Source organism: Pelomonas lactea, from assembly GCF_043555885.1.
Classification (GTDB): Bacteria; Pseudomonadota; Gammaproteobacteria; order Burkholderiales; family Burkholderiaceae_C; genus Pelomonas; species Pelomonas lactea.
Window position 1 is genome coordinate 114,132 of record NZ_JBIGHX010000006.1, and the last position, 52,267, is coordinate 166,398.

The 52,267-nt window shown below is 69.8% G+C and carries 61 protein-coding genes (2 of these 61 only partly in view); 33 read left to right on the forward strand and 28 right to left on the reverse strand.

All coding sequences use genetic code 11. The annotated features are described in order from the left end of the window. Window positions 1-262: the start of an RNA-directed DNA polymerase gene (locus tag ACG04Q_RS17235; RefSeq protein WP_394512290.1), read on the reverse strand. 1,400 nt of this gene lie to the left of the window's left edge; the window shows 262 of its 1,662 coding nt (coding positions 1-262); it begins with the start codon at window positions 260-262; its stop codon lies beyond the left edge, outside the window. 541 nt (window positions 263-803) lie between these two features. Between ACG04Q_RS17235 and ACG04Q_RS17240 the strand changes: the two genes are divergently transcribed. Continuing rightward, a complete protein-coding gene (locus tag ACG04Q_RS17240) occupies window positions 804-1,220 on the forward strand; it encodes a hypothetical protein (RefSeq protein WP_394512292.1) in 417 nt (138 codons plus the stop codon). 195 nt (window positions 1,221-1,415) lie between these two features. On the opposite strand, the gene ACG04Q_RS17245 is transcribed toward ACG04Q_RS17240, so the two are convergent. Beyond that, window positions 1,416-2,801 carry a TAXI family TRAP transporter solute-binding subunit gene (locus tag ACG04Q_RS17245; RefSeq protein WP_394512293.1) on the reverse strand — a complete coding sequence of 462 codons (1,386 nt, stop codon included), beginning with the start codon at window positions 2,799-2,801 and terminating at the stop codon, window positions 1,416-1,418. A 205-nt stretch (window positions 2,802-3,006) separates the two neighbouring features. Here ACG04Q_RS17245 and ACG04Q_RS17250 point away from each other — a divergent pair, with 205 nt between their 5' ends. The 3 genes from ACG04Q_RS17250 (at window position 3,007) to ACG04Q_RS17260 (ending at window position 5,512) form a co-directional block, all read left to right on the forward strand. Next, window positions 3,007-4,248 (forward strand): glycerophosphodiester phosphodiesterase, encoded by a 1,242-nt coding sequence (locus ACG04Q_RS17250; protein ID WP_394512295.1) that lies wholly within the window; start codon window positions 3,007-3,009, stop codon window positions 4,246-4,248. A 107-nt stretch (window positions 4,249-4,355) separates the two neighbouring features. Further along, on the forward strand, window positions 4,356-5,084 hold the full coding sequence (locus ACG04Q_RS17255; RefSeq protein WP_394512297.1) for a response regulator: 729 nt from the start codon (window positions 4,356-4,358) through the stop codon (window positions 5,082-5,084). Between the two features lie 5 nt (window positions 5,085-5,089). After that, window positions 5,090-5,512: a DUF3806 domain-containing protein gene (locus tag ACG04Q_RS17260; RefSeq protein WP_394512298.1), complete on the forward strand. Its 423-nt coding sequence runs from the start codon at window positions 5,090-5,092 to the stop codon at window positions 5,510-5,512. A 10-nt stretch (window positions 5,513-5,522) separates the two neighbouring features. Here the strand turns inward: ACG04Q_RS17260 and ACG04Q_RS17265 are convergent, their stop codons facing one another. Further along, window positions 5,523-6,875, reverse strand: a complete 1,353-nt coding sequence (locus tag ACG04Q_RS17265) for an MFS transporter (protein WP_394512300.1) — start codon at window positions 6,873-6,875, stop codon at window positions 5,523-5,525. Window positions 6,876-6,946: 71 nt separating this feature from the next. Here ACG04Q_RS17265 and ACG04Q_RS17270 point away from each other — a divergent pair, with 71 nt between their 5' ends. Then, the gene (locus ACG04Q_RS17270) at window positions 6,947-8,047 is read left to right on the forward strand and encodes a 6-carboxytetrahydropterin synthase (RefSeq protein ID WP_394512302.1); all 1,101 of its coding nucleotides are present in this window, start codon (window positions 6,947-6,949) and stop codon (window positions 8,045-8,047) included. Beyond that, window positions 8,044-8,673, forward strand: coding sequence for a 7-carboxy-7-deazaguanine synthase (gene queE / locus ACG04Q_RS17275; protein WP_394512304.1), 630 nt, complete (start codon window positions 8,044-8,046; stop codon window positions 8,671-8,673). The genes ACG04Q_RS17270 and queE overlap by 4 nt, the downstream gene beginning before the upstream one ends. 24 nt (window positions 8,674-8,697) lie before the next feature. On the opposite strand, the gene ACG04Q_RS17280 is transcribed toward queE, so the two are convergent. From ACG04Q_RS17280 to ACG04Q_RS17290, 3 genes are all read right to left on the reverse strand, one after another. Beyond that, a complete protein-coding gene (locus tag ACG04Q_RS17280; protein ID WP_394512307.1) occupies window positions 8,698-9,309 on the reverse strand; it encodes a PH domain-containing protein in 612 nt (203 codons plus the stop codon). Between the two features lie 151 nt (window positions 9,310-9,460). Next, the gene (locus tag ACG04Q_RS17285; RefSeq protein WP_394512309.1) at window positions 9,461-10,129 is read right to left on the reverse strand and encodes an OmpW/AlkL family protein; all 669 of its coding nucleotides are present in this window, start codon (window positions 10,127-10,129) and stop codon (window positions 9,461-9,463) included. A 29-nt stretch (window positions 10,130-10,158) separates the two neighbouring features. After that, entirely contained in the window at window positions 10,159-11,334 is a 1,176-nt protein-coding gene (locus ACG04Q_RS17290) for an SGNH/GDSL hydrolase family protein (RefSeq protein WP_394512310.1), read from the reverse strand. A 392-nt stretch (window positions 11,335-11,726) separates the two neighbouring features. Here ACG04Q_RS17290 and ACG04Q_RS17295 point away from each other — a divergent pair, with 392 nt between their 5' ends. The 3 genes from ACG04Q_RS17295 (at window position 11,727) to ACG04Q_RS17305 (ending at window position 13,302) form a co-directional block, all read left to right on the forward strand. Next, window positions 11,727-12,044: a nucleotide pyrophosphohydrolase gene (locus ACG04Q_RS17295; protein ID WP_394512312.1), complete on the forward strand. Its 318-nt coding sequence runs from the start codon at window positions 11,727-11,729 to the stop codon at window positions 12,042-12,044. Next, window positions 12,044-12,688: a 3'-5' exonuclease gene (locus tag ACG04Q_RS17300; RefSeq protein WP_394512314.1), complete on the forward strand. Its 645-nt coding sequence runs from the start codon at window positions 12,044-12,046 to the stop codon at window positions 12,686-12,688. The genes ACG04Q_RS17295 and ACG04Q_RS17300 overlap by 1 nt, the downstream gene beginning before the upstream one ends. A gap of 95 nt (window positions 12,689-12,783) precedes the next feature. Beyond that, on the forward strand, window positions 12,784-13,302 hold the full coding sequence (locus tag ACG04Q_RS17305) for a GNAT family N-acetyltransferase (protein ID WP_394512315.1): 519 nt from the start codon (window positions 12,784-12,786) through the stop codon (window positions 13,300-13,302). A gap of 73 nt (window positions 13,303-13,375) precedes the next feature. Here the strand turns inward: ACG04Q_RS17305 and ACG04Q_RS17310 are convergent, their stop codons facing one another. Further along, window positions 13,376-14,134 (reverse strand): PEP-CTERM sorting domain-containing protein, encoded by a 759-nt coding sequence (locus tag ACG04Q_RS17310; RefSeq protein WP_394512318.1) that lies wholly within the window; start codon window positions 14,132-14,134, stop codon window positions 13,376-13,378. Window positions 14,135-14,239: 105 nt separating this feature from the next. Further along, complete coding sequence (locus tag ACG04Q_RS17315) at window positions 14,240-15,283, reverse strand: hypothetical protein (protein ID WP_394512319.1); 1,044 nt, start codon at window positions 15,281-15,283, stop codon at window positions 14,240-14,242. Between the two features lie 199 nt (window positions 15,284-15,482). Between ACG04Q_RS17315 and ACG04Q_RS17320 the strand changes: the two genes are divergently transcribed. From ACG04Q_RS17320 to ACG04Q_RS17335, 4 genes are all read left to right on the forward strand, one after another. Next, a complete protein-coding gene (locus tag ACG04Q_RS17320; RefSeq protein WP_394512320.1) occupies window positions 15,483-16,454 on the forward strand; it encodes a helix-turn-helix transcriptional regulator in 972 nt (323 codons plus the stop codon). A 91-nt stretch (window positions 16,455-16,545) separates the two neighbouring features. Continuing rightward, window positions 16,546-16,854: an ElaB/YgaM/YqjD family protein gene (locus ACG04Q_RS17325; RefSeq protein WP_394512322.1), complete on the forward strand. Its 309-nt coding sequence runs from the start codon at window positions 16,546-16,548 to the stop codon at window positions 16,852-16,854. 156 nt (window positions 16,855-17,010) lie between these two features. Next, entirely contained in the window at window positions 17,011-17,394 is a 384-nt protein-coding gene (locus ACG04Q_RS17330; RefSeq protein WP_394512324.1) for a phage holin family protein, read from the forward strand. Further along, window positions 17,391-17,705, forward strand: coding sequence for a hypothetical protein (locus ACG04Q_RS17335; RefSeq protein WP_394512326.1), 315 nt, complete (start codon window positions 17,391-17,393; stop codon window positions 17,703-17,705). The genes ACG04Q_RS17330 and ACG04Q_RS17335 overlap by 4 nt, the downstream gene beginning before the upstream one ends. On the opposite strand, the gene ACG04Q_RS17340 is transcribed toward ACG04Q_RS17335, so the two are convergent. The 3 genes from ACG04Q_RS17340 to ACG04Q_RS17350 form a co-directional block, all read right to left on the reverse strand. Beyond that, window positions 17,692-18,117 carry a GFA family protein gene (locus tag ACG04Q_RS17340; protein ID WP_394512328.1) on the reverse strand — a complete coding sequence of 142 codons (426 nt, stop codon included), beginning with the start codon at window positions 18,115-18,117 and terminating at the stop codon, window positions 17,692-17,694. The two genes, ACG04Q_RS17335 and ACG04Q_RS17340, sit on opposite strands and share 14 nt — an antisense overlap. A 163-nt stretch (window positions 18,118-18,280) precedes the next feature. Further along, on the reverse strand, window positions 18,281-18,865 hold the full coding sequence (locus tag ACG04Q_RS17345) for a cob(I)yrinic acid a,c-diamide adenosyltransferase (RefSeq protein WP_394512330.1): 585 nt from the start codon (window positions 18,863-18,865) through the stop codon (window positions 18,281-18,283). A 47-nt stretch (window positions 18,866-18,912) separates the two neighbouring features. Next, window positions 18,913-19,140, reverse strand: a complete 228-nt coding sequence (locus ACG04Q_RS17350; protein ID WP_394512332.1) for a hypothetical protein — start codon at window positions 19,138-19,140, stop codon at window positions 18,913-18,915. Window positions 19,141-19,230: 90 nt separating this feature from the next. On the opposite strand from ACG04Q_RS17350, the gene ACG04Q_RS17355 reads away from it, so the two are divergent. The 10 genes from ACG04Q_RS17355 to sugE all read left to right on the forward strand — a co-directional run bounded on the left by ACG04Q_RS17355 (window position 19,231) and on the right by sugE (window position 25,714). Continuing rightward, complete coding sequence (locus ACG04Q_RS17355; RefSeq protein WP_394512333.1) at window positions 19,231-20,637, forward strand: FAD-binding oxidoreductase; 1,407 nt, start codon at window positions 19,231-19,233, stop codon at window positions 20,635-20,637. Window positions 20,638-20,704: 67 nt separating this feature from the next. Then, window positions 20,705-21,097, forward strand: coding sequence for a VOC family protein (locus ACG04Q_RS17360; protein ID WP_394512335.1), 393 nt, complete (start codon window positions 20,705-20,707; stop codon window positions 21,095-21,097). A gap of 78 nt (window positions 21,098-21,175) precedes the next feature. Continuing rightward, window positions 21,176-22,039: a class A beta-lactamase gene (gene bla, locus ACG04Q_RS17365; RefSeq protein WP_394512336.1), complete on the forward strand. Its 864-nt coding sequence runs from the start codon at window positions 21,176-21,178 to the stop codon at window positions 22,037-22,039. Then, entirely contained in the window at window positions 22,036-22,941 is a 906-nt protein-coding gene (locus tag ACG04Q_RS17370; protein WP_394512337.1) for an AraC family transcriptional regulator, read from the forward strand. The genes bla and ACG04Q_RS17370 overlap by 4 nt, the downstream gene beginning before the upstream one ends. 74 nt (window positions 22,942-23,015) lie before the next feature. After that, window positions 23,016-23,327: an NIPSNAP family protein gene (locus ACG04Q_RS17375; RefSeq protein WP_394512339.1), complete on the forward strand. Its 312-nt coding sequence runs from the start codon at window positions 23,016-23,018 to the stop codon at window positions 23,325-23,327. Further along, window positions 23,324-23,647, forward strand: coding sequence for an antibiotic biosynthesis monooxygenase family protein (locus tag ACG04Q_RS17380; protein ID WP_394512340.1), 324 nt, complete (start codon window positions 23,324-23,326; stop codon window positions 23,645-23,647). The genes ACG04Q_RS17375 and ACG04Q_RS17380 overlap by 4 nt, the downstream gene beginning before the upstream one ends. Before the next feature lie 73 nt (window positions 23,648-23,720). Beyond that, on the forward strand, window positions 23,721-24,422 hold the full coding sequence (locus ACG04Q_RS17385; RefSeq protein WP_394512341.1) for an ArsR/SmtB family transcription factor: 702 nt from the start codon (window positions 23,721-23,723) through the stop codon (window positions 24,420-24,422). A 41-nt stretch (window positions 24,423-24,463) separates the two neighbouring features. After that, window positions 24,464-24,922, forward strand: a complete 459-nt coding sequence (locus ACG04Q_RS17390; RefSeq protein ID WP_394512342.1) for a GNAT family N-acetyltransferase — start codon at window positions 24,464-24,466, stop codon at window positions 24,920-24,922. 1 nt (window position 24,923) lies between these two features. Next, window positions 24,924-25,304 carry a hypothetical protein gene (locus ACG04Q_RS17395; RefSeq protein ID WP_394512343.1) on the forward strand — a complete coding sequence of 127 codons (381 nt, stop codon included), beginning with the start codon at window positions 24,924-24,926 and terminating at the stop codon, window positions 25,302-25,304. Window positions 25,305-25,399: 95 nt separating this feature from the next. Next, window positions 25,400-25,714: a quaternary ammonium compound efflux SMR transporter SugE gene (sugE, locus tag ACG04Q_RS17400; RefSeq protein ID WP_394512344.1), complete on the forward strand. Its 315-nt coding sequence runs from the start codon at window positions 25,400-25,402 to the stop codon at window positions 25,712-25,714. A 1-nt stretch (window position 25,715) separates the two neighbouring features. Here sugE and ACG04Q_RS17405 read toward each other — a convergent pair whose 3' ends face one another. The 3 genes from ACG04Q_RS17405 to ACG04Q_RS17415 are packed head-to-tail and all read right to left on the reverse strand — an operon-like array spanning window position 25,716 to window position 30,536. Further along, window positions 25,716-27,260 (reverse strand): SpoVR family protein, encoded by a 1,545-nt coding sequence (locus ACG04Q_RS17405; protein WP_394512589.1) that lies wholly within the window; start codon window positions 27,258-27,260, stop codon window positions 25,716-25,718. Window positions 27,261-27,313: 53 nt separating this feature from the next. Continuing rightward, the gene (locus ACG04Q_RS17410) at window positions 27,314-28,594 is read right to left on the reverse strand and encodes a YeaH/YhbH family protein (protein WP_394512345.1); all 1,281 of its coding nucleotides are present in this window, start codon (window positions 28,592-28,594) and stop codon (window positions 27,314-27,316) included. A gap of 19 nt (window positions 28,595-28,613) precedes the next feature. Beyond that, window positions 28,614-30,536, reverse strand: a complete 1,923-nt coding sequence (locus tag ACG04Q_RS17415; RefSeq protein WP_394512346.1) for a PrkA family serine protein kinase — start codon at window positions 30,534-30,536, stop codon at window positions 28,614-28,616. A gap of 422 nt (window positions 30,537-30,958) precedes the next feature. Between ACG04Q_RS17415 and ACG04Q_RS17420 the strand changes: the two genes are divergently transcribed. Beyond that, window positions 30,959-33,172, forward strand: a complete 2,214-nt coding sequence (locus tag ACG04Q_RS17420; protein ID WP_394512347.1) for a formylglycine-generating enzyme family protein — start codon at window positions 30,959-30,961, stop codon at window positions 33,170-33,172. Window positions 33,173-33,199: 27 nt separating this feature from the next. On the opposite strand, the gene ACG04Q_RS17425 is transcribed toward ACG04Q_RS17420, so the two are convergent. Continuing rightward, window positions 33,200-34,105 carry a ParB/RepB/Spo0J family partition protein gene (locus ACG04Q_RS17425; protein WP_394512348.1) on the reverse strand — a complete coding sequence of 302 codons (906 nt, stop codon included), beginning with the start codon at window positions 34,103-34,105 and terminating at the stop codon, window positions 33,200-33,202. A gap of 16 nt (window positions 34,106-34,121) precedes the next feature. Beyond that, the gene (locus ACG04Q_RS17430; RefSeq protein ID WP_394512349.1) at window positions 34,122-34,661 is read right to left on the reverse strand and encodes an RBBP9/YdeN family alpha/beta hydrolase; all 540 of its coding nucleotides are present in this window, start codon (window positions 34,659-34,661) and stop codon (window positions 34,122-34,124) included. A 51-nt stretch (window positions 34,662-34,712) separates the two neighbouring features. On the opposite strand from ACG04Q_RS17430, the gene argC reads away from it, so the two are divergent. The 4 genes from argC (at window position 34,713) to ACG04Q_RS17450 (ending at window position 40,272) form a co-directional block, all read left to right on the forward strand. Further along, window positions 34,713-35,660 carry an N-acetyl-gamma-glutamyl-phosphate reductase gene (gene argC, locus ACG04Q_RS17435; protein WP_394512350.1) on the forward strand — a complete coding sequence of 316 codons (948 nt, stop codon included), beginning with the start codon at window positions 34,713-34,715 and terminating at the stop codon, window positions 35,658-35,660. A 71-nt stretch (window positions 35,661-35,731) separates the two neighbouring features. Beyond that, window positions 35,732-38,122, forward strand: coding sequence for a hypothetical protein (locus ACG04Q_RS17440; protein ID WP_394512351.1), 2,391 nt, complete (start codon window positions 35,732-35,734; stop codon window positions 38,120-38,122). Then, window positions 38,119-39,462 carry an esterase/lipase family protein gene (locus tag ACG04Q_RS17445; RefSeq protein WP_394512352.1) on the forward strand — a complete coding sequence of 448 codons (1,344 nt, stop codon included), beginning with the start codon at window positions 38,119-38,121 and terminating at the stop codon, window positions 39,460-39,462. Before ACG04Q_RS17440 ends, ACG04Q_RS17445 begins: the two co-directional genes overlap by 4 nt. A gap of 81 nt (window positions 39,463-39,543) precedes the next feature. Further along, a complete protein-coding gene (locus ACG04Q_RS17450; protein ID WP_394512353.1) occupies window positions 39,544-40,272 on the forward strand; it encodes an SEL1-like repeat protein in 729 nt (242 codons plus the stop codon). Between the two features lie 20 nt (window positions 40,273-40,292). Here ACG04Q_RS17450 and ACG04Q_RS17455 read toward each other — a convergent pair whose 3' ends face one another. The 9 genes from ACG04Q_RS17455 to mnmG all read right to left on the reverse strand — a co-directional run bounded on the left by ACG04Q_RS17455 (window position 40,293) and on the right by mnmG (window position 48,275). Continuing rightward, complete coding sequence (locus tag ACG04Q_RS17455) at window positions 40,293-41,309, reverse strand: OmpA family protein (protein ID WP_394512355.1); 1,017 nt, start codon at window positions 41,307-41,309, stop codon at window positions 40,293-40,295. Window positions 41,310-41,325: 16 nt separating this feature from the next. After that, window positions 41,326-42,366 (reverse strand): OmpA family protein, encoded by a 1,041-nt coding sequence (locus ACG04Q_RS17460; protein ID WP_394512356.1) that lies wholly within the window; start codon window positions 42,364-42,366, stop codon window positions 41,326-41,328. Between the two features lie 159 nt (window positions 42,367-42,525). Further along, window positions 42,526-43,023, reverse strand: a complete 498-nt coding sequence (locus ACG04Q_RS17465; RefSeq protein ID WP_394512358.1) for a GNAT family N-acetyltransferase — start codon at window positions 43,021-43,023, stop codon at window positions 42,526-42,528. A 79-nt stretch (window positions 43,024-43,102) separates the two neighbouring features. After that, window positions 43,103-43,849, reverse strand: coding sequence for a GNAT family N-acetyltransferase (locus ACG04Q_RS17470; protein ID WP_394512359.1), 747 nt, complete (start codon window positions 43,847-43,849; stop codon window positions 43,103-43,105). After that, window positions 43,842-44,357, reverse strand: a complete 516-nt coding sequence (locus ACG04Q_RS17475) for a GNAT family N-acetyltransferase (protein WP_394512360.1) — start codon at window positions 44,355-44,357, stop codon at window positions 43,842-43,844. The genes ACG04Q_RS17470 and ACG04Q_RS17475 overlap by 8 nt, the downstream gene beginning before the upstream one ends. Window positions 44,358-44,383: 26 nt before the next feature. Further along, complete coding sequence (locus ACG04Q_RS17480) at window positions 44,384-44,854, reverse strand: hypothetical protein (RefSeq protein WP_394512361.1); 471 nt, start codon at window positions 44,852-44,854, stop codon at window positions 44,384-44,386. Beyond that, window positions 44,851-45,624 carry a ParA family protein gene (locus ACG04Q_RS17485; RefSeq protein WP_394512362.1) on the reverse strand — a complete coding sequence of 258 codons (774 nt, stop codon included), beginning with the start codon at window positions 45,622-45,624 and terminating at the stop codon, window positions 44,851-44,853. The genes ACG04Q_RS17480 and ACG04Q_RS17485 overlap by 4 nt, the downstream gene beginning before the upstream one ends. A 78-nt stretch (window positions 45,625-45,702) precedes the next feature. Then, on the reverse strand, window positions 45,703-46,329 hold the full coding sequence (rsmG, locus tag ACG04Q_RS17490) for a 16S rRNA (guanine(527)-N(7))-methyltransferase RsmG (RefSeq protein ID WP_394512364.1): 627 nt from the start codon (window positions 46,327-46,329) through the stop codon (window positions 45,703-45,705). After that, on the reverse strand, window positions 46,326-48,275 hold the full coding sequence (mnmG, locus tag ACG04Q_RS17495; RefSeq protein ID WP_394512365.1) for a tRNA uridine-5-carboxymethylaminomethyl(34) synthesis enzyme MnmG: 1,950 nt from the start codon (window positions 48,273-48,275) through the stop codon (window positions 46,326-46,328). The genes rsmG and mnmG overlap by 4 nt, the downstream gene beginning before the upstream one ends. A gap of 299 nt (window positions 48,276-48,574) precedes the next feature. On the opposite strand from mnmG, the gene ACG04Q_RS17500 reads away from it, so the two are divergent. The 4 genes from ACG04Q_RS17500 to ACG04Q_RS17515 all read left to right on the forward strand — a co-directional run bounded on the left by ACG04Q_RS17500 (window position 48,575) and on the right by ACG04Q_RS17515 (window position 50,860). Beyond that, window positions 48,575-49,213: a Crp/Fnr family transcriptional regulator gene (locus ACG04Q_RS17500; protein WP_394512366.1), complete on the forward strand. Its 639-nt coding sequence runs from the start codon at window positions 48,575-48,577 to the stop codon at window positions 49,211-49,213. A 67-nt stretch (window positions 49,214-49,280) separates the two neighbouring features. Further along, a complete protein-coding gene (locus ACG04Q_RS17505) occupies window positions 49,281-49,475 on the forward strand; it encodes a YgaP family membrane protein (protein WP_394512368.1) in 195 nt (64 codons plus the stop codon). 25 nt (window positions 49,476-49,500) lie between these two features. Further along, window positions 49,501-49,782 carry a YkgJ family cysteine cluster protein gene (locus tag ACG04Q_RS17510; protein WP_394512370.1) on the forward strand — a complete coding sequence of 94 codons (282 nt, stop codon included), beginning with the start codon at window positions 49,501-49,503 and terminating at the stop codon, window positions 49,780-49,782. 100 nt (window positions 49,783-49,882) lie between these two features. Then, on the forward strand, window positions 49,883-50,860 hold the full coding sequence (locus ACG04Q_RS17515) for a hypothetical protein (RefSeq protein WP_394512372.1): 978 nt from the start codon (window positions 49,883-49,885) through the stop codon (window positions 50,858-50,860). 1 nt (window position 50,861) lies between these two features. On the opposite strand, the gene ACG04Q_RS17520 is transcribed toward ACG04Q_RS17515, so the two are convergent. Further along, window positions 50,862-51,083, reverse strand: coding sequence for a DUF2061 domain-containing protein (locus ACG04Q_RS17520; RefSeq protein ID WP_394512374.1), 222 nt, complete (start codon window positions 51,081-51,083; stop codon window positions 50,862-50,864). 107 nt (window positions 51,084-51,190) lie between these two features. Between ACG04Q_RS17520 and ACG04Q_RS17525 the strand changes: the two genes are divergently transcribed. Next, entirely contained in the window at window positions 51,191-51,688 is a 498-nt protein-coding gene (locus ACG04Q_RS17525; protein WP_394512375.1) for a hypothetical protein, read from the forward strand. Here ACG04Q_RS17525 and ACG04Q_RS17530 read toward each other — a convergent pair. Both ACG04Q_RS17530 and ACG04Q_RS17535 read right to left on the reverse strand, forming a co-directional pair. Then, a complete protein-coding gene (locus tag ACG04Q_RS17530) occupies window positions 51,685-52,200 on the reverse strand; it encodes a hypothetical protein (protein WP_394512377.1) in 516 nt (171 codons plus the stop codon). The two genes, ACG04Q_RS17525 and ACG04Q_RS17530, sit on opposite strands and share 4 nt — an antisense overlap. A 12-nt stretch (window positions 52,201-52,212) precedes the next feature. After that, window positions 52,213-52,267, reverse strand: the final stretch of a protein-coding gene (locus ACG04Q_RS17535) for an ABC transporter permease (protein ID WP_394512379.1). Its footprint extends 1,109 nt past the window's final position; 55 of the gene's 1,164 nt are visible here — the last part of the coding sequence; its start codon lies off the right edge, out of view — the gene reads right to left on this strand; its stop codon occupies window positions 52,213-52,215.

Below are 52,267 nucleotides of genomic sequence, written 5' to 3' on the forward strand. Positions count from 1 at the left end.
CCAGAGCGTACCGAACACCCAATCCCTTTTTGGGGATGTCGCAGACATTCCTTTTTGACGCGCCGTAGCGACCGTTTCCTTCCAGTAGAACTTCGTGCAATACGTCACGTAAGGCTCTTTTGCTAGCGAATAGGTCGCGATGCTGTAGGACATCCTCAAACCAGTCATCGCGCATATCCCGATGCAAATGCTGTAGAACAGCGTCTACGTCGATGGGAAATGCAAGTATCTCGATGCGCTCGTCGTCGCTACGCGGTGTCATGACCCCTCCCCATTGTTCCTATCATGTAGGTCGGTCCTTGTGCGCTAACGGTGACATCGTACTGAATGTCGCCCAAACAATGCCAGGTAAAACCGACTTCCCGGACTGAAGCCGCTCGCCTTGTGAATCAGGAATACCGAGCGCCGCGAAGCTGACGTTCACTAGTGCCGGCTCAATGGACGAAAGCGCTCGGCCGGGCGCTTCACAGCGAACGCCTGCAACCGCTGCAGAGTTGCCTTTCGGAAGTGATGGTGAAACGGCCAGTCCACGTCATTCGAGCTTCAGCACCTAGAAGGCGGCTGCTACCACACAAGTCGCTGAACGCCATCGGTGTAGGCCAGCTGCCCAATCTTGAAATCGCTCACCTTGACTGGAGCGACGACGATTACTAATTCATGGCGCAACGGTGGCCGCGCGCAACTGGCACCTGTGAGTTTTTCCAAGATGTGTTTACCGGGCACACAGCAGATCTGCAATCAGAAATTCTTTCGTGGCGAATCACTTCACAATCCGCATCCATTCCCCACTCTACGAATCCAGAATGATGCTGCCAAAGCTTGTTCCGTTGACTCTTCTTGTCGCAGCCGCAGTCACTCACGCATCGCCTAATGATCCGGCGCTACCCAACACGCAGTTGTACAAGGTGACGGCGCGCAACTGCATGCCGGTTGACTTGAAAACCTGGAAGCACGGCACTCTTGATGTTCTCTCGCGATCCGACGTGACCGAGTCGGTCAAGTGGGTCGAGCTGTGCAACGACAAGAAGTACCCCGTGTTTGGCGTTGCAGCCAAGTTGGACCCCAACAGCACCCACAACGACAAGGAATTTCGTCGACTCTATGCAGAACTGAGAAAGGCCAACGGCGGATGGCCACTCGCCGTTGTTCTTGTCAATGATGGTTGGATCAACACCATCGACAAGGCGGGAAACGTGGAAACCGAGACGTTCTCAGACTGAGCGGGCAGCGCCCGCAAAGTGCGCTTGGAACCTTTTTGAGCGACCTGCACGTTAGTCCCGGCCGATCTTGGGGCAAGCAGGCAGGTTCTGCCTTCAGGATCCGTCACGAGCGAGGGCGGCCGTATCAAACGGCCTGGCTAGCCGGTGAATCGGTAGTTCGGAGCTCGACCATCACAGCCGACAGCCCAGCCCCGCTCACCGCAAGTCCATCACCCCACCGGCCGGCCGCCCCCGCTGCGCCAGCAGCCGCTTGCGCACCGCATGGATGTTGTTGCGCAGCGCGTACAGCTCCTCGGCATAGGACAGCGGCACCGCGATGCGGTGGGTGACACGGTCCAGCTCGTCCAGTTCGTCGAGCAGGGCGTTGCGCTCGCCCGCGCCGGCCTCCAGCCTGGCTTCCACCTCGCGCAGCCGCGCGTACCAGCGGAACACGCGCGAGCGCACGCGGAAGGTGTAGAGCGGCGGCACCACGCGTGACAGCGGCAGCATCAGCACCAGCAGGCCGCCCACCACCAGCCACATGCGTTCCAGCAGGTTGCCGGCCCAGAAGGGCAGGTAGCGCGCCCAGGCCGGCGGCGTGCCGTTGATGGCGCGGTCGCCCTCGGCGCTGACGGGCAGCTCGCTGGTGCGGGTGTTCGGGAAGTCGCGCGCGCCGTTGAACCACCCGGCCCCGCCGTGCTGGCCCAGCGCCGCCTGCGCGAACAGCTGGCGCAGCGCGGGGTGCGTCTGCTCGCGCGCGAGCAGGGCGGTGGTGGTGGCCAGCAGCGGCACGTCCTGCGGCGGCACGTCGGCCGCCAGGTCCACCACGCCGCGGGGCAGCCGCACGGTGGACAGGAAGGGCAGGTGGCGCGAGTAGGCCTCGTTCTGCTCGAAGGCCATCAGCGCCAGCGCCGGGTCGCGCAGCAGCGTGCGGATGAGGCCGGCCTGCGGCGCGGAGATCAGCACGGCGGCGTCCAGCCGGCCTTGCCGCAGCGCCGCACCGGCGGCATCCGGCGCCAGGTTGGACAGCTGCAGGTCCGCCGGTGTCAGCCCGTTCAGCGCCAGCAGCTTTTCGGCGATCTGCGGCACGCCGCTGCCGTCCTGGTCCACGTTGACGCGCAGGCCACGCAGCTGGGTCAGGTGCTGCAGCTCGCCACCGGGCTGGCGGCGCGCGATGGCGAGGTCGCGGCGGTAGAAGATCCAGACCGGCTCGTAGAACAGGCTGCCCAGCGAGACGATGCCGGCCTCGGTGTCGGCCGCCGGGTCGGCCATGCCGCCGCGCACGAAGCCCACGTCGGCCTCACCCGCGCGCAGCAGCGCGAGGTCGTCCTGCGCGCCTTCGGTGGCGATCAGCTGCACCTGGATGCGCTCGCGCGCCAGCGCCTTGGCATAGCCCTCGCCGAAGCCGGCGTAGGCGCTGCCGGCCGGGCCGGTGGCCAGCCGCACCTGGCGCGGCGGCTGCGGGTCCAGCCACCAGTAGGCCGCCACCAGCAGGCCGCCGCCGAGCAGCAGCAGCGGCCCCATGGACACCATCAGGTCGCGCAGCGTCTGCAGCAGCAGGCGCAGGCTGCGGGTGGCTTGCCAGTGCTGGATCGGGGTCATGGCTTGGCGTGGCGAAGGGCAGGGCCGGGGGATGCGGGGCTGGGGTGCCGAGGCATCGTAAGTGAGGCCTGTTGGCGGGGTGGATGCGCCCGCCTGCACCACCACACCCCAGCTCGCGCAGCAACAAGTTAGGGGGTGGCGGTTCACGGGGCTGTCACCGCCCCTGCCTAGCCTGCGCCGCATGTTTCCTCACCGGCCCCCCGCCATGTCCAAAGCCCTTCGTCTTGCCGGCATCTGCGTGCTGGCTGCCGTCTCGCTGGCCACGTCCCAGCGCGCCTCCGCCCACGACCATTCCCGCGCCCGCGGCGACAACGCGCCGCTGGTCATCGGCCACCGCGGCGCGGCCGGCTACCTGCCCGACCACACGCTGGAAGGCTATGCGCTGGCCATCGCGATGGGCGCCGACTACGTGGAGCCCGACCTCGTCGCCACGAAGGACGGCCACCTCATCGCCCGCCACGAGCCCAACCTGATCGCGACGACCAACGTCGCGTCGCTGCCGCAGTTCGCATCGCGCAAGCGCACGGCCATCGTCGACGGCGCGGCCGAGGTGGGCTTCTTCGCCAGTGACTTCACGCTGGCCGAGATCAAGACGCTGCGCGCCATCCAGCCGCTGGCCGACCGCAACGCGGCGTTCAACGGCAGGTTCGAGATCCCGACGCTGGAGGAAGTCATCCACCTCGTGAAGCGCAAGTCGGCCGAGGAAGGCCGGCGCATCGGCATCTATCCCGAGACCAAGCACCCCACCTACCACCAGCAGCTGGGCCTGGCGCTGGAAGACCGGCTGCTGCGCGTGCTGGAGCGCGCCGGCTGGAACCACCGCCACGCGCCGGTCATCGTGCAGTCGTTCGAGACGGCCAACCTGAAGTACCTGCGCAGCAAATCCAGCCTGCGCCTGGTGCAGCTGGTGGATGCCGACGACGTCAACGCAGACGGCTCGCTGGCCTTCAACAAGCCCTATGACAAGCCGTACGACTGGGTCGTGTCCGGCCGCGCCGGGCTGTTCAAGGACCTGCTGACGCCCGCCGGCCTGGCCGAGGTGCGCACCTATGCCGACGGCGTGGGCCCGTGGAAGCTGTACCTGCTGTCCAGCGCCTGCAAGGTGGTGGCGGCCGGCGGCGGCTGCGCCGACACCAACGGCGACGGCCTCGTCGACGAGCGCGACCGCAAGCTGCTGCCGGCCAGCGACATCGTCGCCAACGCGCACAAGCTGGGCCTGATGGTGCACCCCTACACCTTCCGCAACGAGCAGAAGCGCCTGGCCAGCGACCACCAGGGCAACCCGCTCAACGAGTACCTGGCCTTCTACGAGCTGGGCGTGGACGGCGTGTTCTCAGACTTCGCCGACACCGCCGTCGCGGCCCGCGCGCAGTTCCTGCTGAAGAACGACCCGGACTACGCCCGCTGCCTCGTCCGGGGCCGCGGTTGTGTCGCGAATCGCGACTGAACTTGTAAGCGCTCGAAAAACGCTGGCCTCCCGTGCAGGGATGCCGGCTTTCCTCGATGGTGAACCCGGGTGGCGGGTGATAGGCTGCCGGCCGTTACACACCGGGGATGGAGTCGATGTTTCACGAGTTGCAGGAGTTGTTGGGCGCCTACCTGATGCCGGTGCTGATCGCGGTGCCGTTGGCCATCATCGTGCTCATCGCCGCCTTCAAGCGTGACGACTACCGTCCGCCGCGCGAGTACACGCCGCCGCCGCGCCCGCCCGAGGGCCATCGCCCGCGCGCCGCGCAGCCGCCCGTGGTGCTGCCGCCGCTGCCCGGCATGCCCGGTGGCAGCAACCCGATGGCCAGCGCCTTCGTCACGGCGCCCACGCCCATGCTGCCGCCCGCCGCGCCGGTGGCGGTGCCGGAAGGCCCGCCCACCGTGCTCATCGCCGACGACTCGGCCGTGGTGCGCACCAAGCTCAAGCGGCTGCTGGAAGGCGCCGGCTTCACGGTCGTGCAGGTCAACGACGGCAACGAGGCGCTGGCCGAGCTGGACGCCAAGCCGCACATCGCCGTGCTGATCACCGACCTGGAGATGCCCAACAAGGACGGCTTCGAGCTGATCGCCGACGTGCACGGCAGCCTCACGACCGAGGACCTGCCCGTCATCGCCATCACCGGCCACGACGAGCTGCACGGCCGCGTGGGCCAGATCGAAGGCGTCTACGGCATCTTCAAGAAGCCCTGGAACGACCGCGAACTGCTCAAGCGCGTGCAGTCGCTGGTGCACCTGCGGGCGGCGGCATCGCGCCGCGGCCGCCGGGTGACGGACGTGCGCCCGCCGGCGGCTTGACGAGGATGTCTCAGGAATTCCTGCCGCTTTCGGAAACAGATCTCCAGAACCTGGAAGCCAAACGCCGCTGGGTACGTGAGCACTACGAGCGAGACGCGGAAGCAAAGTACCAAAAGCTGAGCGGCAAGTTGACATTGCTCAGCGCCATCCTGTCGAACGGCTGGATTCAACCAGACGAGACGCTGAAGCTGCAGTGCCTGGGCATCAGCTTTGGCGATGCGCTGGCTCAATTGATGGGCCTCGAATGGCGCATGGTTGTCGACGAGTACGGCCGAGACCCTGCGCTGATCCAGCCAGGTACCTCCATCGTGCTTTTCCCCCAGACGATGATCTCCAAGCGAATCGAAAAAGGCGAACGGGTGGACGTGCACGAGTTGTTCAAGTCCACATGCAACACGATTCAAGCCCTTCAAAGCGAAGGCGCCTGACACGAGTCAGCTAACGCCACACCCGCGGGCTGAGCGCCGATGCCGCCGCGGCCAGCGCGCAGGCCATCACCAGCACCGGCAGCACCTGCCGCGTGGCGGGGTCGAACAGCAGGCCGGCCAGCGCCAGCGCGGCGCTGCTGACGAGCGCATCGCTGAGCTGCAGTGCTGACGTGTTGCTGCCCTGCTCATCGGTTGGCGACAGCTTCAGCAGCAGCACCGACAGCATCGGGAACGACAGCCCGATGCCCAGCCCCACGCCCACCCAACCCAGCAGCGCGAGCCACGACGGCAGCGCGGCGGACAGCACCGGTGCCATGACGACGCCCAGCCCCGCCGCCGCGACGGCAAAGCCGGTGGGCAGCAACCGGCGCCGCGCCGCCTCGCCTTGGATGCGCGCCTGCACGGCGCTGCCGATGCTCCACGTGACGGCGCCGGCGCTCAGCGCAAAGCCCGCATGCGTGAGGCTCCAGCCGAAGCGCTGCGTCAGCAGCAGCGGCAGGAAGGCCTCGGCACTCGCGAACGCCGCCGCGATGAAGCCGCGCAGCAGGATGACCGTGGGCAGGCCGCGCGCCGCCACCAGCGTGCCGGCGGGCAGCAGCCGGCGCGCCGCCAGGAAGGCGCCCAGCAGCCCCAGCCCGAATAACAGCCCGGCACGCGTGCCGCCCTGCTGGCTGGCCGCGTGCAGCAGCAGCGCGCCAGCGCTGGCCAGCAGCGCCCAGCGCATCGCCCCCCACTGCAGCGCTTCGCCCGTGCCGCTGCCCACGCGCCTGAGCGCCGGCAGCGTCAGCGCGGCCGCCACCGGCACGGCCGCGGCGACGGCCAGGAACACGGAGCGCCAGCCCAGCGTCTGCACGAGGAAGGACGCCAGCGCCGGCCCCACCAGCCCGGGCACCACCCACGCGCCGGCGAACATCGCGAACATCTTGGGGTGCAGCGGCGCCGGCACGACCTGGCCCACGCCCACGTACAGCGCCACGCCCAGCACGCCGCTGCCCAGGCCCTGCAGTGCGCGGCCCAGCACCAGCGCCGTCATCGACGGTGCGAAACCCGCCAGCAGCAATCCCGCCAGGAACACCGCCAGCCCCAGCAGCGACGCGCGGTAGGGGCCGCGCTTGTCGCACAGCTGGCCGGCCGCCGTCATGCCGATGACCGACGTCGCCAGCGTCGCGCCGAAGGCCAGCGCATACAGCGGCAGGCCGTCCAGCGCGTCGGCGACGGCCGGCATCGCGGTGGCGACGGCGATGGCCTCGAAGGCCAGCATGGAGATCAGCGCAACGGCGCCCACGCAGGCGGCGCGGCGGCCGGGGGCGAAGAGCTGATCGGCGGCGGCAGGGGGGGCGATGACGGGATCGGACAGGTTCATGGCCGGCAGCCTAAAAGTTCAAGCCCGCTTCAAGTCAAGCAGGCCGCGAAGCCGCGGGGGACAATCGGGGCATGTCAGTTTCGGTCCTTCACTGCGCGTCTGCCGGCTTCGAGTCGGCCTGTCGCATTCCCGCGCTGCCGGCCTCGCACCGCAGCCACGGCCTGCACGGCCACAGCTATTTCGCCACCGTGCGCAGCGCGCTGCCCGCCGGCTGGGCCGCCTTCCCCGGTGGCGAGGTGGAGGGCTTGCGCGCGCGCATGGCCGGCACCGTCGCGCCGCTGGACCATGCGCTGCTGAACGACCACCTCTCCGAGCCCACCGACGAGAACCTGGCGCGCTGGGTGCGCAGCCGGCTGAACGTGGACGTGCCCGGCATCGTGCAGGTGGGCGTGCAGAGCACCACGCACAGCGGCGTGGACCTGGACAACGCCGGCCACGCGCATGTGTGGCGGCGCTACCGCTTCCAGGCCGCGCACCAGCTGCCCAACGTGCCGGCCGGCCACCAGTGCGGCCGCATGCACGGCCATGGCTTCGAGGTCATCCTGCATGCCAACGCCGACCTCGGCGAGCGTGACCTGTCCATCGACTACGACCACCTCGACGAAGTTTGGGCGCCGCTGCACTTCGAACTGAACTACCGCTGCCTGAACGACATCCCCGGCCTGCACAACCCCACCAGCGAGAACATCTCGGCCTGGCTGTGGGCGCGGCTGAAGCCCGCGCTGCCGGAGCTGAGCTGGGTGACCGTCTACGAGACGGGTTCCAGCGGCGCCAACTTCAACGGCCAGAGCTACCGCATCTGGAAGGAGATGACGCTGGACAGCGCCGTTCGCATGAAGCATGCGCCATCGGGCCACCCGCTGGCCGGCACGCACGGCCACACGTTCACGCTGCGCCTGCACCTGGCCGCGCCGCTGGACCAGGTGATGGGCTGGACGGTGGACTTCGGCGATGTGAAGAGTCTGTTCAACCCGATCTTCAAGCGGCTGGACCACCACCCGCTGTACGAGATGGCCAACCTGCCCGACGGCGACGCCGCCAGCATCGCGACCTGGGTGCTGAACGAGGGCGGCTCGGTGCTGCCGCAGATCGACCGCGTGGACCTGTACGAGACGCGCGGCTCGGGCGCCATCGTCAGCCGCGCCGACTCGGAAGAATTGATTCCCGTATGACGTACAGCGTCAAAGAACTGTTCTACACGCTGCAGGGCGAGGGCGCCCAGGCCGGCCGCGCGGCGGTGTTCTGCCGCTTTGCCGGCTGCAACCTGTGGACCGGCCGCGAGCAGGACCGCGCAACGGCCGTCTGCACCTTCTGCGACACGGACTTCGTCGGCACCGACGGCGAGGGTGGCGGCAAGTTCGCGACGGCCGACGACCTGGCCGACACCATCGCCAAGGCCTGGCCGGGTGGTGGACGACCTTACGTGGTGTGCACCGGCGGCGAACCGCTGCTGCAGCTGGACACGCCGCTGATCGACGCGCTGCACGCGCGCGGCTTCGAGGTGGCGGTGGAAACCAACGGCACGCAGCCGGCGCCGCCGGGGCTGGACTGGATCTGCGTCAGCCCCAAGGCCGACGCGCCGCTGGTGCTGACGTCAGGCCACGAGTTGAAGCTGGTCTACCCGCAGCCGCTGGCACAGCCCGAGCGCTTCGCCGGGCTGGATTTCCAGCACTTCTTCCTGCAGCCCATGGACTCGGTGCTGCAGCGCGACCACACCAGGGCCGCCGTGGCCTACTGCATGGCCCACCCGCAGTGGCGGCTGTCCGTGCAGATGCACAAGGTGGTGGGCATTGCCTGACGAACCCTCGCTTTCAGCTGACCATCAGTTCTGGATGTAGCGCTCGAACACGCCGCCGAAATCCTTGCGGCTGAGCTTGTCCAGCACGACGCTGTTCACGGTGTTGAGCAGCGACAGGTAATGGCGGCTGACCTGTTCCTCCGTGACCTCCTGGCCCAGCTTGAACATCTGCCCGGTCACGCCCAGGCATTGCAGCGCGTGGGTACGCGCCTGTTCGTCGCGCTCCTGCAGCTTGCCGATGCTGTGCAGCGCCTTGTAGAGATCCTTGAGCTGCTCGATGAAGTTCTTGCGCACGTCGATGCTGAACGGCGCGCCGTCACCGATGTGGAACTTGATCTCGACGTCCATGTCGATGGTGCCGGCCGTCTCCAGCGTCACGTGGCTGATGCGGTGGCTCAGCCAGTCGTAGCGCTTGATGACGCGCTTGGACGACACGGCGGATTCGCCGTCCACATGCACCAGCGCGAGGTTGGTGAAGCAGTACTCGTCCTTCTTGGACTTGATGAGGAAGTAGATCTTCTCGCCGTCCTCGCTGAACAGGTAGTCGTCGGCATCGACCTTGTTGAAGTCAGCCGCGGGCACGATGACGCCGATGTCGCTGAGGCCCAGCGCCTCGGAAGCCAGTTTCTTGAACATCGTTCACTCCATGAAAAGGAAGCGCGAGTGTGCCGCCCCAGGGGTGATCGCAACGGCATGGCCGCGCGGGAATATGAACGCCCCGGCAACGGCAAGACCGCCATGAAAAAGGGAGCCCTCGGGCTCCCTTCGATCAGCAGCCGAGGCTCACTCAGAACCGGTAGCCCACGCCGAACTTGATGGACACCGGGTCCAGCGTCGTCTCGATGGTCTGGCCGGTGGACAGGCTGCCGGTCGTCTTGATGAAGGTCTTGGTGACCGACAGGCTGGCGGACCAGTCCTTCGTGATGTTGTAGGCCGTGCCCAGCTCCAGCGTCGCGCCCAGGCGGCTCTTCATCGACAGCGTGGTGGGGTTGCTGGTGGTGCCGCCGGTGATGCCGGACAACGTGGCCGTGGCCCTGGGCTTGAAGAAGTAGCCGTAGGTGGGGCCGACACCGATGAAGGGGCGGAACGTGCTGCCGGCGTCGCCGAAGCGGTACTGGGCCAGCAGCGTGATGGGCAGCGACTTCACGGTGCCCAGCTTGCCCACACCGTCGATGGCGCCCGCGCCCACCACGTCATGCTTGAACGGCAGCGCGATGGGCAGGTCGATGCTGATGTTGTCGGTCCAGTAGTAGGTGACGCCGCCGACGAAGGAGGTGGCCTTCTTCACATCGACCTTGGTGCCGGCCAGGCTGGGCGCGGTGAGGTCGCCGCTTTCGACCTGCGGGTTGATCTGGGCCGCGCCGCCGTAGACGACGAAGCTGCCGGCCGACTGCGCCCAGGCGCTGCCGGTGGCGAGCAGGGTGACCAGCGCACCGAGGAGGAACTTGGTTTTCATGGGTTGTCTCCGAGAACGGGGTGCGGGGTTTACAGCCAGCCCTTGGTGGCCAGCGATTTGGCGATGAGCTGCTGGGTCAGCTGATGGCCATAGGGCGTCGGGTGGAAGTTGTCGGAGAAGCCGTAGCTTTTCCACCAGTCGGCGCCGCTGACGCCAACGGGCGGCGCAGCGGACAGCGAGGCGTCGGTGCAGGTCTTGAGCGTGTAGGTGAACAGCCCCGTGGCGGGATCGGTGCCGGTGGAGGGGCAGGCGGGCGTCGCGATGTTGGTCAGGCCGAACTGCGCGGGCGTGGCCACCTGGTCCTGGAAGCCCTTGTAGAAATCAATCAGCACCACACGCTCGTCCGCCGCCACCTTGCTGGCCAGCTGGGTGTTGTATGCCGAGATCCAGCCCTGGAACAGCGTCTGCATCTGCGCGCGCAGGGCCGTGCCGCCGACCGCCGCAATGTTGTCCAGCACCTTCTGGAAGCGCGGCGTGTACGTGATGTCGGGGATGTTCATGACGACCACGCGGGTCGCCCCCTTGTCCAGCACGCTGGCCTTGATCTGGCCGTGGAACTTGTCGGCCAGCGCCTGCATGTAGGCACCGCCGATCTGCGCGACGGTGGTGGCGCCGCCGGTCAGCGCGGCGTTGATCTGCGCCGGCGTCAGCAGCGTGCCCAGCAGCGCGGCGTACTTGGCGGTGGAGGCCGCGTTGCCCGGCTGGATGGCCAGGTAGGCGCCCACCAGCGCGGCGGCGTCGTTGCCGCCGCCGTCGATGATGACCAGGTCGCTGGCCGTGTAGCTGCCGGCCGCGGCATAGGTGGCCATCTGCGTGCCGATGGTCAGCGGCACCAGCGCGCTGTTGGCGCCGGCGCCGGTGTAGTTGATCTCACCGCCGCCGATGGCGAAGTTGGTGCAGCCGGTCTGTGCCGTGTTGGCCGCGAACGGGGCCGTCGGCGACCCGGTGAAGGTGAAGAAGTTGCACAGGGTGAGGCCGTAGTTGGCGGCCACGCGCTCGGCGTAGATCAGGTTGCCCGTGCCTTGCACGGTGAACTTGTAGCCGAAGGTGCCGCTGTCCTGAAGGCTGTCGCCGAACACCTTCACAGACGTGATCTTGACCTGGGGCGTCGTGTCGGCCGTGGCGCCACCGCCGCAGCCCGTCACCATCAGGCTGCCAAGCAGTGCGGCCGAGGCCGCGGCGATCCGGGTGAGGAAGGGTTTCATCGTTGTCTCCTGGGCGACACCACACGTGCGATGCGCTGTAAATCTAGGGAGCGCCACTCTAGCCGCAGCTTTTTAGAACGATCGTTCGTTTTTTCCCTTGGTCAGGTAAAGAAAGGCGACTGAAGGCTGGCGGGCGCCGCCTAGAACGCGCGGGGCAAGTCTGTGGATGACGCCGGGACAACCTGGCAGATATCCACAGCGCCGGGCCCTCCGGCCAAGTTGTTCCCAATCGCGGGACAAGTCGTCCGGGGGCTGGCGCACAGGCTTTTGAGAAAACCAAGCAATTGATGCGATTGAACTTTTTGCTGTTGTCCACAGCCCGCGCCGCCCTCTACTACCACGACCAATTTGAATTCTTCAATACAGTCTTGAATACAGAGGACATCTTTTCCATGGACGTTTCCGCCCTCCAGGCCCGGCTGCGCCGCTTCGCGGCCGACCGCGACTGGCAGCCCTACCAGACCCCCAAGAACCTCGCGATGGCCATGACGGTCGAAGCGGCCGAGCTGCTGGAGATCTTTCAGTGGCTGACGCCGGAGCAGTCGTGCGACCTCAGCGACGATCAGCGCCGCCACCTCGGTGAAGAGCTCTCCGACGTGCTGCTGTACCTGGTCCAGATCGCCGACCACGGCGGCGTGGACCTGGAAGCCGCCGTCGAACGCAAGCTGGCGATGAACGCCATCAAGCACCCGCCACTGAAGAGGTCTTGATGGAAACCATTGCCGTCGTCGACTTCGAGACCACCGGTCTCGGGCCCACCAGCGGCGGCCGAGCCACTGAAATCGCCGCCGTGCTGGTGCGTGGCGGCGAGGTGGTGGACAGCTGGAGCAGCCTGATGAACAGCGGCAGCTGGGTACCGCCGCACATCCAGGCCTTGACCGGCATCACCAACGAGATGCTGGAGGGCGCCCCCGACTCGGCCACCGTCATGCGCGAGCTGACCCGTTTCACCGCAGGCTGCCCGCTGGTGGCGCATAACGCGGCTTTCGACCGGGGCTTCTGGCAGGCGGAGATGCAGCGAGCCGGCATTGCCCCCGATCCGGCACATGAATTCGCCTGCACCGTGCTGCTGTCGCGCCGGCTGTGGCCCGAGGCGAAGAGCCATGCGCTGGGAGCGATGACGAGTTTTCACGGCATCCGCTTCGATGGCCGTGCGCACCGGGCGATGGCCGATGCCCGCGTGACGGCCCAGCTGCTGCTGAAGGTGCGCGAGGAGATCGCACGCCGCTTCGCGCTGGACCTGGGCGATGCCGACGTGGACCATGCGCTGCTGGCCACGCTGCAGCGCACCCCGCTGCGCTGGCTGCGGCGCGGCCTGGTGGAGCATGTGAAGGCGCAAAGACAGACTGCTTGAGCGCAGGAAAAATTTCTGTCAAGAGCCGGTGTTACGGACTTGGGCAAGGACAATCCCGCCCTTTCGTGCCCCGCGTATTGCTCAAGAAGAATTCCATGTCCGTGATCCAGGTTCGCCCCGCCACCCTGCGCGATGCCAAGGCCATCGCCGAGATCCATGTCGCTGCCAGCCAGGACGCCTACAAGGCGCTGCTGCCCGCCGCCGCGCTGGATGCGATGTCGGTGCAGAAGCGCCAGGCCTTCTGGCGTGAAGCCATCGACCTCTGCGAGCCGCAGGTCATCGTGGCCCATCTGGACAACAAGATCATGGGCTTCGTCGGCTTCGACCGTTCGCGCGACAAGGGCACGCCGGCCACCACCGGTGAGATCTGGGCGATGTTTGCCGACCCCGTCCACTGGGACAAGGGCGTGGGCCTGGCGCTGTGGGATGCCGCGCGCGACGGCCTGCAGGAAGAAGGCTGCACCAAGGCCACGCTGTGGTGCTACCTGCGCAACGAGCGCGCGCTGCGCTTCTTCGAGCTGGCCGGCTTCAAGCGCGAGCTGGGCAGCGCCCGCACCACGGAAGTGGGCGGTTCGCGCGTCGAAGAGATCCGCCTGTTCCGCTCGCTGGTCTGAACCCGCTGCCGGTCGGCGGCGAAGCAAAAAAGCGCCCCGCGGGGCGCTTGCTTTTTTGCCGGCTTGAAGCCGATCAGCCGCGACGGCGGCGCGCCACGGCGCCCACGGCCAGCAGGCCGGTCAGCATCAGCGCGTAGCTCTCGGGTTCCGGCACGGCCGTCACGCTGAAGGCGGTCGTGTTGGGCAGCTGCGAGGCATAGCTGCCGTTGTTCGGGTTGTTGGTCCAGTTGGCGATGTTGCCGACCAGCGGCTTGTAGGCCGCCAGGCTGGCCTGGCCCGAGCGGTCGCCGATGTACTGCTCCCACTCGGCGCCGCCGCCCAGCGCGATGGCGCCGTTACCGACGCTCAGGCCGGTGTTGGTCAGCGTGCCGGCGGCGGCGGTGCCGAACGCGGTCGTCGTGATGGCGGCCAGGAAGCTGGGCGTGCCGGTCGCCGAGCTGGCGGTGTAGGCGTAGATCGAGTCCTCGTCCTGGTTGAGGCCGTAGTTGGTGCTGCCGCTGACGGCGGCGCGGCTCAGCGTGCCGGCGCTGGCGGCCAGTGACGTGGTGTCGATCTTCGAGAAGCGGATGACGGTGCCGGCCGCGATGGTGGCGCTGCCGCTGACCCACTGGTGGTAGCTCTCGCCGCTGTTGAACGCGGAGCCGTTCCACTCGTTGTCGGTGAAGTAGATCTTGGTGTTGGCGGCGATGTCGACGAAGGTCACCAGCGCCCAGCCGTCTTCGTCGGCATTGAGGGCAGTGAAGGAGATGTCGCCGGCAGCCAGCGCGGCCACAGCGCTTTGCGAGACGAGGGCCGCGGCGGCAGCGGCGATCAGGGCGAGGTGCTTGGTCATGGTGTCGGGGCGTTCAGGGGAGACGGGCGCACTGTCTCGCCCGGCAATGAAGACGCCGTGACACCGTGCATCACCGGCCCCCCGCGGCTGCGGGGGGCTTGTCGCTCAGGCCGCGTAGCCGCCGGTGGCCAGCGCCCAGCCGTCGGTACCGTCGTCGTGGCGCTGCACGTGCACCGGGCAGAGCTTGCGGGCTGCGGCGCGTTCCACCAGCGCCTCGGCCTGCTCGGGCGTCAGCTGCAGCGCGAAGCGCGTCCAGCGCTTTTGCACCAGCGGCAGCGTCCAGGCGTCTTCCAGCGCCCAGCGGATCTCATGCGGCTGCTGCAGTTCGGCGGCGGCCAGCACGCGCGGCGCCAGCGCCAGCAGGAAGCGGTTGAAGTCCGTGCGGAGTTGATCGGTGGGCAGCAGCGCCTCGAGCCGGCTCAGGCGGGCGCTCCAGCCCGGCGTGGCGAGCTGGCGGGTGACCAGTGCCTGCAGCGCCTGGATGGGGTTGAACAGCCGCAGCCGGTTGGGCGGCAGCACGCGCAGCGGGATCTGCGCGGCTTCCTCATGGCTCAGCGGCGTGACGAAGCTGCTCAGCACGGCCAGGCGCTGCCACTGGGCTTCGTCCAGGCCGCCGATGCGGGTGATGGGGCCGGCGGCGCAGCTGGCGGCCATGTCCAGCAGCGCCTGGCGGCCGCGGCTGCCCTTGGCGCGGTTGGCACGCTGGCTCATGACGGCCAGGTTGCCGGCCGCGTAGCCGGCGTCGTCGCGGACGCGGTCGATGCTGCGGTTGTCGTCACCCAGCAGGTCGCGGGTGATGGGGCAGTGCGTGGTGTCCAGCTGCGCGAGGTGATGGGGCGTGAGCTGCACGTCCTCGTAGCTGCGGCCGCGGGCCCAGGCATGCGTGCGCAGCGCCAGCCACAGTTCCACCTGGGGCGTGGCGGGCGTGCGCACGGCGCGGCCGCGGGCGGCCATCCAGCCGCGCTGCAGCGGCGACTGCGGGTACAGGTGGGCGATGGGCGGCGTGATGCCATGCAGCGCGTAGTCGCGGCCCAGCGCGAGGCCCACGCGCTCGTGGGCGCTGACGACGGCGGGCGTGTCGTCCATGTCCAGTGCGAACTGGGCCAGGGCGGGGTGGGCGTGGATCTGGGCGGTGTGGACGGCTTGCATGGCGGGCTCCGAGGTTGAAGAGGCCTGGGCTGTGGAATCGCTGGCCTTGCAAGCAGTCTGTGAGCCGGCTGGCTCATGAGATGATCCACCGCGAAAACACTGTAAATATTTTCAGCAAAGGACGGAGCCCCACGCTCGCGCCGCTCGCTGCCTCCCGAGGAGGCGCCAGCGGTTTCGGGCGGCCGGGTACCGCTGGCCCATGGACCGCACCGAACGCTTCTACAAGATCGAGCACCTGATCCGCTCCCGCGGCTGCGTGTCCTTCGCGGCGCTGCTGGAGGCGCTGGAGGTGTCGCCGGCCACGCTCAAGCGTGACCTGGCCTACCTGCGCGAGCGGCTGGATGCGCCCATCGAGTACGACGCCGGCGAGAACGGCTACCGCTTCGGCCAGCAGTGGCGCGGCGGCAAGCACGAGCTGCCGGGCGTGTGGTTCAACGAGGCCGAGCTGCACGCGCTGCTGACCATGCAGCAGATGCTGGCCGGGCTGGACGAGCAGGGCGTCGTGGGCCGGCACCTGCAGCCGATGTTCGACAAGATCACCGGCATGCTGGGCGTGGACGCCGCCGAGGCGGACGAGCTGCGCCGGCGCGTCAAGCTCATCGGCACGGCGCGCCGGCGCATGGCCAGCGACAGCTTCGAGACCGTCGGCAGCGCCGTCGTGAAGCGCAAGCGCCTGGCCATCCGCTACCGCAAGAAGACGGGCAGCGGCGGCGTCAGCGAGCGCGAGGTGTCGCCGCAGCGGCTGGTGCACCACCGCCATGCCTGGTACCTGGACGCCTTCTGCCACCGCAGCCAGGGCCTGCGGCGCTTTGCGCTGGACGGCATCGAGGCGGCCACGCTGCTGGAGGCCGACGCGCAAGCCCTGGCCCTGGACGAGCTGGAAGCCGAGCTGGACCGCGGCTATGGCATCTTTGCCGGCGGCACGCCGCGCGAGGCCGAGCTGCTGTTCAGCGCCGAGGCGGCGGCCTGGGTCTCGCGCGAGGAATGGCACCCGGCGCAGCAGAGCGAGTTCCTGCCCGACGGCCGCTGGCGGCTGCGCCTGCCCTACGTCGACGACACCGAGCTGCTGATGGACCTGCTGCGCCATGCCGGCCAGGTGCAGGTGGTGGCGCCGGCCGAGTTGCGCGAGGCGCACGCGGCACGGTTGCGGCAGGCCGTGGCGGCGCTGTAGGACAAGCGCGCGTCGTTTGAGCGGGGTCATGTTCCCCGCATGCAATCACGTTAGGCTTGACCCGTGTCTGATTTCGAACCAGGAGCCCGTGATGAGTGATACCGCCCAAGCGAAGGAAAAGCTGGCCGCCGATTTCCGTGCCGTGATGGATGACATCGACGCACTGATGACCACCACCGGCAAGGACGTCACCGTCGAGGCCAAGGCACTGCGCGCGCGCATCCAGGAGCGTCTGAGCGGCGCCAAGGAAAAGCTGCTGGATGCCCAGCACGACGCCATCCAGCGCGCGAAGGATGCCGCCGTCGCCACCGACGACTACGTGCATGCCAAACCCTGGCAGGCCATCGGTGTGGCTGCCGCGGTGGGCCTTGCCCTCGGCGTGCTGATCGGCCGCCGCTGATCATGAAGCCCCTCGTCCAAGGCCTACCTTGGCCGGTCCCCCGAGGGGACGGCGATGCTTGCCGGCTCGACCGGCAAGCACATCGCCCGTGCGGCCCGGCTTGGGAGCGGCCCGGCGCTCGGGCCGCAAAGACCGGGCCACGAGGGGATTGAAGCAGTGAGCGATAACCAGGAACCCGTCTCCGGGCCGCTGCGGCGGCTCGGCACCTCGCTGCTGACGCTGGGCCGCATCCGGCTCGAGCTGCTTGCCATCGAGGTGCAGGAGGAGAAGGAACGCATCGCCGGCCTCGTGCTGTGGGCGGTGCTGGCCGCACTGCTGGCGGGCTTTGCCGTGCTGATGCTGCTGGTGCTGGCCGTCGTCGCGCTGTGGGACAGCCACCCGCTGCTGGCGCTGGGCGCGGCCTCTGCCGTGCTGGTGGCTGCGGCTGCCGTGGCGCTGCGCCAGCTGAAGGCGTTGACGTCGCAACCGGCAACGCTGTTCCAGGCCAGCCTGGCCGAGCTGCGTGACGATGCCGACGCGCTGCGTCGCCCTCAGCCGTGATTCCGCGCCTGCCTCACGACCCGGTGCAGCGCGTGGAGCGCAAGGCCAACCTGCTGCTGGCGTCGGCCGTGCTGCGCGGCCAGGTGCAGCGCGACGCGGACGACGTGGCCGGCCGCGCCGATGGCGTCGCCCGGCGCGTGCTGGTGGTGCGCAGCTGGCTGTCCGACCTGCTGGTGCAGGCCGCCGTGGGCGGCGGTGCGGCCTTATTTGCCGCTGCCGGCCAGGGCCGGCGCCGCCGGCTGTGGGGCTTGCTGCGCTGGGGTTGGGTGGCGTGGCGGGTCTGGCGCGGCCGGTCTTCTACGCCGCGTTGACCTGCGGGCTGTCCCGCCCCCGGCCGTGCGCCGCGACGCCGGCCAGCTCACCCAGCCAGGGCATGGCCGAGTCGTGCCAGACCTGCAGCCGCGGCGGCAGGTCAGCGCGCTCGTTGACACAGCCGAGCCGGATGTTCAGCGTGCGTGGCGTGTCCGCCTCGGTCGCGAACAGCTGCGTGCCACAGTCGCTGCAGAAGGCCTGCGCGCGCCGGTTGCCGCTGGCGGCCACTTTCACGTAATGCCTGGGCGAGCCGGTCAGCTCGACCTGCTCGACCGGCACCGGCAACACGGCCCGGAACGGCCCGCCGGAGATGATCTGGCAGTCCGCGCAATGGCAGGCGAAGACCTTGCCGGGGTCTGCCAGCGCAGTGAAGCGGATGGCGCCGCAGTGGCATTGGCCGGTGATCTTCATGACTTTCCTTCCAGCAGTTTGACCAAGTGAGCCGAGCGCCCGGTCGCTCCCAAGCTGGCCCTTGGGCGATGTGCATGCGGCTCGATGCCGCATGCATCGCCGTCCCCTCGGGGGACCGACCAGGCTCGCTCGCGTTCAGCGACGCGAACCTGGGCGAGGGGCGTCAGCTTTCAGCCGTGTCCAGCCGCTTCATGCGCTCGCTCTGCCAGTAGACATCGTCACCGCCCAGGCCGTCGAGATTGGCACGATTGAGCACGCGGGCCAGCACGAATAGCAGGTCGGACAGGCGGTTCAGGTACTGGCGCGGGGCGGCGTGCAGCGTCTCCTGCGCAGCCAGCGTGATGACGGCGCGCTCGGCGCGGCGCGCCACGGTGCGGCATACGTGGGCAATGGCCGCGCTGCGCGTGCCGGCTGGCAGGATGAATTCCTTCAGGCGCGGCAGGTGCTCGTTGTAGTGCGCCAGCGCCTCGTCCAGCCGCAGCACGGCGGCGTCCTTGAGCAGCGAGCCGCCAGGCCAGGACAGTTCGCCGCCGAGGTTGAACAGCTCGTGCTGGATGGTGACGAGGAGGTCGCGCACGTCGGCCGGCAGTGGCTCGGCCAGCAGCACGCCGAGCTGGGAGTTCAGCTCGTCGACGTCGCCCATGGCCTGCACGCGCAGGTGGTCCTTGGGCACGCGGCTGCCGTCCGAGAGGCCGGTGGTGCCGTCGTCGCCGGTGCGGGTGGCGATCTGGGAAAGGCGGTTGCCCATGTGGCGGTCTGCAGGGGTTGCGAGGCCGCCATTGTCCCCAGACGCGCTCAGTGACGCCGGCCGGTGCGGTGGAAGGCCGGCTTGTGGATGGGGGATGGGTGCGGGCGCAGGCCGGTGGCCGGGGTGACGCGCGGCCGGGGCGGGGCGTCGTGCGGCGGCGGCGGCGCGTTGAACAGGTCGCGCCAGCGCAGCGTCAGCAGGTCGAAGCGCACGGCGCCGAAGACGATGAGCGCAGCGGCGGCCAGCACCAGCAGCCAGGTCAGGGTGGGGTCCATGGCGGTCTCCCAGGGTCGACGTGCGGCCATGCTGGCACCGGCGCGCGCGGGCTGCAACACAATCGTTGACCGCCGTCGTCGGAGTTGGCCATGAACGCGCCCGAATCCCGTTTCTCCCCCGCCTCGCCGTTGCCCGCCGCGCTGCTGGAGCGCCTGCGCGCCGAGTTCGGCGAGCGCTGCTCGACCGCGCAGGCGGTGCGCGAGCAGCATGGCCGCGACGAGTCGGTGTTCGACGTGCCACCGCCGCAGGCCGTCGTGTTCGCGCAGAGCGAGGCCGAGGTGGCGCGCGTGGTGGCCCTGTGCGCGCAGCACCGCGTGCCGGTCATTCCCTACGGCGCGGGGTCGTCGCTGGAAGGCCATCTGCTGGCGGTGCAGGGCGGTGTGAGCCTGGACGTGTCCCGCATGGACCGCATCCTGCGCGTGGATGCCGAGGACCTGACGGTCACCGTGCAGCCCGGCGTCACGCGCAAGGCGCTGAACGAGGCGCTGCGGCACGAGGGCCTGTTCTTCCCCATCGACCCCGGCGCCGATGCGAGCCTGGGCGGCATGGCCGCCACGCGCGCCAGCGGCACGAACGCGGTGCGCTACGGCACGATGCGCGAGAACGTGCTGGGGCTGCGCTTCGTGGCGGCCAGCGGCGAGGTCGTGCGCACCGGTTCGCGCGCGAAGAAGAGCAGCGCCGGCTACGACCTGACGCGGCTGCTGGTCGGCAGCGAGGGCACGCTGGGCGTCATCACCGAGCTGACGGTCAAGGTGCATCCGCTGCCCGAGGCGGTGTCGGCGGCGATCTGCTTCTTCCCCGGCATCGACGCGGCGGTGCGCACGGCCATGCAGGTCATCCAGATCGGCGTGCCCATCGCCCGCTGCGAGCTGCTGGACGCGAACGCGATCCGGGCCGTCAACGCGCATGACAGGCTGGGCCTGAAGGAGCAGCCCATGCTGCTGATGGAGTTCCATGGCAGCGAGGCCGGCGTGGCCGAGCAGGCGGCCACCGTGCAGGCCGTGGCCGACGAGCAGGGCGGCGAGGCTTTCGAGTGGGCGACGACGCCCGAGGCCCGCACGCGGCTGTGGACGGCGCGGCACCACGCCTACCTGTCGGGCCTGCAGATGCGCCCCGGCTGCCGCGCCGTGACGACGGACACCTGCGTGCCCATCTCGCGGCTGGCCGAGAACATCGACGCGTCCGTCGCCGAGGTGGAGGCCGCCGGCCTGCCGTATTTCATCGTCGGCCATGTGGGCGACGGCAACTTCCACATGGCCTATCTGCTGGACCCGGCCCGGCCCGACGAGCTCGCCACCGCCGAGCGCCTCAGCGCGCAGATGGTGGCGCGGGCCCTTGCGCTGGAAGGCACCTGCACGGGCGAGCATGGCATCGGCCTGCACAAGCAGGGCTTCCTCGTCGACGAGACCGGCGAGGCGGCGGTGGCGATGATGCGGGCGGTGAAGCAGGCGCTGGACCCGCTGGGGATCATGAACCCGGGCAAGATCTTCTCGTGACGCGGCAGCGCCGGCCTGCCGGTGTGCCGACAATCGGCGTCAATCCACCCCTCCCAGGAGATAGACAGTGTTCAACCACATCATGGTCGGCAGCAATGACATCGAGCGCAGCAAGCGCTTCTACGACGCGGTGCTCGCCGTGCTGGGAGCACCCGCCGGCGCCGTCAACATGGCGGCGTCCGGCCATCAGCGCGTGTTCTACCGCCACGGCGGCAACAGCTTCGGCATCAGCCAGCCGATCAACGGCGAGCCGGCCTGCCATGCCAACGGCGGCACCATCGGCTTCAAGTGCGACTCCGCCGAGCAGGTGAAGCAGTTCCACGACGTGGCGGTGGCCCACGGCGGCCAGTCCATCGAAGAGCCGCCGGGCCTGCGCGACGGCGCGATGGGCCCCATGCACCTGGCCTATGTGCGTGACCCGGACGGCAACAAGCTGTGCGCGGTCTACCGCGTCAAGTAACGCTACGCCACTCAACGCCGGCTTGTCGATGAAGTCGGCTTCATGCCACCGGCCGGCCGCGGCGCCAGAATCCGCGGCATGCAACGCCGCCCCCTCATCGCCGGCCTGACCCTGGCCGCCTTCGCCCGCCCCAGCCTGGCCGCCCCCGCGGCACTCGACCTTGCCGCGCTGGAGCGCAGCGTGCAGGGCCGGCTGGGTTTCTTCGCCCTCGACACCGGCAGCGGCCGCACCGTGGCCCACCGGGCCGACGAGCGCTTCTCCACTGCGTCCACGTTCAAGATCCTGCTGGCCGCGCGCGTGGCGCAAGGCGTGGAGGGCGGGCGCTGGCGCTGGGAGGACGAGGTCACGCTGCACAAGAGTGAGCGCGTGGCGCATTCGCCGGCCTTCGACCGCCTGCTGCCGCGCGGGCGGGCCACGCTGGCCGAGCTGTGCGCCGGCATCGTCATCGAGAGCGACAACCCCTGCGCCAACGTGCTGCTGCGCCACTGCTGCGACTCGCCGGCCGGCCTGACGATGTGGCTGCGCCAGCAGGGCGACGACGTGACCCGGCTGGACCGCTGGGAGACCGAGCTCAACGAAAACCTGCCCGGTGACCCGCGCGACACCAGCACGCCGCGGGCGTTCGCGAAGACGCTGCGCCACCTGCTGCTGGGCGACGGTCTGTCGCGCACGAACCAGGCGCGGCTGTGGGCCGACCTGCAGGCGTCGCAGACGGGGCTCAGGCGGCTGCGCGCCGGCGTGCCGGATGCCAGCTGGCGCGTCATCGGCAAGACCGGCACGGGCTACCGGGGCGCCGTCAACGACGTGGCGCTGGTGTTCCCGCCGGACGGCCGCTCGCCGTGGGTGGTGGTGGCGCTGCAGTCGGACTCGCGCGCCTCGACGGAAGCGCTGTCGGCCGTGCTGGCCGGCGCGATGGGCCAGCTGGTGAAGGCCTGGGGGTGAAGCCGGCGCCCAACACCAGCCGGCGGCAGTACGAGGCGCGCATGCACCGCGTGCAGGCGCACATCGACCGCCATCTGGACGCGCCGCTGGATCTGGAGGCGCTGGCCGGCGTGGCGCATTTTTCGCCGTACCACTTCCACCGCCTGTTCCTGGCGTGGACCGGCCAGACGCTGGGCGACTACCTGGCGCGCCGGCGGCTGGAGAAGGCGGCGCAGCGGCTGCGTGGCCAGCCGGATTCGACGGTGCTGAGCATCGCGCTGAGCGTGGGCTATGGCTCGGCCGAGGCGTTCACGCGGGCGTTCAAGGCGCGCTTCGGGCTGCCGCCGACGCAGTGGCGCAATCTCGATCAGGCCGACAGCAATCTGGATCAGGCCGGCACGGAGGCGGGCGATGAGGATGGGCTCTTCCGCAACCCCGACGAAGGAGATCCCGTGAACGTCCGCCTCATCGACCGCCCGCCCGTGCGCATGGGCTATCTGCGCTACCACGGCGCCTATGGCCCCGCACTGGGCCGCTTCTGGGCCGAGACCTTCAACCCCTGGCTGGCGACGCAGAACCTGGGTGCCGTGGCGCGCTTCGGCATCGGCCACGATGACCCCAGCCTCGTGGCACCCGAACTGTGCCGCTACGACTGCGGCGTGGCCGTGCCCGATGACTGGGTGCCGAGCGGTGGCGCACTGGTCACCGAGCTGCCGGGTGGCCGCTACGCCGCGCTGGACTTCGAAGGCACGGCCGCCGACATCGGCGCCGCCTGGCAGGCCATGATGGGCCGCTGGCTGCCGTCCAGCGGCCTGCAGCTGGATGCACGGCCCTGCTTCGAGCACTACGGGCCGGCCGCGAAGTTCGACTACCGCACCGGCGTGTTCGACTGCGAGCTGTGCATCCCGGTGGCGCCGTTGTGATGCTTCGCTGCGCGCCTAAGCGTCGGCAGTGACCGGCGGCGCACAGTGGCGGCTCATCGACACGAGGAGCCGCCATGCCCGCCATCACCTGCTTCATCCGCTACGAGCTGGACCCGTTCCAGCGCGAGGCCTTCCGCACGTACGCCGAGAACTGGGGCCGCATCATCCCGCGGCTGGGCGGCCGGCTGCTGGGCTACTGGCTGCCGTGGGAGGGCACGAACGACGAGGCCTGGGGCCTGGTGGGCTTCGACTCGCTGGCCGACTACGAGGCCTACCGCGCCCGGCTGAAGGCCGACCCCGAGGCGCGGGCGAACTTCGAGTTCGCTCAGCAGCAGCGTTTCATTGCCCGGGAGACGCGGACTTTCTGTGAGGATGTGCGGCCATGATGGCCGTCATCTTTGAAGTCCAGCCCACGCCCGAAGGCCGCGCTGCCTACCTGGACCACGCCGCCGCGCTGAAGCCGCTGCTGGAGCGCATGGACGGCTTCATCTCGGTGGAGCGCTTCCAGAGTCTCGCGCAGCCGGACAAGCTGCTGAGCCTGTCGTTCTGGCGCGATGAGGACGCCGTGCGCGGCTGGCGCGAGATGGAACGCCACCGCGCCGCCCAGGCCGCCGGCCGCGGCGGGCTGTTCGCCGACTACCGGCTGCGCGTGGCGCACGTGGTGCGCGACTACGGCCTGCACGACCGCGAGCAGGTGCCACGGTGAGCGCTGCGCGGGGCTGCCCCAAGCAAGCTCGCTCCCGCTTGGGCGGACAGGCCGCAGGCCGAAGGGAGCCCGATTGAACGCCGAACCGCGCCTGGCCCGCGTCGCCGCGGCCATTGCCGACCCGACGCGGGCGCGCGTGCTCGCGCGGCTGCTGGACGGCCGCCTGCACACGGCCGGCGAACTGGCCACGCATGCCGGCGTGAGCGCGGCGACGATGTCGGCGCACTTGAAGCTGCTCGTCGACGAAGGCCTGGCCAAGGTCAGGCCGCAGGGCCGACACCGCTACTTCGGCCTGGCGGATGGCGATGTGGCGCATGCGCTGGAAGCGTTGCTGCGCGTGGCCGATGGCCGCGATGCCGGACCGTCCGCCGACCTGAAGCGCTGGCAGAAGCCGGCCATGCGCGGGCTGCGGCATGCGCGCAGCTGCTACGGGCATCTGGCCGGCGAGCTGGGCGTTCGCTGGCGCGAGACGCTGCTCGCCAACGGCTGGGTGACGGCAACGCCGGACGGGCGCTATGAAGTCAGCGCAGCAGGGCATGAAGCGTTGGCGGCCTTGATGCCTGAAGGCGCGGCCTGCGAGGGCCGCGCGCTCTATGACTGCGTCGACTGGTCTGAACGCCGCGACCATTTCGCGGGCCCGCTCGCGGTAGCGTGGCTGGAGGCGATGGTGAGTCGGGGCTGGGTGCGGCGCGTCGGCGAGTCGCGGGCGTTGGCCCTCACGCCGCCAGGCGTGCAGGCGTTGATGAACGGTTTGCTGGCCCGGCCGGTGGGCTGAGCGGATCGGGTCGTCGCTCGCGACGATGTACAACGCGCGCCATGAACACCCTTCGCACCCGCATCGCCACTCTGGCCGACCTGGACGTTGTCGCCCCGCTCTTTGACGCCTATCGCCAGTTCTACGAGCAGGCGCCCGATGCGGCGGCCGCGCGGCACTTCATCCGCGACCGGTTGCAGCGCGACGAGTCCATCATCCTGCTGGCGCTGAACGAGGCGCAGCAGGCGCTCGGCTTCTGCCAGCTCTACCCGCTGTTCTGCTCCATCGACGCCAAGCCCATCTACCAGCTGTCGGACCTGTTCGTCGCGCCCGAGGCGCGTCGCTCGGGCGCCGGACGCGCGCTGCTGCTGGCGGCCGAGCGCCATGCGAAGAACACTGGCCGCACGCGGCTGGAGCTGACGACGGCGCGCACCAACAAGACGGCGCAGTCGCTGTACGAGTCGCTGGGCTGGCAGCGCGACGAGGTGTACTTTGCCTACGCCCGGCGCGTGGAGGCCTGACATGAGCGCTGCTGCCGAGACGCCGCTGGGCCAGATCTGCATCCAGGTCCATCCGGCGCGGGCGCCGGGGCTGGACATCGCCCGGCTGGCCGAGGCCTGCGAGGCTGCCGCGCGGCGCACCCCGGGCATCCGCGGCTTTGGCGTCAGCGAAGGCGAGGACGATGGCGCCTACGTGAATCTCGTCTTCGCCGCCGAGGACCCGCTGCAGGCGTGGCCGCCGCTGTGGGCCGCGCTGCGCGCGCTGGCCGAGTTCGGCACGCTGCTGCCGGATTGCTGCCTGGGCATGTGCACGGGCGAGCAGGGCTGGGACGACTACCGGCTGCTGCACCACTTCGACCCCGACGTGGCACTGGGCGAGCCCGGCGACGGCTGTGGCGTCTGAACCACCCACGGGGTGACGGGGCATGGCGCCGTCGGTCGGCGGCGCGGCGCCCGGTGGGCAGAATCACGCGCCTTGTCACTCAGGGCGTTCACATCATGGCTTGGCTGTTGCTCGTCGTCGCTGGCCTTCTGGAGGTCGGCTGGGCCATCGGCCTGAAGTACACCGAAGGCTTCACGCGCCCGCTGCCGACCGTGGCCACCATCACGGCGATGGTGCTCAGCGTGGGGCTGCTGGGCGTGGCGATGAAGACGCTGCCCGTGGGCACCGCCTACGCGGTGTGGGTGGGCGTGGGCGCCGTGGGCACGGCGGCGCTGGGCATGGTGCTGTTCGGCGAGGCGGCGACCGTGGGCCGGCTGGTCAGCCTGGGGCTGATCGTCGCGGGCATCGTGGGGCTGAAGCTCGCGAGCTGATTCAGCCGTGCTGGGGCGGCACGCTCCAGCGCTTGGTCACATCACCGCGCGTGTTGACGCTTTCCAGGTTCACCGCGAAGCCCCACAGACGGCCCACGTGCTTGAGCACTTCCTGCGCGCTGTCATGCAGCGGGCGGTTGAGGTGCTGCTGGTGGCGCAGCGTGAGGGACCGGTCACCGCGCAGGTTGACGTTCCAGACCTGGATGTTGGGCTCGCGCGTGGACAGGTCGTACTGGCGTGACAGCGCCTGGCGCAGGTGGCGGTAGCCGCCTTCGTCGTGGATGGCGGAGATCTCGTACTCGCTCTTGGCCTCGTCGTCGAGGATGGAGAACAGCCGGAAGTCGCGCATGATCTTCGGGCTCAGGTACTGGCCGATGAAGCTCTCGTCCTTGAAGTTGCGCATCGCGTGGTCCAGCGTGGGCAGCCAGTCGCTGCCGGCGATGTCGGGGAACCAGTCGCGGTCTTCGTCGGTGGGCGCCTCGCAGATGCGCTTGATGTCGGTGTACATCGCAAAGCCCAGTGCATACGGGTTCAGGTTGGCGCCCGGGTGCTGGTAGACGACGTTGGTGTGGGACTTCAGCCACTCGATCATCATGCCGTCCGACAGGTAGCCGTCGTCGTACATCTGGTTGAGCAGCCGGTGGTGCCAGAAGGTGGCCCAGCCCTCGTTCATGACCTGCGTTTGCCGCTGCGGGTAGAAGTACTGCGCGATCTTGCGGACGATGCGCACGATCTCGCGCTGCCAGGGCTCCAGCAAGGGTGCGTTCTTCTCGATGAAGTACAGCAGGTTCTCCTGCGGCTCGTCGGGGAAGCGGCGGCTCTCGGCGGCTTCGTCCGGCCGGTCCGGCTTCTTGGGCAGCGTGCGCCAGAGGTCGTTGACCTGCATCTGCGCGTGGTGCTCGCGGTCCTTCAGCCGTGCCCGCTCCTCGGCCAGCGACAGCTTGGCCGGGCGGCGGTAGCGGTCCACGCCATGGTTCATCAGCGCGTGGCAGCTGTCCAGCAGCGCCTCGACGGCGTCCAGCCCGTGGCGCTCCTCGCACTCGGCGACGTAGTTCTTGGCGTAGACGAGGTAGTCGATGATGGACGACGCGTCCGTCCACATGCGGAACAGGTAGTTGCCCTTGAAGAAGGAGTTATGGCCGTAGCAGGCGTGGGCGATGACCAGCGCCTGCATGGCCAGGGTGTTCTCCTCCATCAGGTAGGCGATGCAGGGATCGGAGTTGATGACGATCTCGTAGGCCAGCCCCATCTGGCCGCGCTTGTAGCTGCGCTCGGTGGCGATGAACTCCTTGCCGTAGCTCCAGTGCCGGTAGTTCACCGGCATGCCCACCGACGCGTAGGCGTCCATCATCTGCTCGGCGGTGATTACCTCCAGCTGGTTGGCATAGGTGTCCAGGCCGAAGCGGTCGGCCGTCTGCTTGATGACGGCGTGGTAGTCCTCGATGAGCTCGAAGGTCCAGTCGTTCGGGGAGGGCAGCGGCTGGCTGGGGCGCTGTTGCAGCGGCAGCATGCGGCGCAGCGGGTCGCGCTGGCGGCGCTCCGGCATGCCGGGCGGTGGCTTGGCCACGCGCTCGGGGTGGCGGCGGTCTTCCTTGCAGCTCATGATGTCGCGCCCTCCTTCTTGAACAGCTCTCGGAAGACGGGGTAGATCTGCGAGGCCTCGACGGCCTTGCGCATCGCGAAGTGGCCGACGTCCTCCTGCAGCTTCTGGTATTCCTCCCAGAGGTTCTGCTCGGGTTCGGCGACCTGCACGTAGGCGAAGTAGCGGCACAGCGGCAGGATCTTGTCGGCGAGCAGCTCGCGGCAGCGGCCACTGTCGTGGTGCCAGTTGTCGCCGTCGCTGGCCTGGGCGCCGTAGATGTTCCACTCGGTCGGCGAGTAGCGCTCGCGGATGATCTGCTCCATCAACACGAGTGCCGACGACACGACGGTGCCGCCGGTCTCGGTGGCGTGGAAGAAGTTCTGCTCGTCCACCTCCTGCGCCTGCGTGTGGTGGCGGATGAAGACGACGTCGATCTTCTCGTAGTGCCGCGTGAGGAACAGGTACAGCAGGATGAAGAAGCGCTTGGCGAGGTCCTTGCGGCCTTCGTCCATGGAACCCGATACGTCCATCAGGCAGAACATGACGGCGCGCGTCGTCGGCACCGGCACGCGCACGCGGGAGCGGAAGCGCAGGTCTATGGGGTCCAGGAAGGGGATGGCGTCCAGCCGGGCCTTCAGGTGGGCGATGCGCTCGCGCGTCTCGGCCAGCAGGCGGGGGGTCTCGGGGCGGTCCTCCTTCAGCAACTCCTGCTCGCGGGCTTCGAGCTCGTGCAGCTCGCGGCGCTTGTCCATGCCCAGCGCGATGCGCCGGCCCAGGGCACCGCGCATGGAGCGCACGACGTGCAGGTTGGTGGGCGTGCCGTCGGATGAGAAGCCGGCGCGGTGGCTCTTCCACTCGGGTGTGTCGGCCAGCGTCGTGCGGGCGAGGTTGGGCAGGGCCAGGTCGTCGAAGAAGACCTGCATGAACTCTTCCTTGCTGAGGTGGAAGACGAAGTCGTCCTCGCCCTCGCCCTGGTCGCTGGCTTGGCCGCCACCGCCACCGCCGCCTTGCCCACCCTTGGGCTTGGCGATGCGGTCGCCCTTGACGTACTCCTGGTTGCCGGGCCGCACGACCTCGCGCACGCCGCCGTCGCCATGGCCGAAGACGGGTTCGCTGAGATCCTTCTTCGGGATCGTCACGTCCTCGCCGCGCTCCATGTCGCGGATGCCGCGGCCATCCACCGCGCGCTTCACTGCCTCACGGATCTGGTCCTTGTGGCGGCGCAGGAAGCGCTCGCGGTTGCCGATGGACTTGTTCTTCCCGGACAGCCTGCGGTCGATGATTTGCTGAAGCGACATCGAGCGACCTGCTTTCTTGTTAGCTCGACTTCCTCACGCGCAGGTACCACTCGCACAACAGCCTTACCTGCTTGGCCGTGTAGCCCTTGTCCACCATGCGCTGCACGAAGTTCTCGTGCTTCTTGGCGTCCTCGGCGCTGGCCTTGGCGTTGAAGCTGATGACGGGCAGCAGCTCCTCGGTGTTGGAGAACATCTTCTTCTCGATGACGGTGCGCAGCTTCTCGTAGCTGGTCCACAGCGGGTTCTTGCCCGCGTTGTTGGCGCGCGCCCGCAGCACGAAGTTGACGATCTCGTTGCGGAAGTCCTTGGGGTTGGAGATGCCGGCGGGCTTCTCGATCTTCTCGAGCTCGGCGTTCAGCGCCGCGCGGTCGAAGACCTCGCCGGTGTCGGTGTCGCGGTATTCCTGGTCCTGGATCCAGTAGTCGGCATAGGTCACGTAGCGGTCGAAGATGTTCTGGCCGTACTCGCTGTAGCTCTCCAGGTAGGCGGTCTGTATCTCCTTGCCGATGAACTCGGCATAGCGCGGCGACAGCTGTTCCTTGATGAAGCCGACGTACTTCTCTTCGAGCTCCTTGGGGAACTGCTCGCGCTCGATCTGCTGCTCCAGCACGTACATCAGGTGCACGGGGTTGGCGGCCACTTCTGCCGAGTCGAAGTTGAAGACCTTGGACAGGATCTTGTACGCGAAGCGCGTGCTGATGCCGCTCATGCCCTCGTCGACACCGGCGTAGTCGCGGTACTCCTGGTAGCTCTTCGCGCGGGGGTCGGTGTCCTTCAGGTTCTCGCCGTCGTAGATCTGCATCTTGGAATACAGCGACGAGTTCTCCGGCTCCTTCAGGCGCGTGAGCACGGCGAACTGGCTCATCATCTTCAGCGTGCCTGGCGCGCACTTGGCCTCGGCCAGCGACGAGCCGCGGATGAGCTTCTCGTAGATCTTGACCTCTTCGCTCACCCGCAGGCAGTACGGCACCTTCACGATGTAGACGCGGTCGAGGAAGGCCTCGTTGTTCTTGTTGTTGCGGAAGGTCTTCCACTCGCTCTCGTTGCTGTGCGCCAGCACGATGCCGTCGAACGGAATCGCGCCGAAGCCTTCGGTGCCTTTGTAGTTGCCTTCTTGAGTTGCCGTCAGCAGCGGGTGCAGCACCTTGATGGGCGCCTTGAACATTTCCACGAACTCCAGCAGGCCCTGGTTGGCCAGGCACAGGCCGCCGGAGTAGCTGTAGGCATCGGGGTCGTCCTGCGCATAAGTCTCGAGCTTGCGGATGTCGACCTTGCCCACCAGCGAGCTGATGTCCTGGTTGTTCTCGTCACCCGGCTCGGTCTTGGCCACGCCCAGTTGCTTGAGCACGCTGGGGTAGCGCTTGACCACCTTGAACTTGCGGATGTCGCCGCCGAACTCGTCGAGCCGCTTGACGGCCCACGGCGACAGGATGCGGTTGAGGTAGCGGCGCGGGATGCCGTAGTCGCGCTCCAGCAGCGGGCCGTCTTCCGTTGGGTCGAACAGGCCCAGCGGGCTCTCGTTCACCGGCGAGCCGGCGATGGCGTAGAAGGGCACCTGCTCCATCAGCTGCTTCAGCCGCTCGGCGATGGAACTCTTGCCGCCGCCCACGGGGCCCAGCAGGTAGAGGATCTGCTTCTTTTCCTCCAGCCCCTGCGCAGCGTGCCTGAAATAGGACACCACCTGCTCGATCGCTTCCTCGAGCCCGTAGAACTCGGCGAAGGCCGGGTAGATCTTGATCGTCTTGTTGGCGAACAGGCGCGAGAGGCGCGGGTCGTTGCGCGTGTCGAGCATCTGCGGCTCGCCAATGGCCTGGAGCATTCGCTCGGCGGCTGTGGCGTAGGCCAGCGGGTTTCTCTTGCACTCGGCGAGGTACTCCTCCAGTGTGAGTTCCTCGACCTTCGTGCGCTCATAGCGCGCGGCGAAGTGGCTGATGACGTCCATGTCGATCTCCTGCGGTTTGAACTCCACAGGACCACAGGCACGATCCGTGCCCGAGGGGCTGGGGGGTTCTGATCGCGCCTCAACTGCAAGGCGTCATCAGAACTCTCCAATCGATGTTCTGGTCGTCAGCTTGGGGCCGACGCAACGGGACCATCTCAAGAATAAGCCGATGCCAACCCACCAACAAATCCGCTTGCGTTCCCGTTGACAGGTGCGGCCCAGCATACGCCCGGCCGAGAGGCAAGACCTGCCACTTTCATGGCAAACCACACATTCCGCTTGGGTTTAACGCCGACGTGAAAACGCTGGTGCAAAACGGGCCGCGGGTTCTTCCCCGCGCCGTTGGCGCACGGCCGTGGCTAGGATGATGAAAGCGGTTTCAAATTTTGATGCAAACCGGCTTTTTCCCCACGCTGCGTGCCATGCCCGATCGACAAACGCTCACTGCCCTCGCCCTGTCTCTTCTCGCCGGGCTCGCTGCCGCCGGTCCGGACAGCCAGGCCCCGGCCGCCGCCGCGGGTATCACCGTGCGCGGCACGCAGATCGCCGGCCCTGACCAGGACGACCGCGGCGAGCCCGACTGGCTGGCCCGCATGAACAACTGGCGGCGTGACCCCACCGCCACGCACGCCGCGTGGCTGCAGGCGATGCAGCAGTGGCGGCGCGAGCAGCACCAGCGCCTGGGCTACGACGACGCGCAGTACCGCCGCCCCGAGCTGCAGTGGACGCAGGGCAGCTTCGTGCAGCCGCAGGTGATGGTGGAAGACCGGCTGCTGTACGACCCGGTGAAGCGCGTCTACACCGTGAAGCGGCTGCTGGATGATCTGCGCCAGCGCTACGGCGGCATTGACAGCGTGCTGCTGTGGCCGGTGTACCCGAACAGCGGCGTGGACGACCGCAACCAGTGGGACCTGCTGCGCGACATGCCCGGCGGTGTGGCCGGCGTGAAGGCCATGGTGCAGGACTTCCAGCGCCAGGGCGTGCGCGTGTTCTTCCCCACCATGCCGTGGGACGTGGGCACGCGCGATGAAGGCCGCAGCCAGGCGGAGGCGACGATGGAGCTGCTGGCCTCCATCGGCGCCGATGGCGTCAACGGCGACACCATGGCCGGCCTGCCCATCGACTTCCTGCGCGCCGCGCAGGCCCGCGGCGTGCCGATGGCACTGGAGCCCGAGCTGCCGCTGCAGGACGACGCGATGCTCGCCTTCAACACGCTGAGCTGGGGCTACTGGGAGACGCCCTTTGTGCCCATGGTCAGCAAGTGGAAGTGGCTGGAGCCGCGGCACCTGGTGCATGTGTGCGACCGCTGGGCGACGGACCGGCACGAGATCTTGCAAGCGGCCTTCTTCAACGGCACGGGCATACAGAGTTGGGAGAACGTGTGGGGCTGGTGGAACGGCATCACGCCGCGCGATGCGGCGGCGCTCAAGCGGATCGCCGGCGTGTACCGCGGCTGGCCGGCGCTGCTGTCCAGCGCGGGCTGGGAGCCGCACGTGCCCACGCGCCAGTACGGCGTGTACGCCAGCCGCTTTCCCGGCGACACGGCCACGCTGTGGACGGTGGTCAACCGCAACGACTTCACCGTGGGCGAGCTGCCGCTGACCGTGGCGCACGAGCCCGGCGCGCGCTACGTGGACGCGTGGAACGGCCGCGAGCTGAAGGCCGACGTGGGCGCCGACGGCCGCGCCACCGTCACGCTGGCGCTGGAGCCGCGCGGCTTTGGCGCACTGGTGCAGCTGCGCAGTGCCGACGCGGTGGCGGCAGCCCAGCCGGTGCTGCAGGCGCAACGCGCGCTGGCCGAGAAGCCGCTGGCGTCGTATTCACGCGAGTGGAAGCCGCTGCCGCAGCGGCTGGTGCCCCAGGCGCCCACGCCGCGCGTGAAGGCGGCGCCGGCTGGCATGGTGACCGTGCCTGCTGCGGCGGCGTACGACTTCCGCGTGACCGGCCTGCAGATCGAAGGCGAGAACCGCCCGGGGCTGGACGTGCAGTACCCGTGGGAGACGGTGGCGCGGCGCGAGCATGTGCACCGCATGGCCATCGCGCGTTTTCACATCGACGTCCACCCGGTCACCAACGAGGCCTTCGCGCGCTTCGTGCAGGCCACGGGTTACCGGCCGGCGGATGACCATCACTTCCTGGCCCACTGGCAAGGCGCGCAGCCCGCGCCGCAAGACCTGAAACGCCCCGTGGTGTGGGTGGGACTGGAAGACGCCCGCGCCTACTGCCGCTGGGCCGGCAAGCGCCTGCCGCACGAGTGGGAATGGCAGTACGCCGCGCAGGGCAGCGACGGCCGGCGTTACCCGTGGGGGTCAGACTGGCGCGACGATCTCGTGCCCCCCGCGCACACCGCGCGCCACCTGCCCGTGCTGGCCGAGGTGGGCCGCTACCCGCAGGCGGTCAGCCCCTTCGGCGTGCAGGAGCTGGTGGGCCACCTGTGGCAGTGGACGGACGAGTTCGAGGACGACCGCACGCGCGCCGCCATCGTGCGCGGCGGCAGCCCCTACCAGCCGCAGGGCGCGTCCTGGTACTTCCCCAACACGCGCCGGCTGGACCAGCACGGCAAGCTGCTGCTGATGGCCCCGTCGAAAGACCGCTCGGGGCTGATCGGCTTTCGCTGCGTGGCGGACGCCGAGTGACCACCGGCTGACGCGACCGCGGGGGCTTCAGCCCTCGCGGCGCAGCTTGTCGAGGATGCCCGACAGGGCGTCCAGCGAGTCGAAGTGGATGGCCAGCTCACCGCTCTGGCCGCCCTTCTTGGTGCGCTTCTTCACGCGCACTTCCACGGTGGCGCCCAGCGCGTCGGCCAGCTCTTCCTCCAGGCGCAGCACGTCGCGGCTCTTGTCGCCCTTCACGCGCAGCAGCGGGGCCTGGCGCGCGGCACCCTGCGTCTTGGCGACCAGCTTCTCCGCTTCGCGCACGCTGAGCTTCTTGGCCGCGATCTCGCTGGCGGTGGTGATCTGCGTGGCGCCGTCCAGCGGCAGCAGCGCGCGGGCGTGGCCCATGTCCAGGTCACCGGCCATCAGCATGTTCTGCACCGGGGCGGCCAGGTTCAGCAGGCGCAGCAGGTTGCTGGCGGCGCTGCGCGAGCGGCCCACGGCCTGCGCGGCCTGCTCGTGCGTCAGGCCGAACTCGTCGGTCAGGCGCTTCAGGCCTTGCGCTTCTTCCAGCGGGTTGAGGTCTTCACGCTGGATGTTCTCGATCAGCGCCATCGCGGCCGCCGATTCGTCGGGCACCGCCTTCACCAGCACCGGCACCTCGCGCAGGCCGGCCAGCTTGGCGGCACGGAAGCGGCGTTCGCCGGCGATGATTTCGTAGCTGACGCCGCCGTTCGGCGTGATCGGGCGCACGAGGATGGGCTGCATGATGCCCTGGCCCTTGATGCTCTCGGCCAGCTCGTACAGCGAGCCCTCGTCCATGCGCGTGCGCGGCTGGTACTTGCCGGCCTGCAGCTGCTCCAGCTTCAGCGTGCTGGGCGTGCCGTCGCGTTCGGGGGCGGGGGTGTCGCTGACCTTGGGGCCCAGCAGGGCTTCCAGGCCGAGGCCGAGGCCTTTGGGTTTCTTCGTTGCCATGGGCGCGGATTGTCCTTCAGGGCTTCGCGAGGCTGCGCAGCAGTTCCCGGCCTTCGGGCCAGTCGCCCAGCCCCGAGTCGGCATTGAGGTGGCCGCGCGGCCCGGCCATGACGACGCTGCTGCCCCAGTCCGCCGCCATCTGCGCGCTGCGCTCGGCGGCGCCGAAGGGGTCGTCGCTGCTGATGACGGCGATGCTCGCGAAGGGCAGGCGCCGGCGGCGGATGGGGCGCCAGTTGTGCAGCTGCGGCGGCATGTCCTCGCGCTCGGTGTCGGGCGGGGCGACGAGCAGCGCGCCCGCCACGCGGGCCGTGTGCTGCGAGTGCTCGGCCCAGCTCGCCACCAGCTGGCAGCCCAGCGAATGCGCCACCAGTACGGCCGGGGCATCGTCCTGCAGCAGCACCTCGTCCAGCCGTGCCATCCAGTCGCCACGGCGCGGCCAGTCCCAGTCGTGCTGCTCCACGCGCTGGTCGCCATGCAGCCGCTCCCAGCGGCTTTGCCAATGCTCGGGGCCGGAGTTCTGCCAGCCCGGCAGAAGCAGTACGCGCGATGGATTCATGGTTTGCCCTTATCCTTTGCGGCTCGATTTTCAGCGGTTGGAGCAGCGGCAATGACGTTCAAGGTGTTTGTGGATGGCCAGGAAGGCACGACCGGCTTGCGGATTCACGAGTACCTGGCGGCCCGCACCGACATCGAGGTGCTCAAGATCGCCGCCGACAAGCGCAAGGACCCCGCCGAGCGTTCGCGCCTGCTGAACGCCGCCGACGTGGCCTTCCTGTGCCTGCCGGACGCCGCGTCGCGCGAGGCGGCCTTCATGGTCAACAACGACCGCACCTGCCTCATCGACGCCAGCACGGCCCACCGCACGGCGCCGGGCTGGGCCTTCGGCCTGCCGGAGCTGGCCCGCGGCCAGCGCGGCGCCATCCAGGCCAGCAAGCGCATCGCCAACCCGGGCTGCCACGCCAGCGCCTTCATCCTCGCCGTGCGCCCGCTGGTGGACGCCGGCCTGCTGCCGCGCGAGGCGGCCGTCAGCGCCACGTCCATCACCGGCTACTCGGGCGGCGGCAAGAGCATGATCGCCGAGTACGAGCAGCACCCGCTGCCCGCGCACCTGCAGGCGCCGCGCCCCTACGGCCTGGGCCTGAAGCACAAGCACCTGCCGGAGATGATGGCGCACACCGGGCTGGCCGCGCCGCCGGTGTTCATGCCCATCGTCAGCAGCTTCTACAAGGGCCTGGCCGTCAGCGTGCCGCTGCAGCTGAGCCAGCTGAAGGCCGGCACCACGCCCGAGCAGATCCACGCCGCGCTGGCCGCGCACTACGACGGCGAGCGTTTCATCAACGTCATGCCGCTGCGCGACGCGGCGACGCTGGAGACCGGCTTCTTCGACGTGCAGGCCTGCAACGACACCAACCGCGTGGACATCTTCGTGTTCGCATCCGACACGCAGGCGCTGGTCATCGCGCGGCTGGACAACCTTGGCAAGGGCGCCAGCGGCGCGGCCGTGCAGAGCATGAACGTGCACCTGGGCCTGGAAGAGAGCCTCGGCCTGGTCTGACCCCTGAACGGTGACGTTGCGCGGGAGCGCGGCGTCGCGATACTGCGGCCTCCCAACCTGGAGGACCGCCCGTGGGCAAGACCCGACCGCCGCTGGCGCATGAGCAGCTGCTGGCCACCGTGCACATCGCCGGCGCGGCCGACCCGCTGGGCCTGCCGCTGGCCGCCGTGGACGCGCAGTCGCGCCAGAGCATGGCGCAGCAGGCGCTGCGCTGGACCTATGTGCTGCGCTCCCGCCAGCGCTGGCTGCGCGATGCCAAGGTGCGCGAGCAGCACCAGGCCGATGCCACCGCGACGCTGGCCCGGTTGGGCCTGGATGCCAACGGGCTGCAGGCGCTGGGCGATGCGGACCGGCTGGTGGTGCGCGTGCCTTACCAGCATGAGGCGCTGTGCTGGGAAGGGCGCGTGTTCCCGTGGGAGTACGTGCTGGCCGCCGCCACGCGCGAGCAGCGCCGCGCTGCGCCCGGCGGCCCGAAGCCGCTGACCGTCATCCGCGAGCTGCAGGTGCAGCACGAGGTGGAGGGCCGCTGGCAGCCGGTGCCGCGCGCGGCGGTCGTGTTCCCCGCCTGGCCGGACTTCCGGGTGCTGTTTGTCAACACGCTGCCCAGCGAGCTGGGCGAGCGCTGGACGGTGGAGGCCGAGCTGGCCAACCTGGCGCGGGCGCTGCCGGCCGGTGTGCCCGCGCCACGCGTGCTCAGCCATCCCAGCCTGGACGAGCTGGTGGCCGAGCTGGTGGCGCGGCCGCCGCAGCTGCTGCACTTCGCCGGCATGGACAGCCACCAGGGCCTGCGCGAGCTGGTGGCCGCCCAGGGCGATGCGGCGGTGGTGGAGGTGGCCGGTGTGGTGTGCCGCGCGGCCGACGTGATGGCCGACCGGCAGCGCCTCGTCGACGGGCTGCTGCTGCGCGGCAGCCACGGCGTGCCGCAGCTGGTGCCGGCGCAGCAGCTGGCCCAGCGCCTGGCGGCCGCGGGCGTGCCGGTCTACCTGGCCACGTTCAACGTCTGGAACAGCGCGGCGCGGCTGGCGCCCATGCTGGTGGCCGAGGGCGCGGCGCGGGCGGCGCTGGGCTTCCAGGACGCCTTCGACGACTCGCTGGCCGAGTACGTGCTGACGCAGCTGCTGCGCCAGCTGTTCGACGGCGGCTTCGACCTTCCCGACGCCTTCGCCCGCGTATGGGGGGAGGTGAGGGCGCTGCCCGAGTCGGTGGACGCGACCGGCGTGACGCTGTGGCTGGACGGCCCCGTGTTCGTCGACCCGGCGACGCGCGCGGCCCATGAGGCGCAGGGCCGGCGGCTGGCGGCACAGGCGGCCGAGATCGCGCGGCCGGCGCCGGCCTCGGCCGCGGTGCGCTGCGAGATCGAGCCCTTCGCCGAGCTGAACTACGCGGTGCTGCACAACGCGCAGCCGCTGTTCAGGCGCTTCGTGCTGAGCTGCGAGCGCTTCCAGGAGGCGGCGCCGCTGGACGTCAGCGTGGCCGTGCACATGGGGGCGGAGGTGGCGCGCTTCCAGCGCCGCGTGACGCTGCGCCAGGTGCGCGAGAAGCTGACCGACAAGATCCACGTGCCGCTGACGGCCGAGGTGGCGCGCAGCGTGCACGAGGCCATCAACACCAGCCTGCATGTCTGCGTGCGCCAGGGCGGCGACGTGCTCTACGACGACAGCCACCGGCTGCGCCTGCTGCCGGTGGACCAGTGGCGCGACAACCGCCGCGACGGCCGCTGGCTGCCGTCGTTCGTGCTGCCGCGGGACCCGGCCGTCGTGGGCGCCGTGGCCCGGGCGCAGCGCTACAACCGCGTGCTGCGCGACGACCCGTCGGCCGGCTTCGAGGGCTACCAGTGCGTGCCCGAGAACGCCGTCGACGAGGACGCGCTGCGTGGCGTGGACCGGCAGGTCGAGGCGATCTGGGCCACGCTGCTGCACGACTGGCAGCTGGGCTATGTGAACCCGCCGCCCAGCTACAGCGGCGAGCTGGACTCGCAGCGCCTGCGCGTGCCGTCCACCGTGCTGGCCGAGCGCGCGGGCACCTGCATCGACCTGGCGCTGCTGTTCGCGGCCTGCCTGGAGCTGGTGGACATCTATCCCGTCGTCTTCCTGCTCGACGGCCATGCGCTGCCCGGCTGGTGGCGGCACCGCAGCTTCCAGCAGGAGTACCAGCAGATGGGCGCGGCCAGCTATGGCGACGCGGTGCAGGGCGATGCCGGCGGCAGCGCGGCGGCCAATGCGCAGGCCGTCAGCTGGCATGCCGGCAAGGCCAGCTGGGCCGAGGTGCGGCGCTGGATACGCGAGCGCAAGCTGGTGCCCATCGAGACGGTGCGGCTCACCGAGCATTGCGGCTTCATCGAGGCCATCGAGGCCGGCGTGCAGGCGCTGTCCGAGCGGGCCGACTACGACTCGATGCTGGACATCGTGACGGCGCGCCAGGCGCAGGTCACGCCGCTGCCGTTGCTCCGGGAGGCGCCATGAGTTCGCACACCTTGTGGGCCGAGGCGCGTGAGCTGTTCACCGCGCCGGCCGCCGCACCCGCCGAGACGGCCAGGCCCTCGCTGCAGCAGCGCCGCCGCCGCGGCTTCGAGGCCGGGGACGGGCGTGCCGCCGTGCGCCTGCTGCGCGACGACGACGGCCTGCTGCACTGGGTCTACGAGCCGCCCGCGGCGCCACGGGGCGGCGGCGCGACGCGGCGCAGCTGGCGCGCCGTCGGCGTGGATGCGAACGACACGGTCGAGCGCATCGCGTTCCCCGAGCTGGGCCGCAACGCCGTCACCGACGCGCTGCAGAAGCTGGACGTGCGGCTGAACCCGACGCTGGCCGGCCTGCGCCCCACCGACGGCCTGCGCCGCTGGGATGGCGCGCAATGGGCGCCGCTGGCCGCCGGGGAACTGGCCGCGCTGCAGGGCCGCGTGCTGGTGCTGGTGCATGGCACGTTCAGCCAGAGCGCGATGTACGCGAAGGAGTTCGCCGCCACGGCCGACGGCCAGGCGCTGTTCGAGCGGCTGACGCGTGCCGGCGGCGCCTATGCCGCGGTGCTGGCGTTCGACCACCCGACGCTGTCCGTCGCACCGTGGCTGAACGCGCTGGCCCTCAGCGACGCGCTGGCCGGCTGCGCAGCCGAGCTGGACTTCGTGGGCCACAGCCGCGGCGGCCTCGTCATCTCGTGGCTGCTGCGGCTGGCGCCCGCGCTGCCGGTGCGCCAGGCGCTGTTCGTCGGCTCGCCGCTGGCCGGCACGTCGCTGGCCGCGCCGGACAAGCTGCGCCAGGCGCTGGACCTGCTGGCCAGCTTCGCCGATGCCGTGGCCGAGACCGCACTCCAGGCCGGCAAGGCCGCGCCGCCGGGCCTGCAGCCGCTGGCGCTGGGCGTGAGCGGCCTGGCCTGCGTGCTGGGCAAGGTGCTGGCGCTGGGCGCGCGCACGCCGCTGGCCGATGCCGCCGTGGGCCTGGTGCCCGGGCTGCTGGCACAGGGCCGCGTGGCCAACAACCTGGAGCTGGCCCAGCTGTACCCGCTGCCCGGCGGCGCGGACGTGCGCGCCATCGGCGGCAGCTTCATGCCGGCGGAGGTCAACCAGCCGCTGTGGAAGCTGTGGCAGCGGGTGACGAACCTGAAGGGCCAGGCGATGTACTACGGCGCGGACCTGATCTTCGACCAGCCCAACGACCTTGTCGTCGACAGCGCGTCGATGAACCGGCTGGGCGACGCGACGCTGGCCGCGCCGCAGTGGGAAGACCTGGGCGTCAGCGCCGAGACCCACCACACCAACTACTTCCAGGACCTGCGGGTGTTGACCTGGCTGGACCGGCGGCTGCGGTGAATCGTGACGTCAGGGCGGCGCGGCCGGGCGGGTAAGCTGGCTGCGCGCGGCCGTGTTGTCGCCGATCAAACCGGGATATCCATGCACATCGTCAAGCATCTGGTTGCATCCATCGCCATCGTTGCGCTGTCCGGCGCCACGCTCGCGCAGCCGGCGCCGTCCAGCGAGGTGTTGTTCACCCAGCTGAAGGCGCTGGCGCCCGCCGGCAATGCCGAGGTGCAGTACCACCTGGGCATGTTCCTGAACAACGGCATCGGCACCGCGCGGGACACCGCTGCGGCGTTCCAGCAGTTCTCCGCCGCCGCGGCGGCCGGCCACCCGCTGGCGGCCTACAAGGTGGGCTGCTACCTGGCCGGCCAGTTCCCGGGCGTGGTGCCTGTCGACCAGGCCGAGGCGCTGAAGTTCAAGCTGCGCGCCGCCGAGGCCGGCTACGAGCTGGCCCAGCAGGACGTGGGCATCGCGTACGCCAAGCGGGGCGATGCCGCGAACGCCCGGCAGTGGCTGGAGCGCGCGTCCCGGCAGGGCAGCCTGCCGGCCACGGCCTACCTGGCGCGCGATCTGTCCGCCGACCTGTCGGCCGACAAGACCAAGGGCTATGCGCTGCTGCAGCTGTTGAAGGCGCGCATGCCCGCGCCGCCGCCGGAGATGACCGAGCGCATCGCGAAGCTGGACGCGCAGCTCTCCGACGGCGAGAAGGCCGTGGCCGCCACGCTGCGCGCCAGCTGGGTGACGGGCGAGACGCCGCTGACGCAGCAGGCCCGCAGCGGGACCCGGGCGCTGCCGGCGCTGATCGCGTCGCTGGAGCGGTGACGCGGGCGGGGCGGTACGGCTTACTGCGCCACCAGCTCCACGCGCCGGTTCTTCGCCCGCCCGGCCTCGTCGCCATTGCCGGCCACCGGCGCCAGCGAGGCCAGGCCGCGGGCCGTCAGCCGCCTGGCGTCGACCTTGTACGGCGCCGCGGTCAGCGCCGCGACGACGGCCTGGGCGCGGGCCAGGCTGAGCTTCTCGTTGGCCTCGAAGCCGCCGACGTTGTCAGTGTGGCCGACGATCCAGGCCTTCAGCGCGGGCTGGCTCTTCAGCAGCTCGGCCATCGCGTCGAGCTGGGCCTGGGACTCGGGCTTGAGCTCAGTCCTGCCGGTGTCGAAGAACAGCCCCGTCAGCGTGACGCGGCCCTCCGCCGCCAGGCCGGCCTGCAGCGCGGCGGGGTCGACCGTGACCTGGCCGGTGGCCATGGCCTTGGGCTCGATGACCTGCACGTAGGTGGCGACCAGGCCGGTCGTCGCGTTGGCGGCCAGCGATGTGTAGAGCAGCACGGTGGCCTGCTGGCCCGGCTTGCCCAGCGTGCCGACGAGCATGCGGCCGTCGTCGTGGGCCAGCGCCGAGGTCAGGCTGTAGCGGCTGCCGGTCGGCGTGTCGACGTCGCCCTTGGCCCAGACGAAGCCCTTGGTGGGCTGCAGCTGGCGGGTCCAGGCGAAGTAGAGGTCGCTGCAGTCGCGCTCGCAGACGAAGCGCGGCTTGAAGCCGGCGGCGTTGAGCGCCTGCTGGTAGTTGCGCCAGACCTCCAGCGCCGCCTTGCCGCGCGGCGCGATGTAGACGGTCTGCGTGACCTTGCCTTCGAGCTCGACCAGCTCCTTGAACTTGTACTTGTCGGCCTTCTGGTATTCGGGCGCGGCGGGCACGGCGGCGGCGTCCCAGTCGGCCACGCGCTGGCCGGCCAGCCAGGAGCCGGCGAAGCGCTTGATCAGCGGGTGGTCGGCAGCGCCGGGCAGGTCGGCGCCCGGCGCGGCGTGCGCGGTGAAGGCGGCCAGCAGCAGGGCGGCCAGCATCGAGCGGTGAAGCATGGGCATCCTCGGGGCGATTGGGTTACTGCAGGACCATCTCGACGCGGCGGTTCTTCGCGCGACCGTCTTCGCTACCGTTGGACGCCACCGGCGCAAAGTTGGCGACGCCGCGCGCTTGCAGCCGACCGGCCGCGATGCCGCGCTGCGTGAGCGCCGCCACCACGGCCTTGGCGCGGCCTTCGCTGAGCGCGAGGTTGGCGTCGATGGCGCCGACGTTGTCGGTGTGGCCGACGATGAGCACCTTGAGCGCCGGCTGCGCCTTCAGCAGCGCGGCCATCTGGTCCAGCTGCGTGGCGCTGTCGGGCTTGACGTCGGTCTTGCCGGTGTCGAAGAACAGGCCGTACAGGGCCACCTTGCCCTCGGCCTGCAGGCCTTGGCCGATGGCCTTGGCGTCCACCGTGACCTGGCCCGTGGGCATGGCCTTGGGCTCGACGATCTCGACGTAGGTGACCGCGCGGTTGGTGTGCTCGTTGGACGCCATGGACGTGAACAGCAGCAGGTGCAGCGTGCGGCCACCGCTGCTCAGCGTGCCCACCGTCATGCGCGCCTGGTCATGGGTGATGGACATGGCCAGCGGCCAGCTGCTGCCGCGGTGCTGGCCGCCGGCGGCGGGCAGGTCGCCCTCGGCCCACTGCATGCCCTTGGCGCGCTCGTAGCCGTCCAGCGCGAAGTAGGCTTTGACACAGCCCTGGGCCTCGTTCTCGCAGCCCCAGGTGGGCTTGAAGCCGGCGGCGGCCAGCGCCTGCTGGTGGTTGCGGTAGACCTCCAGCGGGCTCTTGCCCAGCGGCGACAGGTAGAACAGCCGCGTGACCTTGCCTTCCAGCACGACGGGCCGGTTGAACTTGTCGTTCTCGGTCTTGGACACGCCGCTGGCGTCGGGGAAGCTGCGCTGGTCCCAGTCCTGCTGGGCGTAGCCGACGAGCACGCTGCCGGTGAAGCGCTTGAGGACGGGGTGGTCGGCGCTGCCGGCCACGTCGACCTTGGGGGCGTCGGCGAAGGCCGGGGTGGCGAGCGTGGCGGCGGCCAGCGTGAGGGTGGCGAGGGCGGTGCGCAGGGGCGTCATGAGGAGCCTTGTGTTCCGAGGAGGGCGATGGTGACGCCGTCAACGCGGCGCGCTGGCTCGCCGATGGCCTTCAAACAAGGGACGGTGAGCCGCCGGCAGCGCCGTTTTTGTAGCCAGACGTAAGCCGCCGCTGCACGGTCTGACGGGTGGGGGGACGCGTCAGCCCGGGCGGGACGCCAGCAGGTAGCGCAGCTCGGTGCAGGGCTCGCCGCGGAACTCGGTGGCCACGGTGGCGATGCGGGTAGCGCCCAGCCGCTCCAGCAGCCGGATGCAGGCCGCGTTGCGCGCGTCGGTCTGTGCGTGGATGTGCCGGACGGCCGTCTGCTCGAACACCAGCGCGATGGCCGCGCGCACCGCGGCGCTGGCCAGGCCCCGGCCCTGCGCCGCGCGGGCGAGGCTGAAGCCGAACTCGGCCTCGCGGCCGTCGGCGCTGATGTGGACGCCCAGGTCACCGATCAGTTGGCCCGTCAGGTCATCGGCGATGCCCAGCTGCGTCCAGGTGCCGGGCTGGAACAGCGGGCCAGCGGCCATCTCTTCGAGGAAGGCCAGCGCCCGCGCGTCGGTCTGCGGCTGCCAGCCCTGCCAGCGGCCTACCTCGGGGTCGCCGCGGTAGGCCTGGAAGTCGGCCAGGTCGGTGGGGCGCAGGTGTCGCAGCATCAGCGGTGCCCGGCCGCCCGTAACCGCTGATCGCCCCCTCGGGGGGCAGCGAGCATCGCGAGCGTGGGGGTCCATGAGCTCATGTCAGCACCGCCTCGGGGCTGCGGTAGTGATAACGGTAGGCGAACACAAAGCCCAGCCGTGCGTAAAGCCGCTGCGCGACGGCGTTGTCGCTGCCCACCTGCAGGTAGGCCTGGCGGGCGCCTTGCTGGTGGGCGAGGGCCAGCAGCGCGCGGCACAGCCGCTCGCCGTGGCCTTGCCGCGGCTGGGCCGACGCGATGTCGTACAGGCCGACCAGCTCGCCGTCGACAACCATCTGCCCGCAGGCCAGCAGCGCGCCGCCGGCGTCGTTCAGCGCAAAGCCCTGGTACGTCACCGGCGCGGTCGCGATGCGTTCGGCATGCGCGGCGATGGCCGTGTCGGACGACCCGCGCAGCCCACCGACGAGTGCTGCGTAGGCGGTGGCATCCAGCGGCTGCAGCGCGGCGGGCGCGGGGTCCGGCGTGAGGGTGGCCAGCACCATCACATCGGCCGCGTCGAACGCGCCCCAGCCCTTGGCAGCCAGGCGGGCATCGAGGTCGGCCGGCTGGCTCCACGGCGTCACGCGCACGGCCAGCGGCAGGCCGGCAGCGTCGTAGGCGCGCTGGCAGCGTGCCAGCAGCTCGTCCAGCGGCAGCGTGCCCTGGCGCAGCGCATTGATGCAGCGCGAGCGCTTGGCCTTGCCGGGCGACAGCCGGATCAGCCAGCCGTCGATGTCGGCCTGCTGCGGCGGGGCGGAGGCGTCCAGGCCGGCGAGTTCGGCGCGCAGGGCGAGGGCGTCAAGCATCGGTCAGCAGCACCTGGGGGTCGCGCCACAGGCAGCGCCATTCCGGCAGCGACACACCGCCGAACGGGCCGGTCATGCCGGGGTCGATGAACTCCGCGCCCAGCCGGGCGTAGAAGCGCTTGGCGGGCTCGTTCTGGTCCAGCACCCACAGGTGCAGCGGCTGCGTGTGCGCCGGCCCCAGCTCGCGGACGACGGCCTGCAGCAGCCGCCGGCCGAGGCCGCCGCCTTTGAGGTCGGGGTGGACGTGCAGGTTGTCGACCAGCGTGCCGCAGACCGGATCATGGCCGGGCAGCACGTAGGCGAAGCCGATCATCTGGCCGGCGGCGTCGTCGGCCACGATGCCGAAGGCGGGCGCCGTCGCCGGGCCTTGCAGCCGCTCGCGCCAGACGGCCTGGCGCTCGGCGAAGACGTCATGGTCCAGGAAGCCGTCCGGCACGATGCCGCGGTAGGCGCTGCGCCAGCTGGTGGCGTGGAGGAGGGCGATGGCATCGGCGTCGGCCGGGGTCATCTTGCGTATCGTGGCCCCATGGAGGTTCATGGCTGTTCCAGTTCAGGCGCGATGACCTTGGTGGCTGTCGCGCATTGGCCGTGCTCGCAATATGTCGCTGTCAACTCAAGAACCAAGCCGCCGGTTTCGGCTTTTGCCAGATAGCTGCAAGTGACGTGAGACCTCCGGGCGCGGGCTTCATCTCCGGACCGCAGAATGAAGTGGGGCCCCTTCAGCAGTATTGCCGGGGGCGGGATTGGCTTCTCGCCAGTCCGTTTGCGCGTCTGCAAATCCCTCAGGTATCGAGCGTTTTCGGTGGCGTACTCGTTGGACGCGGGCGTGCCATCGGCCCGCGTGATGTTTAAGCCTTCTGGCCAAAACGCGTAGACGGTGAGCACCGGCTCTTTCTCATCTTCTGCCCGAGCTTGTATGGTTACGCGCTTCAGGTCGCAATGATGGACTTGGGCGCAGGCCAAAAGTGGCACCACCAAGGCCGCCATCAGCAGCACCTTGCTCACCGCATCGTCTCGATCCGCTTCACCATCTCCCTGGCGAAGTCGACAAACGCCTGGGCACCCTTGGAGCTGGGGTCGAACACGACGCCTGGCAGCCCGTAGCTGGGCGCCTCGGCCAGCCGCACGTTGCGTGGGATGACGGTGTCGAACACCTTGTTGGCGAAGTGGGCCTTGAGCTGGTCGCTGACCTGCTGCTGCAGCGTGATGCGCGGGTCGAACATGACGCGCAGCAGGCCGATGATCTCCAGGTCCGGGTTCAGGTTGGCGTGGATCTGCTTGATGGTGTTGACCAGGTCGGTCAGGCCTTCCAGCGCGAAGTACTCGCACTGCATGGGCACGATGACGCCGTGCGCGCTGCACAGCCCGTTCAGCGTCAGCATGGACAGCGACGGCGGGCAGTCGATCAGCACGAAGTCGTAGTCCTTGCCGGCCTCGGCCAGCGCGGCCTTCAGCCGGGCTTCGCGGCGCTCCAGCGCCACCAGGTCGACCTCGGCGCCGGCCAGCTCGCGGTTGGCGCCCAGCACGTCGTAGCCGGCCTTGTCCGCGCGGGCCTTGGCCTCGGCGATGGAGGCGGACTCCAGCAGCACGTCGTAGACCGTCATCTCCAGCTTGCGCTTGTCGATGCCGGAGCCCATGGTGGCGTTGCCCTGCGGGTCCAGGTCGACGACCAGCACGCGCTGGCCGATCTGGGCCAGGCCGGCGGCGAGGTTGACGGTGGTGGTGGTCTTGCCGACGCCACCCTTCTGGTTGGCGATGCAGAAAATCTTGGCCATGGCTGGGGTTCCGGGAGCAACCGGCATCGTACCGGGCGGAGGGCGAGTCGGACCTCGGGCGCGACCCGTGAAGCGGCCTCAGCGAGGCTTCATCCAGACGATGCAGCGCTGCGCGTCCAGGCCCGGGACGGCCAGTTGTTCCACGTGAAACACGGCCACGTCCGCGGGCAGGGCGGCAATCTCGTCGGCTGGGTGCTGGCCCTTCATGGCCATCCAGACCGCACCGGGTGCCAGGTGCTGGCGGGTCAGGCTCGTGAAGTCCACCAGCGACGCGAACGCGCGGGACGTGATGACGCCGAACGGCTCGGTCGTCAGTTGCTCGACGCGACTGTGCACGCCGTGCAGGTTGGGCAGCTTCAGCTCGGCGGCGACCTGCTGGATGAAGGTGGCCTTCTTGGCGACCGCGTCCACACAGGTCACGTCGGTGCCGGGGCAGCAGATGGCGATGACCACGCCGGGCAGCCCGCCGCCGGCGCCCACATCCATCAGCCTGGCCGGCGCCCCATGCCGCAGCAGCGGCGGCAAGGCCGACAGGCTGTCGATCAGGTGGTGGCTCAGCATCTGCGCCGGGTCGCGCACGGCGGTCAGGTTGTAAACCTTGTTCCACTTCTGCAGCAGGGCCAGGTAGGCCAGCAGCTGGTCGAGTTGGTGGTCGCCGAGTTCGAGGCCGAGTTGGGTGGCTGCCGTCTGGAGCGTGTCCCTCATGCCGCTTCCGCCTCGGTGAAGCCCTTGAACTTGCCCTTCTTCAGGTGCACCAGCAGCAGCGAGATCGCGGCCGGCGTGATGCCGGAGATGCGCGAGGCCTGGCCCAGCGTCTCGGGGCGGTGCTTGTTCAGCTTCTGCCGTGCCTCGAAGGAGAGGGCGTGGACAAGGCCGTAGTCCAGCTCCTCGGGCAATTTCAGATGCTCGAAGTGCGCGGCGCGGGCGACGTCATCGACCTGCTTGTTGATGTAGCCGGCGTACTTGGTGCTGATTTCCACCTGCTCGGTGACGAGGGCCGCCAGCTCTTCGCCCAGCTCGGCATTCAACGTTTCACGTGAAACACCGGCCTCGGGTCGAGCGATGGACGCCACCTCGGCGACGGTGTCGAACACCACGCCGGGCCGGCGCAGCAGGTCGACCAATGTGTACTCGCGCTCCAGCGCCTTGCCGACGAGACGTTCCGCGTCCGCCGCCGGCAAGATGCCCGCGTGGACCCAGGTGCTCTTCAGCTTCTCTGTTTCACGTGAAACAGCATCGCGCTTGCGGTTGAAGGCGGTCCAGCGCTCGTCGTCCACCAGGCCCAGCTGGCGGCCCACTTCGGTCAGGCGCGCATCGGCGTTGTCCTCGCGCAGCTGCAGCCGGAACTCGGCGCGGCTGGTGAACATGCGGTACGGCTCGGTGACGCCCTTGGTGATGAGGTCGTCCACCAGCACGCCCAGGTAGGCCTGGTCGCGCGCCGGCGTCCACGGGTCGTCGCCACGAACCTGCAGCGCGGCGTTCAGGCCGGCAAACAGTCCCTGGGCGGCGGCTTCCTCGTAGCCGGTCGTGCCGTTGATCTGGCCGGCGAAGAACAGGCCCTGGATGACCTTGGTCTCGAACGAGGCCTTGAGCCCGCGCGGGTCGAAGTAGTCGTACTCGATGGCGTAGCCCGGGCGCAGGATGTCGGCGTTCTCCAGGCCGGGGATGCTGCGCACCGCGGCCAGCTGGATGTCGAAGGGCAGGGAGGTGGAGATGCCGTTCGGGTAGAACTCGTGCGTCGTCAGGCCCTCGGGCTCCAGGAAGATCTGGTGCGAGTCCTTGTCGGCGAAGCGGTTCACCTTGTCCTCGATGCTGGGGCAGTAGCGCGGGCCCACGCCCTCGATGACGCCGGTGAACATCGGGCTGCGGTCGAAGCCGCTGCGGATGATCTCGTGCGTGCGGGCGTTGGTGTGCGTGATCCAGCACGGCACCTGCTGCGGGTGCATGGCGGTGTTGCCCATGAAGCTGAACACCGGCACGGGCGTCAGGTCGCCGGGCTGGGCCTCGCACTTGGAGAAATCGATGGTGCGGCCGTCGATGCGCGGTGGCGTGCCGGTCTTCAGGCGCCCCTGCGGCAGTTTCAGTTCCTTCAGGCGGGCCGACAGCGACACGGCCGGCGGGTCGCCGGCGCGGCCGGCGGCGTAGTTCTGCAGGCCCACGTGCACGCGGCCATCCAGGAAGGTGCCGGCCGTCAGCACGACGGCGCGGGCGCGGAACCGGATGCCGGCCTGCGTGACGGCGCCCACCACGCGGTCGCCTTCCACCATCAGGTCGTCCACGGCCTGCTGGAACAGCTGCAGGTTGGGCTGGTTCTCCAGCCGCCGGCGGATAGCGGCCTTGTAGAGGATGCGGTCGGCCTGGGCGCGGGTGGCGCGCACGGCCGGGCCCTTGCTGCCGTTCAGGATGCGGAACTGGATGCCGCCCTCGTCGGTGGCCAGCGCCATCGCACCGCCCAGCGCGTCCACCTCCTTCACGAGGTGGCCCTTGCCGATGCCGCCGATGCTGGGGTTGCAGCTCATCGCGCCCAGGGTCTCGATGTTGTGGGTCAGCAGCAGCGTCTGCGCGCCCATGCGCGCCGCGGCAAGCGCCGCTTCAGTGCCGGCATGGCCGCCGCCGACGACGATGACGTCGAATTCCTTGGGGTAAAGCATCTCTGTTCCATTTCCGCATGTCGGGCCGGGCGCCGGGCTGCCAAGGGCGAGGCCCTTGGCCTGTCGTAGGCGCCAGCAGTCCGCAGGGACTGCTGGTGTCCGACGCCAGTTCGCCAAGCCGGCCCGCTCAGGCGATGTGCCTGCCGGTCGATCCGGTGGGCATCGCCGTCCCCTCGGGGGACCGGCCAAGGTACTCCTTGGACGAGGGGCGCCACGTTGCCTGGGCGAACCGCGAATTTTACGAAGGGCCTGTGGACAAGTCACCCGGCATCGGGGGTGACCGTGGTGGAATGCCGGGCATGCCGCTGCCCGCCGACCCCGCCCTTGCCGCGCTGGCCGACCTGGCGCGGCGGGCGCCCGCGATGCAGGTGCGGGCCGGCACCCGGCTGTTCGACGCCGGCCGACCCTGCCCGGGCTTCCCGCTGGTGGATGCGGGCAGCGTCAGCGTGTCGCTGCTGGCGCCGGACGGCCGGCGGCTGGAGCTGTACCGCGTGGAGCCGGGCGAGGTCTGCGTCGTGTCCGCCACCTGCCTGTTCGCCCACCGCGCGGCCACGGCCAGCGGCGAAGCCCGCACCGAGACGGCGCTGCGCCTCATCAGCCCGGCGGACTTCGAGGCCGTCTGCGAGCGCGACCCCGTGCTGCGCCGCTACGTGATGGGCCTGATGGCCGAGCGCCTGGCCGACCTGATGGCGTTGGTGGAGGCCGTGGCCTTCCAGCGGCTGGACCAGCGCCTGGCCGCGCTGCTGTGCGCCCGCGGCCCGCGCCTGCTCGTCACGCACCAGCAGCTGGCCGACGATCTGGGCACCGTGCGCGAGATCGTCAGCCGGCTGCTGCGCCGCTTCGAACGCGACGGCTGGGTGAGCCTGGGGCGCGAGCGCGTCGACGTGACCGACGCGGCGGCGCTGCAGCGGCTTTGCGCGGCGTCAAGCGCTGTGTGACCGTGGTCACCGACACGCGGGGCGCGCCGGCCGACGATGGCGGCATCACCACCCCAAGGAGTGCCTCATGTTCAAGACCAACGTCGGCGGCCTGGACCGCGCCGCCCGCCTCTGCGCCGGCCTCGTGCTGCTGGGCCTTGCGGCCACCGGCGTCATCGGCGCCTGGGGCTGGTTGGGCCTCGTGCCGCTGGCCACGGGCCTGATGAGCAGCTGCCCGCTGTACTCGGTGCTGGGCGTCAGCACCTGCCCGGCCAAGGGCTGACGCGTTCGCGGCGGACAATGCCGCGATGGACTGCCGCCCCCACTGCGCCGCCTGCTGTATCGCGCCGTCGATCAGCTCGCCCATCCCCGGCCACCCGCAGGGCAAGCCCGCCGGCGTGCGCTGCGCGCAGCTGGACGACGAGCTGCGCTGCAAGATCTTCGGCCGCCCCGAGCGGCCGGCGGTGTGCGGCTCGCTGCAGCCGCACGAGGACATGTGCGGCGCCAGCCGCGAGCAGGCGATGCGCTGGCTGGGCTGGATGGAGGAGCAGACGGCGCCCGGCGGGCCGCCAGCGGCACACAGCTCGTAACCTGGCGCCCGCCGTCGTCGGGCGCGGGCAGCCGAGCGTCTCCTAGACTGCCGCCGCCGTGTCTTCGTGGCCGGCGTGTCAACAGTCAGGGAGCAAAACCATGAGATTCCAACCCGGCCTGGCCGCCGTGGCCATGCTGCTGGGCAGCGTCCTCGCGCAGGCTCAGCCCGTCGAGCTGCGGCCGTTTCCGCGTGCGCATGAGCTGGCGCGCTACGACAACCCGCTCGAAGTCGGCGCGCTGCCGATCTCGCCGCCCGAGCGCGCGAAGGGCAGGAACGAGAGCCGCTGGCGGCTGCCCTACGAGGGCAAGGTGTCCATGCAGCAGTACAAGCATCCTGCCGACGACAGCCCGCTGCTCATCGCGCGCCACTACGCCGGCCAGCTGCGCGAGCAGGGGTTCGAGCTCGTCACCATCTGCGATATTCCCTGCACCTCGCCTTCCGGCAGCGCGGATGTGTCCATCTATTGGTCCCACGAGCTGGACCCTGCCAAGCGGCTTCAGTACAGCGCCTTCGGCGCCCGCGGCATGTACCTGATGGCCCACCGTGCCGATGCCGTGGTGGCCATCCGCGTGGGTGCCTATGCGGATGGCTATGCGTCCGTCGTCAAGACCGTGACCACCCCGCAGCTGGACCGCGCGCCGCTGTTGGCCTACGTCGAGCAGCAGAAGGCCCCGGCGGTGGCCGATGCCCCGCTGCCGCCCCCGCCCGGTCGCGCGGCCGCCAATGCGCCCGGCGTTCAGAGCGTGGCGCCCGCCGACGTCAGCGCGTGGGTGCGGCAGAGCAAGGGCTGGGTGGTCTTGCAGCTCAGTTCGTACGACCCGGGCTGCGGCTTCTGCGTGCGTTCGAACCCCGCCTTCAACGCCTTGGCCGCCGCCGAAAGCGCCAGCGGCACCCGCTTCGCGCGCGTCGCCTTCCAGCCCTGGAAGACGGTGGGGCAGAGCGAGTTCGTGCGCCAGTACGCCGTGGGCGGCATCCCGGCCTACTTCACGTTCAAGGACGGCCAGCTGATGCGCCGCCAGGACGGCATCGCCGACGAGGCCACGCTGCGCCGCACGCTGCTGGACGGGCTGCGCTGACTCAGCCGCCCGCCAGCTGTCGGCGGCCGCCGCTCCAGCGCGCACGGAAGGCCTGCGCGCGCGGGTGGTCCCAGTACTTGTCGAAGAAGTAGTGCAGCACCGTGTTGGCCAGCGGCTCGATGAACGTGACGGCACCGGCCACGGCGATGCTGCCCGTCAGTGCGTAGGTCACCGTGAACGAGGTGCCCAGGTGCAGGATGCCGAAGCTGACGGTCTTGGTCATGGTGTCTATCGTCTGATTGAATCTAATAGCCAAATGCTAATGATTCTCATCGGCGCAGGCCAATTGCTTGCGGCTATGTCACCGATCAGCGCCTACGCTGTGCCGCCATGACACCTGACGACACCCCCGTTCCCGCCGACAGCCTGCTGGGCCGCATGGCCGCCGAGCGCGGCGCCTTTGCCGATGCCTATGCGCTGCAGCTGCCGCATGCCGTCACGCTGGCGGCATTCGTCGAGGCCTTCTATACGACGCGGCTGTTCAAGCTGGAGCGCGCGCTGATCGCGCTGCTGGGCAAGCCGTCCAGCGACGCGATGGCGCGCGCGGTGGCGCGGGGGGAGGGCGAGCGCATCGCCGTCTGGACCGTGGAGGCCCGCACGGGCGACGAGTTGCTGATGCACGAGGACAGCGGCGCCACGCGCTCCTGGTTCAAGGCCCAGGCGGGCGAGGGCGGCGGCACGACGCTGTGGTTCGGCTCCGCCGTGGTGCCACGCCGGCGCGGGCCGGGCGGCGAGCCGCGCTTCAGCTGGGTGTTCCATGCGCTGCTGGGCTTTCACCGCCGGTACTCGCGCGCGCTGCTGGCCGCCGCGGCGCGGCGGCTGGCTTAGCGCTGCGTGCCCGGGCCGGTGACCTTGTCGGTGACCGGCTGGCCGGTGGCGAGGTCTTCGATCCAGACCTCGCAGGCCTGCGCCTCGATGCGGCCCCGGACGGCGTAGCGCACGCCCTCCCTGGGCGTGAAGACCACCTCGCCCACCGTGCGGCAGGTCGGGTTGGACAACGCCACCAGCGGCGATGCGTACTGCGTCGCCGCCTGCAGCTGCACGCGCGCCGGCCGCACGGCCAGCTCGTTGCTCAGCGCCACGGCGGTGACCGTCATGGCGCCGCCCTGGCCGGCCCGCGTGGTGGCCACGCTGCTGCTGGCCAGCCGGCGGCCGTCCACCTGTGTCATCTCGAACACATGCAGCCGCTGCGGGCCTGCGGCCACGGCCTGGTCGGCCACGTTGACCGTGGGCCCGGTGTAGTCGGCCGGCGTGGCGGGCTCGAAGGCGGAGAAGCTGCCGGCGCTGGCGCAGCCGGCGAGCAGCAGCGCCATGGCGGCGGTGGCGAGGGGGCGGTTCATGCGGCGCGCAGCTTACCGCGCCACCGCCGCGCGCATGGAGCGCGCCACGTAGAACAGCGCCACGGCG

Bases quoted from the DNA above. Each gene is read 5' to 3' on its own strand.
- ACG04Q_RS17240 (WP_394512292.1), top strand. From the start codon at position 804: ATGATGCTGCCAAAGCTTGTTCCGTTGACTCTTCTTGTCGCAGCCGCA.
- ACG04Q_RS17245 (WP_394512293.1), bottom strand. From the start codon at position 2,801: ATGACCCCGATCCAGCACTGGCAAGCCACCCGCAGCCTGCGCCTGCTG.
- ACG04Q_RS17250 (WP_394512295.1), top strand. From the start codon at position 3,007: ATGTCCAAAGCCCTTCGTCTTGCCGGCATCTGCGTGCTGGCTGCCGTC.
- ACG04Q_RS17255 (WP_394512297.1), top strand. From the start codon at position 4,356: ATGGAGTCGATGTTTCACGAGTTGCAGGAGTTGTTGGGCGCCTACCTG.
- ACG04Q_RS17260 (WP_394512298.1), top strand. From the start codon at position 5,090: ATGTCTCAGGAATTCCTGCCGCTTTCGGAAACAGATCTCCAGAACCTG.
- ACG04Q_RS17265 (WP_394512300.1), bottom strand. From the start codon at position 6,875: ATGAACCTGTCCGATCCCGTCATCGCCCCCCCTGCCGCCGCCGATCAG.
- ACG04Q_RS17270 (WP_394512302.1), top strand. From the start codon at position 6,947: ATGTCAGTTTCGGTCCTTCACTGCGCGTCTGCCGGCTTCGAGTCGGCC.
- queE (WP_394512304.1), top strand. From the start codon at position 8,044: ATGACGTACAGCGTCAAAGAACTGTTCTACACGCTGCAGGGCGAGGGC.
- ACG04Q_RS17280 (WP_394512307.1), bottom strand. From the start codon at position 9,309: ATGTTCAAGAAACTGGCTTCCGAGGCGCTGGGCCTCAGCGACATCGGC.
- ACG04Q_RS17285 (WP_394512309.1), bottom strand. From the start codon at position 10,129: ATGAAAACCAAGTTCCTCCTCGGTGCGCTGGTCACCCTGCTCGCCACC.
- ACG04Q_RS17290 (WP_394512310.1), bottom strand. From the start codon at position 11,334: ATGAAACCCTTCCTCACCCGGATCGCCGCGGCCTCGGCCGCACTGCTT.
- ACG04Q_RS17295 (WP_394512312.1), top strand. From the start codon at position 11,727: ATGGACGTTTCCGCCCTCCAGGCCCGGCTGCGCCGCTTCGCGGCCGAC.
- ACG04Q_RS17300 (WP_394512314.1), top strand. From the start codon at position 12,044: ATGGAAACCATTGCCGTCGTCGACTTCGAGACCACCGGTCTCGGGCCC.
- ACG04Q_RS17305 (WP_394512315.1), top strand. From the start codon at position 12,784: ATGTCCGTGATCCAGGTTCGCCCCGCCACCCTGCGCGATGCCAAGGCC.
- ACG04Q_RS17310 (WP_394512318.1), bottom strand. From the start codon at position 14,134: ATGACCAAGCACCTCGCCCTGATCGCCGCTGCCGCCGCGGCCCTCGTC.
- ACG04Q_RS17315 (WP_394512319.1), bottom strand. From the start codon at position 15,283: ATGCAAGCCGTCCACACCGCCCAGATCCACGCCCACCCCGCCCTGGCC.
- ACG04Q_RS17320 (WP_394512320.1), top strand. From the start codon at position 15,483: ATGGACCGCACCGAACGCTTCTACAAGATCGAGCACCTGATCCGCTCC.
- ACG04Q_RS17325 (WP_394512322.1), top strand. From the start codon at position 16,546: ATGAGTGATACCGCCCAAGCGAAGGAAAAGCTGGCCGCCGATTTCCGT.
- ACG04Q_RS17340 (WP_394512328.1), bottom strand. From the start codon at position 18,117: ATGAAGATCACCGGCCAATGCCACTGCGGCGCCATCCGCTTCACTGCG.
- ACG04Q_RS17345 (WP_394512330.1), bottom strand. From the start codon at position 18,865: ATGGGCAACCGCCTTTCCCAGATCGCCACCCGCACCGGCGACGACGGC.
- ACG04Q_RS17350 (WP_394512332.1), bottom strand. From the start codon at position 19,140: ATGGACCCCACCCTGACCTGGCTGCTGGTGCTGGCCGCCGCTGCGCTC.
- ACG04Q_RS17355 (WP_394512333.1), top strand. From the start codon at position 19,231: ATGAACGCGCCCGAATCCCGTTTCTCCCCCGCCTCGCCGTTGCCCGCC.
- bla (WP_394512336.1), top strand. From the start codon at position 21,176: ATGCAACGCCGCCCCCTCATCGCCGGCCTGACCCTGGCCGCCTTCGCC.
- ACG04Q_RS17375 (WP_394512339.1), top strand. From the start codon at position 23,016: ATGCCCGCCATCACCTGCTTCATCCGCTACGAGCTGGACCCGTTCCAG.
- ACG04Q_RS17380 (WP_394512340.1), top strand. From the start codon at position 23,324: ATGATGGCCGTCATCTTTGAAGTCCAGCCCACGCCCGAAGGCCGCGCT.
- ACG04Q_RS17390 (WP_394512342.1), top strand. From the start codon at position 24,464: ATGAACACCCTTCGCACCCGCATCGCCACTCTGGCCGACCTGGACGTT.
- ACG04Q_RS17395 (WP_394512343.1), top strand. From the start codon at position 24,924: ATGAGCGCTGCTGCCGAGACGCCGCTGGGCCAGATCTGCATCCAGGTC.
- sugE (WP_394512344.1), top strand. From the start codon at position 25,400: ATGGCTTGGCTGTTGCTCGTCGTCGCTGGCCTTCTGGAGGTCGGCTGG.
- ACG04Q_RS17405 (WP_394512589.1), bottom strand. From the start codon at position 27,260: ATGCCGGAGCGCCGCCAGCGCGACCCGCTGCGCCGCATGCTGCCGCTG.
- ACG04Q_RS17410 (WP_394512345.1), bottom strand. From the start codon at position 28,594: ATGTCGCTTCAGCAAATCATCGACCGCAGGCTGTCCGGGAAGAACAAG.
- ACG04Q_RS17415 (WP_394512346.1), bottom strand. From the start codon at position 30,536: ATGGACGTCATCAGCCACTTCGCCGCGCGCTATGAGCGCACGAAGGTC.
- ACG04Q_RS17420 (WP_394512347.1), top strand. From the start codon at position 30,959: ATGCCCGATCGACAAACGCTCACTGCCCTCGCCCTGTCTCTTCTCGCC.
- ACG04Q_RS17425 (WP_394512348.1), bottom strand. From the start codon at position 34,105: ATGGCAACGAAGAAACCCAAAGGCCTCGGCCTCGGCCTGGAAGCCCTG.
- ACG04Q_RS17430 (WP_394512349.1), bottom strand. From the start codon at position 34,661: ATGAATCCATCGCGCGTACTGCTTCTGCCGGGCTGGCAGAACTCCGGC.
- argC (WP_394512350.1), top strand. From the start codon at position 34,713: ATGACGTTCAAGGTGTTTGTGGATGGCCAGGAAGGCACGACCGGCTTG.
- ACG04Q_RS17445 (WP_394512352.1), top strand. From the start codon at position 38,119: ATGAGTTCGCACACCTTGTGGGCCGAGGCGCGTGAGCTGTTCACCGCG.
- ACG04Q_RS17450 (WP_394512353.1), top strand. From the start codon at position 39,544: ATGCACATCGTCAAGCATCTGGTTGCATCCATCGCCATCGTTGCGCTG.
- ACG04Q_RS17455 (WP_394512355.1), bottom strand. From the start codon at position 41,309: ATGCCCATGCTTCACCGCTCGATGCTGGCCGCCCTGCTGCTGGCCGCC.
- ACG04Q_RS17460 (WP_394512356.1), bottom strand. From the start codon at position 42,366: ATGACGCCCCTGCGCACCGCCCTCGCCACCCTCACGCTGGCCGCCGCC.
- ACG04Q_RS17465 (WP_394512358.1), bottom strand. From the start codon at position 43,023: ATGCTGCGACACCTGCGCCCCACCGACCTGGCCGACTTCCAGGCCTAC.
- ACG04Q_RS17470 (WP_394512359.1), bottom strand. From the start codon at position 43,849: ATGCTTGACGCCCTCGCCCTGCGCGCCGAACTCGCCGGCCTGGACGCC.
- ACG04Q_RS17475 (WP_394512360.1), bottom strand. From the start codon at position 44,357: ATGACCCCGGCCGACGCCGATGCCATCGCCCTCCTCCACGCCACCAGC.
- ACG04Q_RS17485 (WP_394512362.1), bottom strand. From the start codon at position 45,624: ATGGCCAAGATTTTCTGCATCGCCAACCAGAAGGGTGGCGTCGGCAAG.
- rsmG (WP_394512364.1), bottom strand. From the start codon at position 46,329: ATGAGGGACACGCTCCAGACGGCAGCCACCCAACTCGGCCTCGAACTC.
- mnmG (WP_394512365.1), bottom strand. From the start codon at position 48,275: ATGCTTTACCCCAAGGAATTCGACGTCATCGTCGTCGGCGGCGGCCAT.
- ACG04Q_RS17500 (WP_394512366.1), top strand. From the start codon at position 48,575: ATGCCGCTGCCCGCCGACCCCGCCCTTGCCGCGCTGGCCGACCTGGCG.
- ACG04Q_RS17505 (WP_394512368.1), top strand. From the start codon at position 49,281: ATGTTCAAGACCAACGTCGGCGGCCTGGACCGCGCCGCCCGCCTCTGC.
- ACG04Q_RS17510 (WP_394512370.1), top strand. From the start codon at position 49,501: ATGGACTGCCGCCCCCACTGCGCCGCCTGCTGTATCGCGCCGTCGATC.
- ACG04Q_RS17515 (WP_394512372.1), top strand. From the start codon at position 49,883: ATGAGATTCCAACCCGGCCTGGCCGCCGTGGCCATGCTGCTGGGCAGC.
- ACG04Q_RS17520 (WP_394512374.1), bottom strand. From the start codon at position 51,083: ATGACCAAGACCGTCAGCTTCGGCATCCTGCACCTGGGCACCTCGTTC.
- ACG04Q_RS17525 (WP_394512375.1), top strand. From the start codon at position 51,191: ATGACACCTGACGACACCCCCGTTCCCGCCGACAGCCTGCTGGGCCGC.
- ACG04Q_RS17530 (WP_394512377.1), bottom strand. From the start codon at position 52,200: ATGAACCGCCCCCTCGCCACCGCCGCCATGGCGCTGCTGCTCGCCGGC.